General features: G+C 62.0%; 49 protein-coding genes and 1 pseudogene (1 of these 50 running past the window's edge). 32 read left to right on the plus strand and 18 right to left on the minus strand.

The features are described from left to right. The 4 genes and pseudogenes from N6L27_RS18420 to N6L27_RS18435 form a co-directional block, all read left to right on the plus strand. On the plus strand, nt 1-262 hold a 262-nt coding region (locus N6L27_RS18420), incomplete at its 5' end, for an integrase core domain-containing protein (protein WP_271908821.1). A 1,041-nt stretch (nt 263-1,303) separates the two neighbouring features. Then, nucleotides 1,304-2,483: pseudogene (locus tag N6L27_RS18425) on the plus strand (IS3 family transposase); the annotation flags it as partial. A 235-nt stretch (nt 2,484-2,718) separates the two neighbouring features. Then, nucleotides 2,719-3,306, plus strand: coding sequence for a GNAT family N-acetyltransferase (locus tag N6L27_RS18430; protein ID WP_271908822.1), 588 nt, complete (start codon nt 2,719-2,721; stop codon nt 3,304-3,306). An 84-nt stretch (nt 3,307-3,390) separates the two neighbouring features. Further along, nucleotides 3,391-5,160: an adenylate/guanylate cyclase domain-containing protein gene (locus N6L27_RS18435; RefSeq protein ID WP_271908823.1), complete on the plus strand. Its 1,770-nt coding sequence runs from the start codon at nt 3,391-3,393 to the stop codon at nt 5,158-5,160. 65 nt (nt 5,161-5,225) lie between these two features. Here the strand turns inward: N6L27_RS18435 and N6L27_RS18440 are convergent, their stop codons facing one another. The 5 genes from N6L27_RS18440 to torT all read right to left on the minus strand — a co-directional run bounded on the left by N6L27_RS18440 (nt 5,226) and on the right by torT (nt 11,320). Further along, complete coding sequence (locus N6L27_RS18440) at nt 5,226-6,086, minus strand: hypothetical protein (protein WP_271908824.1); 861 nt, start codon at nt 6,084-6,086, stop codon at nt 5,226-5,228. A 147-nt stretch (nt 6,087-6,233) separates the two neighbouring features. Further along, a complete protein-coding gene (locus N6L27_RS18445) occupies nt 6,234-7,532 on the minus strand; it encodes a hypothetical protein (RefSeq protein ID WP_271908825.1) in 1,299 nt (432 codons plus the stop codon). 24 nt (nt 7,533-7,556) lie between these two features. Beyond that, nucleotides 7,557-8,918: a TfuA-like protein gene (locus tag N6L27_RS18450; RefSeq protein ID WP_271908826.1), complete on the minus strand. Its 1,362-nt coding sequence runs from the start codon at nt 8,916-8,918 to the stop codon at nt 7,557-7,559. Further along, complete coding sequence (locus tag N6L27_RS18455; RefSeq protein ID WP_271908827.1) at nt 8,915-10,189, minus strand: YcaO-like family protein; 1,275 nt, start codon at nt 10,187-10,189, stop codon at nt 8,915-8,917. The genes N6L27_RS18450 and N6L27_RS18455 overlap by 4 nt, the downstream gene beginning before the upstream one ends. A 78-nt stretch (nt 10,190-10,267) precedes the next feature. Next, nucleotides 10,268-11,320, minus strand: a complete 1,053-nt coding sequence (gene torT / locus N6L27_RS18460; protein WP_271908828.1) for a TMAO reductase system periplasmic protein TorT — start codon at nt 11,318-11,320, stop codon at nt 10,268-10,270. A 94-nt stretch (nt 11,321-11,414) separates the two neighbouring features. Between torT and torS the strand changes: the two genes are divergently transcribed. Continuing rightward, on the plus strand, nt 11,415-14,345 hold the full coding sequence (gene torS / locus N6L27_RS18465; protein WP_271908829.1) for a TMAO reductase system sensor histidine kinase/response regulator TorS: 2,931 nt from the start codon (nt 11,415-11,417) through the stop codon (nt 14,343-14,345). Here the strand turns inward: torS and N6L27_RS18470 are convergent. After that, nucleotides 14,318-15,010 carry a response regulator gene (locus N6L27_RS18470; protein ID WP_271908830.1) on the minus strand — a complete coding sequence of 231 codons (693 nt, stop codon included), beginning with the start codon at nt 15,008-15,010 and terminating at the stop codon, nt 14,318-14,320. The two genes, torS and N6L27_RS18470, sit on opposite strands and share 28 nt — an antisense overlap. A 183-nt stretch (nt 15,011-15,193) precedes the next feature. Between N6L27_RS18470 and N6L27_RS18475 the strand changes: the two genes are divergently transcribed. The 4 genes from N6L27_RS18475 to N6L27_RS18490 all read left to right on the plus strand — a co-directional run bounded on the left by N6L27_RS18475 (nt 15,194) and on the right by N6L27_RS18490 (nt 20,275). Then, nucleotides 15,194-16,141 (plus strand): ABC transporter substrate-binding protein, encoded by a 948-nt coding sequence (locus N6L27_RS18475; protein WP_271908831.1) that lies wholly within the window; start codon nt 15,194-15,196, stop codon nt 16,139-16,141. Between the two features lie 69 nt (nt 16,142-16,210). Beyond that, on the plus strand, nt 16,211-17,242 hold the full coding sequence (locus N6L27_RS18480) for a quaternary amine ABC transporter ATP-binding protein (RefSeq protein WP_271908832.1): 1,032 nt from the start codon (nt 16,211-16,213) through the stop codon (nt 17,240-17,242). Next, nucleotides 17,239-19,203: an ABC transporter permease gene (locus tag N6L27_RS18485; protein ID WP_271908833.1), complete on the plus strand. Its 1,965-nt coding sequence runs from the start codon at nt 17,239-17,241 to the stop codon at nt 19,201-19,203. Before N6L27_RS18480 ends, N6L27_RS18485 begins: the two co-directional genes overlap by 4 nt. A gap of 4 nt (nt 19,204-19,207) precedes the next feature. Beyond that, the gene (locus N6L27_RS18490; protein WP_271908834.1) at nt 19,208-20,275 is read left to right on the plus strand and encodes a GlxA family transcriptional regulator; all 1,068 of its coding nucleotides are present in this window, start codon (nt 19,208-19,210) and stop codon (nt 20,273-20,275) included. Between the two features lie 121 nt (nt 20,276-20,396). Here N6L27_RS18490 and N6L27_RS18495 read toward each other — a convergent pair whose 3' ends face one another. Beyond that, on the minus strand, nt 20,397-21,089 hold the full coding sequence (locus tag N6L27_RS18495) for a GntR family transcriptional regulator (RefSeq protein WP_271908835.1): 693 nt from the start codon (nt 21,087-21,089) through the stop codon (nt 20,397-20,399). 206 nt (nt 21,090-21,295) lie between these two features. On the opposite strand from N6L27_RS18495, the gene N6L27_RS18500 reads away from it, so the two are divergent. The 7 genes from N6L27_RS18500 (at nt 21,296) to ehuA (ending at nt 29,100) form a co-directional block, all read left to right on the plus strand. Beyond that, nucleotides 21,296-22,078: a maleate cis-trans isomerase family protein gene (locus N6L27_RS18500; RefSeq protein ID WP_271908836.1), complete on the plus strand. Its 783-nt coding sequence runs from the start codon at nt 21,296-21,298 to the stop codon at nt 22,076-22,078. 4 nt (nt 22,079-22,082) lie between these two features. Beyond that, on the plus strand, nt 22,083-23,261 hold the full coding sequence (locus tag N6L27_RS18505; RefSeq protein ID WP_271908837.1) for a M24 family metallopeptidase: 1,179 nt from the start codon (nt 22,083-22,085) through the stop codon (nt 23,259-23,261). 18 nt (nt 23,262-23,279) lie between these two features. Then, complete coding sequence (locus N6L27_RS18510; protein ID WP_271908838.1) at nt 23,280-25,736, plus strand: GcvT family protein; 2,457 nt, start codon at nt 23,280-23,282, stop codon at nt 25,734-25,736. Between the two features lie 304 nt (nt 25,737-26,040). Next, nucleotides 26,041-26,883: a transporter substrate-binding domain-containing protein gene (locus N6L27_RS18515; RefSeq protein ID WP_039179833.1), complete on the plus strand. Its 843-nt coding sequence runs from the start codon at nt 26,041-26,043 to the stop codon at nt 26,881-26,883. A gap of 64 nt (nt 26,884-26,947) precedes the next feature. Continuing rightward, a complete protein-coding gene (gene ehuC, locus N6L27_RS18520) occupies nt 26,948-27,613 on the plus strand; it encodes an ectoine/hydroxyectoine ABC transporter permease subunit EhuC (RefSeq protein WP_271908840.1) in 666 nt (221 codons plus the stop codon). Nucleotides 27,614-27,616: 3 nt separating this feature from the next. After that, on the plus strand, nt 27,617-28,282 hold the full coding sequence (gene ehuD / locus N6L27_RS18525) for an ectoine/hydroxyectoine ABC transporter permease subunit EhuD (protein WP_271908841.1): 666 nt from the start codon (nt 27,617-27,619) through the stop codon (nt 28,280-28,282). Nucleotides 28,283-28,284: 2 nt separating this feature from the next. After that, complete coding sequence (gene ehuA / locus N6L27_RS18530) at nt 28,285-29,100, plus strand: ectoine/hydroxyectoine ABC transporter ATP-binding protein EhuA (RefSeq protein ID WP_334312508.1); 816 nt, start codon at nt 28,285-28,287, stop codon at nt 29,098-29,100. 3 nt (nt 29,101-29,103) lie between these two features. On the opposite strand, the gene N6L27_RS18535 is transcribed toward ehuA, so the two are convergent. Then, nucleotides 29,104-29,982 (minus strand): LysR family transcriptional regulator, encoded by an 879-nt coding sequence (locus N6L27_RS18535; protein WP_271908842.1) that lies wholly within the window; start codon nt 29,980-29,982, stop codon nt 29,104-29,106. A 131-nt stretch (nt 29,983-30,113) separates the two neighbouring features. Here N6L27_RS18535 and N6L27_RS18540 point away from each other — a divergent pair, with 131 nt between their 5' ends. The 7 genes from N6L27_RS18540 to N6L27_RS18570 are packed head-to-tail and all read left to right on the plus strand — an operon-like array spanning nt 30,114 to nt 38,345. Then, nucleotides 30,114-31,256 carry a M24 family metallopeptidase gene (locus tag N6L27_RS18540; RefSeq protein ID WP_334312509.1) on the plus strand — a complete coding sequence of 381 codons (1,143 nt, stop codon included), beginning with the start codon at nt 30,114-30,116 and terminating at the stop codon, nt 31,254-31,256. Then, entirely contained in the window at nt 31,256-32,050 is a 795-nt protein-coding gene (locus N6L27_RS18545) for a maleate cis-trans isomerase family protein (RefSeq protein WP_271908844.1), read from the plus strand. The genes N6L27_RS18540 and N6L27_RS18545 overlap by 1 nt, the downstream gene beginning before the upstream one ends. A 21-nt stretch (nt 32,051-32,071) precedes the next feature. Beyond that, the gene (locus tag N6L27_RS18550) at nt 32,072-33,343 is read left to right on the plus strand and encodes a sarcosine oxidase subunit beta family protein (RefSeq protein ID WP_271908845.1); all 1,272 of its coding nucleotides are present in this window, start codon (nt 32,072-32,074) and stop codon (nt 33,341-33,343) included. 11 nt (nt 33,344-33,354) lie between these two features. Next, nucleotides 33,355-33,639 (plus strand): sarcosine oxidase subunit delta, encoded by a 285-nt coding sequence (locus N6L27_RS18555; protein WP_271908846.1) that lies wholly within the window; start codon nt 33,355-33,357, stop codon nt 33,637-33,639. After that, nucleotides 33,636-36,587: a sarcosine oxidase subunit alpha family protein gene (locus N6L27_RS18560; protein ID WP_271908848.1), complete on the plus strand. Its 2,952-nt coding sequence runs from the start codon at nt 33,636-33,638 to the stop codon at nt 36,585-36,587. Before N6L27_RS18555 ends, N6L27_RS18560 begins: the two co-directional genes overlap by 4 nt. Next, the gene (locus tag N6L27_RS18565) at nt 36,580-37,188 is read left to right on the plus strand and encodes a sarcosine oxidase subunit gamma (RefSeq protein WP_052272262.1); all 609 of its coding nucleotides are present in this window, start codon (nt 36,580-36,582) and stop codon (nt 37,186-37,188) included. Before N6L27_RS18560 ends, N6L27_RS18565 begins: the two co-directional genes overlap by 8 nt. Then, nucleotides 37,185-38,345 carry an aromatic ring-hydroxylating oxygenase subunit alpha gene (locus N6L27_RS18570; protein WP_271908849.1) on the plus strand — a complete coding sequence of 387 codons (1,161 nt, stop codon included), beginning with the start codon at nt 37,185-37,187 and terminating at the stop codon, nt 38,343-38,345. The genes N6L27_RS18565 and N6L27_RS18570 overlap by 4 nt, the downstream gene beginning before the upstream one ends. Before the next feature lie 1,082 nt (nt 38,346-39,427). On the opposite strand, the gene N6L27_RS18575 is transcribed toward N6L27_RS18570, so the two are convergent. The 5 genes from N6L27_RS18575 to N6L27_RS18595 form a co-directional block, all read right to left on the minus strand. Then, a complete protein-coding gene (locus N6L27_RS18575; RefSeq protein WP_271908850.1) occupies nt 39,428-40,528 on the minus strand; it encodes a flavin monoamine oxidase family protein in 1,101 nt (366 codons plus the stop codon). After that, nucleotides 40,528-41,202: an SDR family NAD(P)-dependent oxidoreductase gene (locus tag N6L27_RS18580; RefSeq protein ID WP_271908851.1), complete on the minus strand. Its 675-nt coding sequence runs from the start codon at nt 41,200-41,202 to the stop codon at nt 40,528-40,530. Before N6L27_RS18580 ends, N6L27_RS18575 begins: the two co-directional genes overlap by 1 nt. A 4-nt stretch (nt 41,203-41,206) precedes the next feature. Beyond that, entirely contained in the window at nt 41,207-41,884 is a 678-nt protein-coding gene (locus N6L27_RS18585) for a cupin domain-containing protein (protein ID WP_271908852.1), read from the minus strand. 14 nt (nt 41,885-41,898) lie between these two features. Further along, nucleotides 41,899-42,879 carry an MBL fold metallo-hydrolase gene (locus tag N6L27_RS18590; RefSeq protein ID WP_271908854.1) on the minus strand — a complete coding sequence of 327 codons (981 nt, stop codon included), beginning with the start codon at nt 42,877-42,879 and terminating at the stop codon, nt 41,899-41,901. An 85-nt stretch (nt 42,880-42,964) separates the two neighbouring features. Then, a complete protein-coding gene (locus N6L27_RS18595; RefSeq protein WP_271908855.1) occupies nt 42,965-43,666 on the minus strand; it encodes a type 1 glutamine amidotransferase domain-containing protein in 702 nt (233 codons plus the stop codon). A gap of 108 nt (nt 43,667-43,774) precedes the next feature. Here N6L27_RS18595 and N6L27_RS18600 point away from each other — a divergent pair, with 108 nt between their 5' ends. Beyond that, nucleotides 43,775-44,320 (plus strand): TetR/AcrR family transcriptional regulator, encoded by a 546-nt coding sequence (locus N6L27_RS18600; RefSeq protein ID WP_271908856.1) that lies wholly within the window; start codon nt 43,775-43,777, stop codon nt 44,318-44,320. A 3-nt stretch (nt 44,321-44,323) separates the two neighbouring features. Here N6L27_RS18600 and N6L27_RS18605 read toward each other — a convergent pair whose 3' ends face one another. After that, the gene (locus N6L27_RS18605; protein WP_271908857.1) at nt 44,324-44,605 is read right to left on the minus strand and encodes a hypothetical protein; all 282 of its coding nucleotides are present in this window, start codon (nt 44,603-44,605) and stop codon (nt 44,324-44,326) included. Between the two features lie 396 nt (nt 44,606-45,001). Continuing rightward, nucleotides 45,002-45,466: a DUF1203 domain-containing protein gene (locus N6L27_RS18610; protein ID WP_271908858.1), complete on the minus strand. Its 465-nt coding sequence runs from the start codon at nt 45,464-45,466 to the stop codon at nt 45,002-45,004. Between the two features lie 220 nt (nt 45,467-45,686). Between N6L27_RS18610 and N6L27_RS18615 the strand changes: the two genes are divergently transcribed. The 8 genes from N6L27_RS18615 to N6L27_RS18650 all read left to right on the plus strand — a co-directional run bounded on the left by N6L27_RS18615 (nt 45,687) and on the right by N6L27_RS18650 (nt 56,064). Continuing rightward, nucleotides 45,687-48,614: an error-prone DNA polymerase gene (locus N6L27_RS18615; protein ID WP_271908859.1), complete on the plus strand. Its 2,928-nt coding sequence runs from the start codon at nt 45,687-45,689 to the stop codon at nt 48,612-48,614. A 100-nt stretch (nt 48,615-48,714) separates the two neighbouring features. Beyond that, entirely contained in the window at nt 48,715-48,963 is a 249-nt protein-coding gene (locus N6L27_RS18620; RefSeq protein ID WP_271908860.1) for a hypothetical protein, read from the plus strand. Then, a complete protein-coding gene (locus N6L27_RS18625; RefSeq protein WP_271908861.1) occupies nt 48,960-49,385 on the plus strand; it encodes a hypothetical protein in 426 nt (141 codons plus the stop codon). Before N6L27_RS18620 ends, N6L27_RS18625 begins: the two co-directional genes overlap by 4 nt. 222 nt (nt 49,386-49,607) lie before the next feature. Further along, entirely contained in the window at nt 49,608-51,125 is a 1,518-nt protein-coding gene (gpmI, locus tag N6L27_RS18630; protein WP_271908863.1) for a 2,3-bisphosphoglycerate-independent phosphoglycerate mutase, read from the plus strand. Next, nucleotides 51,122-52,255, plus strand: a complete 1,134-nt coding sequence (locus N6L27_RS18635; RefSeq protein ID WP_271908864.1) for a murein hydrolase activator EnvC family protein — start codon at nt 51,122-51,124, stop codon at nt 52,253-52,255. Before gpmI ends, N6L27_RS18635 begins: the two co-directional genes overlap by 4 nt. A gap of 7 nt (nt 52,256-52,262) precedes the next feature. Continuing rightward, nucleotides 52,263-53,597: a S41 family peptidase gene (locus tag N6L27_RS18640; RefSeq protein WP_271908866.1), complete on the plus strand. Its 1,335-nt coding sequence runs from the start codon at nt 52,263-52,265 to the stop codon at nt 53,595-53,597. A 662-nt stretch (nt 53,598-54,259) separates the two neighbouring features. Next, nucleotides 54,260-55,324 (plus strand): bifunctional transcriptional activator/DNA repair enzyme AdaA, encoded by a 1,065-nt coding sequence (locus N6L27_RS18645; protein ID WP_271908867.1) that lies wholly within the window; start codon nt 54,260-54,262, stop codon nt 55,322-55,324. Beyond that, complete coding sequence (locus tag N6L27_RS18650) at nt 55,321-56,064, plus strand: isocitrate lyase/PEP mutase family protein (RefSeq protein ID WP_271908868.1); 744 nt, start codon at nt 55,321-55,323, stop codon at nt 56,062-56,064. Before N6L27_RS18645 ends, N6L27_RS18650 begins: the two co-directional genes overlap by 4 nt. Nucleotides 56,065-56,082: 18 nt before the next feature. Here the strand turns inward: N6L27_RS18650 and N6L27_RS18655 are convergent, their stop codons facing one another. The 3 genes from N6L27_RS18655 to N6L27_RS18665 all read right to left on the minus strand — a co-directional run. Further along, entirely contained in the window at nt 56,083-56,460 is a 378-nt protein-coding gene (locus N6L27_RS18655) for a hypothetical protein (protein ID WP_271908869.1), read from the minus strand. Nucleotides 56,461-56,487: 27 nt separating this feature from the next. Beyond that, entirely contained in the window at nt 56,488-57,249 is a 762-nt protein-coding gene (locus tag N6L27_RS18660; protein ID WP_271908870.1) for a DUF6478 family protein, read from the minus strand. Nucleotides 57,250-57,342: 93 nt separating this feature from the next. Further along, on the minus strand, nt 57,343-57,533 hold the end of the coding sequence (locus tag N6L27_RS18665; protein ID WP_271908871.1) for a hypothetical protein. Its footprint extends 502 nt past the window's final position; only the last 191 of its 693 coding nucleotides appear in the window; its start codon lies off the right edge, out of view; its stop codon occupies nt 57,343-57,345.

Below are 57,533 nucleotides of genomic sequence, written 5' to 3' on the forward strand. Positions count from 1 at the left end.
CGCCTTTTTCGAGTCATTCAACGGCAGCCTGCGCGACGAACTGCTGAACGAGGAGATAATTGACACCCTGGACGATGTCCGCCGGAAGCTGGCGCTCTGGCGTTACGATTACAACACCGTCAGTCCGCACTCATGGCTCGGGAACAAAACGCCGGCCGAAGCGCGCCGGACGCTTAAGCAATTTGAGGGCTCCGCGCCCGGCGCGCTTGCCAAGCCCGAAACCGACGACTATCAAAATCAAACCCGCAGACTCTCGTCATGAACGAGGGACCAGCGGGGGGCAGGTCAAAGGCTGTATGGGCAAATTCGGGCCGCTCGCATCTGCGAGCTGTCTGTTTCTCAGGGTACTACTTGGACAGCCGCATTTCACACCGCTGAGCAGCATTGACAATAGTGCAGTCGCCGTGACGATTGCGCTGCGTACGCGGCGAGAAACTACAATGGCTCCCTTGGGCTCAAGCTCGATTTTGCTGCGCGCAGCGTGAAAATCTGCTTCAGTCGAAGGAAAACCTTTGAGTCGCAAAAGGAAAGATTAGTGTGAGCATGGGTCTTTCAACTGACCTAAAATCAACACTTTAGCTGACACATAGTTTGCCATTTGCGACAGAACCTTTCCTTTTTCGTGTCTCCAACATCCCCGCTCGCGCCTCCTGTTCCGCCAGTGGCGAAGCCTTCCCTGATTTTCATTTCGGAAGACCTCGTGTCTTCCGGAGGGCAAAGCAGGGTGGGCGCAGCCCGTCGATGCCCTGCCACGACTATTGGGATATGCAATCCGCGCGCGCCGCGCGGATTTCTACGGTCTCTTTCAGAGGGCCCAGTTGACCCGGCAAAACAGCCAAGTCCTGCTCCTGCAAAAGGGATCGTTCCTTAACAACGGTCCCGTTTATCAAGGGTCAGAATGCACCCAGCATAAGCCATAACCGCTTCATGAGGCAACTTACAGGTCGCGGGACAAAGCGACCTTTCACTGCGGCTGCGCAAATGACTGCTTGTCCGTGTTGATCACTCAAAGCTCTATCAAGAAATGGCGACGCCACGCTGAATGGTGTTCAAATGCAGTGTGATGCGACCAAGCAAGCATCACGTAAGATCTTGTACCCGACAAGAGCGTGGGATTTTTGCTGTCAGCCAGCAATTGTGGTAAGGAACACCGTATTGTGGTCGTGCTCTCAGAGGCGCTCCCTCTGACATCTTCGACTGCAGTTGCGAGGCCCATGTCTTGAACTTTGGGATGGTTTTGACGTGCTCCCCTGAAATGTCCGCGTTTTGAAGTTAGCCTGTTCTCCACACGAGGAGCCAGACAATGCGGAAAAGCCGGTTCAGCGACGAGCAGATCCTTGGCATCTTGAAGGAGCACCAGGCCGGGATAGGTACCAAGGAACTGTGCCGCAAGCACGGTATCAGCGATGGCACCTTCTACAAATGGCGCTCGAAGTATGGCGGTATGGAAGTGTCCGAGGCCAAGAGGCTGAAGGCCCTGGAGGCCGAGAACGTCAAGTTGAAGAAGATGCTTGCGGAGCACATGCCCGACGTCGCCGCACTCATGGAAATGCTGGGAATGGAAGCAGGCGAACGCCATGCGTTCGAGTGAGCCTGCGGACCCTTCTGAAGCCCGGTGCTCGGAAACGTGCCGTGGACTGGGCCATGACAGAGAAGAACTATAACCAGCGGCGGGCGTGTGCCTTGGGCGGGCTTGATCCGGGTGTCTATCGGCGAAGGTCAAGCAGGCCGGAGGACCAGGGGCTGCGTCAGCGGTTGAAAGAGTTGTCCGGAGAACGCAGGCGGTTGGGTTATCGGCGCCTGCATATTCTGCTGAACCGGGAGGGCTGGCAAGTGAACTGGAAGAAACTCTACCGGATCTACCGCGAAGAGGGCCTGACGGTGCGCAAGCGCGGCGGGCGAAAACGCGCCATTGGCACCCGTGCGCCGACGGCAATCCCGCAAGGCCCGAACCAAAGATGGTCGCTGGACTTCGTGTCCGGCAGCCTGTCAGACGGGCGCCGTTTCCGGGTCTGTGCGTCATTGACGACTTCAGCCGGGAGTGCCTGGCCTGCGTGGTCGACACGTCTCTTTCCGGGCAATGCGTGGCGCGTGAACTGGACAACATCGCCCGGCTGCGCGGCTCCTCCTGCATGGTGGTCAGCGAGCGAGCTTTGTCCGCCATTGGTCCGAGGACAATGGCGAGCGGAACGGAACGGACGTCGAACGCCATCCTGAAATGGCAAGAGGCCCGCAAGGTCGAGTGGCACTACATTGCCCCTGGCAAGCCAATGCAAAACGGCTTCGTGGAAAGCTTCAATGGCCGACTGCGTGACGAGTGCCTGAACGAGCACCTGTTTGCCACTTTGCGCCAAGCCCGAGACCTGATCGCGGCTTGGCACGAGGATTACAATCACCACCGCCCGCATTCGAGCCTCGACGGGCTCACCCCGCGGGAGTATCACCAAAGGTCAGTAGAGGACCAAACCCTGAACAGAGCTAGCTTCAAAACGCGGACATTTCAGGGGAGCACGTCACCCCGCAAGAGTGATCACCTCAAACAATGCTGCAGTGACCGCCCCCAACCGGAAAAGAATGTGGTATTGTCGGACTGGGACTCATCTTCCGGGTGCAAGGGCGCTCATTTGGAACCTAAAACAATGGAAGGGAAGGTAAATGCCGCAGCGGCAGTCACCATCTTTCTGGCTCCGGCCGCTGGAGAAAGGCGACTTTGCCTCCATGGCCGTCTGGTTTCAGAACGTCGCCGATCTGGCGCGCTTTGACCGCTCCGTCCGGGCACCCTTCAATTCAGAAGGCATGGAAACCTCATGGGGGCAGGCTGCAGAGGCTGCCAAGGAACCCGGCAGACACTGGTTTGCCATCACAGCAGAAACAGGCGAGCTTTGCGGAATTACAGGACTGGAAAGCGTATCCTCTGTTAACCGCGATGCTGTCATCGCATTGTTCATTGAGGAAAGCCGGCGCCGGCAAGGTATCGGTATTCGTTCCATGGCGCTGGTTCTGGACTTTGCGTTCCGGCAGATCGGGCTAAATCGCGTTACATCCTACTACCGGGCCGACAACCTGCGCAGCCAGCAGATGACATCACGGGCCGGGTTTGCAGCTGAAGGCACCATGCGGGAAGCCTGGTTCGCAGACGGCCGGTTTTACGACATGATCTGCGTAGGGCTGTTGCGCGGCGAATGGAACACCCGCCGCGCGGCCCTTGCGCGGGAGCTCGACGCCGCCTGCACAGCCCGGTTCCGCGGATCAGGAAGCTCCGGCTGGGCCTGGCCGCCAGGCCCGTTGGACCCGCCAGACGGCTAAGCAGTTTCGCTCTGCCTGGCATCACACAGCACCGGATCCGGCAAACTGCCGGTTTCAGCCATTCTCACGAGGGGAGGACAGCTTGTGAGCGGCCAAGACAAGGAGAACCATGTCCGGCGTCAGCTTGGCGCGGTGCTGTTTGCGGATGTGGTCGGTTATGCCCGGCTGATGGGTAATGACGAGATCGATACGTACAGCGCGCTGAAGTCCCTTCTGGAGCAGCTGGAAGCCGCTTGCCAGCTGCATGACGGGCAGGTTGTTGCGGTCCGGGGAGATGGCGTCCTGGCTTTGTTCGAAACTGCCACTGATGCGGTCAAATTCGGGGTCGAACTGCACCGGATCGCAGACCAGAACAACCGCAGCCGGGCTGAGGATCAGCAACTGCGGTTCCGGGCAGGTGTCCACATGGGTGAAATCCTGGTCGACGACCGCGGCATTCATGGCGACAACGTCAATATTGCCGCCCGGCTTCAGGAAATCGCCGAGCCGGGCCGCGTCTATGTCAGCGCTTCTGTGTATGAGCAAATCCGCAACCGGCTTCGCTTCGGTTTCGAATTTCTGGGTCCGCGGCGGCTCAAGAATATTGCGGAACCGGTCCCGGCTTATTGTGTCCGCAGCGAGATCGAGGGAGCGGCAATGGCGGCCACGCTGCGCCCGGCAAACCACCCTGTGCAGCCGCAGCAGCCGGACATTCCCTCGGTTGCTGTGCTGCCGTTTACAAACCTCGGCGGAGATCCAAGTGACAACTGGTTTGCTGATGGCCTGACAGAAGACATCATCCTGAACCTGTCCAAGTTCAAGAACCTCTTTGTCATAGCTCGCAATTCCGCCTTCTTCTTCAAGGCGCGGTCAATGCCGCCTCAGGATGCCGCACGCGAGCTTGGCGTGCGCTATGTCGCACGGGGCAGCGTCCGGCGGGCGGCCTCCCGGATCCGCATTGCGATTGAGCTGATTGACGCGGATTCCGGCCGTACCATTTGGGGGGAGCGGTACGACCGGGAAATAGACGACATTTTTGCCATACAGGATGAGGTCACTGACGCTGTTGTTGCAGCCACTGCGGTTCTGATCGAAGCACAGGAGCGCAAACGGATGTCGCAAGCTGCGCCTGCCGACCTTGCCGCCTATGGTTATGTTCTGCGCGGACAGCAGTACATCTTCCGTTATACACGGCAGGACAATCACGAAGCGCAAGCACTGTACGAACGCGCCCTCGCCCGGGACCAGGACTATGCCCGGGCCTCGGCAGCAATTTCCCGCACGATGAACATCGACTGGCGGTATTCCTGGGCCAAGGATTCGGACCACGCGCTGGATACGGCCCTCGGTTTTGCGCAAAGAGCTGTGGAGTTGGATCCGACTGACGCCCGCGGATTCGGCGAACTGGGATTTGTGCATCTCTACCGCAAGGAGCACGATGCTGCGATTGGCGCCTATCAGCGCGCCCTGTCTCTCAACCCGAATGACGCCGACCTGCTGTCCGATTACGCGGATGCGCTGGCCCATTCAGGCGACAATGAAACCGCTATCAGCAACCTGAAACAAGCGATGCGGCTGAACCCCTACTTCCCGGATCAGTATCTTTGGCACCTGGGCGGCGCCTACTATAATCTGAAGGAATATGATGCCGTGATCGACACGCTGACCAAGATGAACAACCCGACCGAGGGCCAGCGTATGCTGGCCGCAAGCTATGCCCAACTCGGCAAGATGGAACTGGCGCGGGACATGGCAGCCCGGCATCGCGAGGCGCATCCGAATTTTTCACTGGACCGCTGGACCCAAGTGCAGCCCGACCGTCTGGAGGAAGACACCCAGCATTTTGTCGAAGGGCTTAAGAAAGCGGGGTTCTGAAACGGGTTGCGGCGCGCCCGTTTCTGCCGCGCCGCCGTACTTCCACTAGTTTGGCAGCAGCCGGTTCAGTCGCCAGACCCGCGCGCCTTTGCCCCGCTGACCTTGGCGCCGCTCACCTTGGCACCGCTGACCTTCGCGCCGCTGACTTTGGCACCGCTTACCTTTGCGCCGCTTACCTTGGCACCGCTGATATCGGGACCGCTGCCGAAGTAAACATCCAGCAGCACCTGTTCCAGCATGCCTGTCATCACATCCATACGGATTGAATAGTCCGCCTTATCGTATTCCCAGACCTTGATATCGTTAGAAATTTGATACTCGGCAGAGGCGACCCCCGTTATTGAAGGGTCTAAAGGCGCGCGAGCGCCCTGATCATCGGGTTTGTCTTTCTCTGTCGCGCTCTTGCCCTCGCCATGCACCAAGAACAAGGTAGGCTCCGGCAGCTCAAAGTAGGTACCCTCATAGGCAAAACCGTATATCCGGGCGAATTTGGCATGCAGGCTGAGTTGCGCATCCAATAGATTGTTTCCGCCGCGCCCGCGCAACCCGGCTTGCTTGTAGAGCTGTTTTGTAGAGTCCTTGGTATGAGTTTGGGTCCAGACGGTATCCCCGAACTCAACACCTTCCAGAACGGCAACCCTTCCTCCCAAGGGGATCTTCGGTTGTGGGACCAGTTTCAATGTGTTGCTGGCACCCGAGGTGACTTTATAGATGCCATTCTCATTGGCATTGTTTCGACGCACCAGAACCAGATCGTTCTCGGCAATCTCAACCCCGTCCAGCTCGGTGTCGGTATTGTTGAGGTTCACCTTCTCGACGGTCGCGACGCGAACCGTTTCCTTGATATCGGATCTAACGATCTGAAGGTCATTCAGGAGGCGTCCAAATAACAGCACTTCGGAAAAACTCAGTAAAGACTCGGCCACCGCACATACTCCCGTGGCTATTGAAACTACACAAGAAGGTCTTTTTGCAGCGGGTCCAGCAGCAAACTGCAACTGCGGGCTTCCACAAAACTCTCCCTCAGGATGAAAGTACCACAAAACGGATAAATTTTATAGCCAATACACAGGTTAATCGTCTGGCACCCGTGTCCGCACGGAATGCGCATGACTGTCCTCGCCGGCTTCACCCAGACGCGGCCCGGCCTGAACCAGGCCGATCCCGCGCATCCGAAAATTGCCTTCGATGATTGAATGAAATGCTCCTCCGGTCGATTTCTGGTCAACCATCAGCAGCGCCTGCTCCACCGCTGCATACGTCAGGGTCTCTGCATCCAGCATGCTCCATGCCGCAGCCAGATAGGAGCCGAGAATGTCCCGGGCTTCCAATAGGGCCAGGCGGAACCCTTCCGGATCAGCAGCATAGCGGGCATCGAACAACGCTTGCATGACCTCTCCATAATAGGGGCTGTCCTCTAGCTGGTCTGACAGGTCCTCCATTTCCGGGGTAATCAGCCCGTGCACAAGAAGCCGTTCGTGAAAGATATCTACAAGAATATCAAACATCGCCCCGGTCAGGGGTTCAGACAGGGCGTGCTCGCTGCTCCAGCCGCATACGAAATCATCCAACAGCCGGGTGTTCGCAGCCATCCGGATTTGCGCGTTGCCGGCAAGTTCTGCAAAACGGTTCAGCTGGTTGAAAGTGTAAAGATTGCCTCTGGTGTTCTCCAGCAGACCCTCAACCACAGATCCGAAATGCAGGGAAGCGATCAGCGCGACCATATCCGCCGCGGATTCATGAAACCCGTAATATTCACCGGGAACATCTTCCGAAACCGGCATCCCTGCGATGCTGTAAATAATGGCGTGGCCGATCTCATGGGCAACGACATCAAAGTTAAGGCTGTAGGCGCGGTATTCTCCGCCGTGTTCACTGGTGCCGCCGGTTTCCAGAAACCCCCAGCCGATATGCGCATTGTCCAGGCTTGGAAGCAGAGATAGCTCGAGCCGGTCGTAGTCGCGGGCAAAATGCCAGGCAATCTCATGGCCGAAATAGGCTTCCCAGACATCGAGGGTGAAATGCGCCGCAGCAAACAGATGCGCCGCTTCGAACCTGGGATCAGACGGCTCTATGTGGAGGAAATGCCCGTCATGATCTGGCTCCGGCTGTGCTTGCAGCTCTCCATGCCATGGCGGCAGATACATGCCCGGACCAGCAGGTCCTTGCACAATCGCACCATAAGGTATCGTCTTGCCCAGGGCATTGACCGTGTACATTCGAGGTCCCGACGGGCCTGGGCCGATCGAACCCGGCGGCGCGGATATTTCGATCATTTCCAGCACCGGGTTTTCAGTCCGGAACGGCGATTGCGGAAACAGAAGAAACCTCGTTCCTGGTGCTTCCTCCACCGCCCAAAAGGGGTCGTCCATAGAGCCTCCAATCCTGCGGAGGTTTCACCCGTCTTGCCCTGCCTCACCCCTGCTTTCCGGCGCAGTTCGTGCTTCTAACTCTAGATGATACATGAATTCCTGCCGGATCAGCTCAAAGAATTCTTCAGCTCCAATTCCAATACTTGCCGCGTATGCCTCCAAATCCTCTGGAATTTCCCGATGGAGGCAGCTCTCGAAATACCAGGCAGCCGCTTGCCACCGCTCTGCCTGCTGCATGGAAACATCCGGCTTCAACAGTTCAGCGGCTTGTTCCTGCTTGGCATCTGCCCGCAGTTTCAGTCCGGCATAGGCGCCTGCCAATCGGAGCTCCGACAGCATGCTGGGTTCCAAGCCGCCCAAACCGCTGGCCGCCTCAGCGGCTTGGGCTGCCTGGGCCAGTTCCGCCTCGTATTGCGCGGCAGTTATCCCATTGGCCTGCAGCCACGCCTGCAGATCCCTGCTGCGGTACAGGCTGTGCATCTGCCGGTGGCTGTTCAACTGCGCCAAAAGGGCTTCCCGCCCCGGCTGAATTCCCGACCTGCGCGCCTCTTGCAACGCCAGGAGGCGCAGCGCTGCCCTGTTCCGGAACACAGCATAGCGCTCCGGCTCCAGCCGCAATTCATCCAGTACCCTGCTGTCTGCCTCCTGCAAGCTGCGCTCTTGCACCTCAGCCCTGCGTACCAAATCCTGCCAGGCAAGTGTCTGTTCCATCCTTTCGCAGGTTTGGACAGCCGCCGGTGCCCCTGAGTTGAGAAACTCAGACATTCGTTCCAGCATCTCCCTCGCGTCATTGCGTTTGGCATCCACCGCACCTGTCTTCAACCAGGCCGCAAACCGGTCGCGCCAGGGCGACATTGGAAGATCCGCCAAAATCAGTTTCCAGGTCCGCTGCTGATAAAACCGGGTCTTGGCGGCCTGCAGGACGGCCGCCGCCTGCTCCGTGTCCAGAATCGAGCTGGCCGCCGCGCGTTCCACCGTCGCCCGGATCGAGACCATTGGCTCGCTCAGCGGCGCATAACCCAGCTCAGCAGGGCTGTGAAGGACGGCAACTTCGTCATCGTCGATGATCACGCCTGAAGCATAGTCCTGATAAATCCTGCCAATGCCAATCATACCAAAGGACGACAGCTCTGCCGCCCGCAAGGCCCCCATGCTGGCGCTGCCGAACACGGGAATGCCCTGTTCCATTGCCCACAGGATCTCCTTGTGCCAGACCGAGGGAACCCCTTCAAAATAGCCGTCAATCAGCCCGATTGCTTCGGCACCCTGGCGCGCTGCATTGTAAATATCCCCCTGACCGGCAGGGGGCAGCACGATCGCACCCGGCAGCAGAGCTTGCGTCTCCTCCTCCCCGATCGTCGGTCCGGCGAACACCACAGCAGTCACTGGCCTGCCTCCGCCGCCCGCAGTGCCCGCGCGCCGGCAATGAAATCAGGATCATCGTGCGGCGCTTCCAATCCGGGGATCACGGCGCGCACCACGTGCACTCCCAACCCGGGACGTGACAGGTCTACAGTCAGCACCTGCGTTATGCCGGCTGCTTCCAGTCTGTTCAGCAGCCAGCACTGATCCTCTTCGAAAGAAGGTGAGGAAAAAGTCGGGCAATCCTGAAACCGGGCTGCGGCCTCGCATTGCAAAAGCAGACGGCGAACGTACTGGGTGCGTTCAACGGCCGACGCAGGCGTGAATTCCGCCGGATCCAGATCGTCGCGCGCTCCGGAAATATAGGTCAACCGGGTCTGTGCCGCCTCCGTCAGCGCTCTCAGCAGGGCAATGGCCCGGTCCGGATGACAGCCGCTGCCAATACCGATATGGCCAGTCCGGCACCCTGCTTCGCAAATCATGCAATGAAACGCAGGCACGCCGGTGTCAGAAGTGATATTCCAGATACCGGCGTCAAGACCCGCCGCGGCAAAGCGGTCCAGCGCGTCTTGGCAGCGTGTGTCATCAATCGTGCCCGGATCAATACGCGGTCCCGGCGCCGCATGGTGCCAGAGGGTGATCGCATCGCGCTCAATCAGCTCGCAAACCGCATGGCAGGAAGCCTCTGCCAGGCTGTTGCCCGACGCCAGCCCGTTTGTGGTGCGCGGGAACGCTCCCTGCCCGCCGCCGGGAGGACCGGTATAGTCGGTATCCACCATTTCATAAGGCATCCAGTACCCGGTGTCAGTTGCCAAGTCGGTGCCTTCAATCCACAACGTCCGCCGTTGCGGGTCAAAGCCGGCGCCGGTCACACGCGGCAGCCGCGCCACATCCGCAACCAGTGCCTCCTTCTGCAAGTCGTGAAAGCTGGAGGATCGCAGCGGCAGGTTAATCCGCTCTGCATGCCAGGCCTCAATCGCCTCCATTACGCCGGAGGCCTGGGCCGCCTCCAGTGTGAGCCCCTTACCAAGCGACACGGCAACTGACCGGGAGTTTGGCCGCGTGACCATCACCGTGGGCAGGCCAACTCTGTCCAGCCCGGTCAGATTGGCAATCCTTGTAATCCCCATTTCCGCCAGATGCGGACGCACCCTGTACAGCGTCTGCGCAGGATCACACAGCCGGTGGGTGTCGTGCAGATAGCCTTTTTTCTGCGCCTCGGGCATATGGCAGGCCTCACTGTCATGACAGCCGCAAAACGTATGCCGCAGTCCATTGCGGCGGCTGGCAGCCATAGCCGCAGGATGGCCCGCTGCAGGCCAGCGGTCAACAACGGGGCAGTCAGGCCTTGCACTGCCCTGACGCCCTTGCTCTTACTGATGCGGCTGAAAATCGAATACAGGCACGAAACTTGCGGGTGCCAGCGTCTGGTCCAGCAAGTTCTCGGACACTGTGCTGCGGTCGAAAATCCTAATGGCAGGCCCAGCGTGTTTGAAACGCAAACTGCCTTCAATTGCACGCACTGCCATTTCAACCGCCAGCCGTCCCTGGAGAACGGGAAAGTCTGTTGGAGCAGCAATGATGCGGTCACGAAGAACCCCGCGGTAAACCGCGTGGGTCATGTAATCTGACACAACCTGAACCTGTCCCTGCATGCCGCGGGCGCGCAGCACCGATACTGCCGCTTCCGCAGCAGGCGCGGAACCGGCAATGTAGTCGAGGTCGGGAACCGCATCCAGCGCCTCCTCGACCAGCCGCACCTGGATTTCGCGTCCGGTATCGCCATATTTCGTAACCGCGATCTTGGCTGAACTGCCAGCAAGCGCGGCGCGGAAACCCTCCTCGACAAAGGCCACCCAGCCCGCCTTGGCCGGTCCAGGAAACCAGGCGACCTTGACTTCAGTTGCCCCCTTTGGATGGCGCGCGGCGATCAGCCTGCCTGCCTCGGCCCCCATTTCCGTCCAGGACACCCCCACCTTGGCCGTGATCCCGGCATCGGCAATGTCATTGACCGCGGCAACCACCGGAACAGAAGCCGCAATCTGCTCTACCGTGCTGGTAAGACCTGCGAAGGATACGGTGCCAAGGATCAGCGCATCGGCACCATCGGCGACACAAGCCTCTGTCTGCTGAATTTGCCGCCTGAGGTTGGGATAACCGCCTGCTTCGACCAGCTTGAAAGACACGCCCAGCCGGGCGGCTTCTGCCACCATCCCATAGTTAACGCTCAGCCAATAGGCATCTTTCAAGTGCGGATAGGCAATGCACAGGCGCCATTCCTGCGCCGCCCGTTCGAGCGGCGTATAGTCGACTGCCTCTAACCCGCTGCCGTAGTCAAAAGCTGTCCGCGGCACCTGCAGCCGCCAGCCGTCCGCAACAGCTGCCGTGCTGAAACACGAGAAAAGCAATAGAAAAAATGCGCGCATGAGGTCCCCTTCTCCGAGGGCGGAGGATAGGCAGCGGGACGGAAAAGGGAAATTCAAATTTGCGAAATCCGCAAATGCAGGCGAAAGTTCCCGAATGTTAGGAAAGCTCGGCCTCGGCGGAAAATTGAGCCTCGCATTCATCGTCATTGCGGGGCTGCCGACTCTTGCCGGCATTCTTGGGCTGGTCGAATTGCGTGTGCTTGCACGCCGCCAGGCAGAAGTGATCAGCCAAACCATCCCCGCCATCGCGGAGGTGCGTGGCATCGCAGAGGAAAGCACCCGGATCATAGCCATTGCCCCGGAACTGGCCGGTGTGGCGACCCAGGCGGAACGGGCAAACCGGGCACAGTTTCTTTCCGGTCAGATCGCAGCGCTCACCCGGCGGCTGGATGCACTGGAGCGTGGCGGCATAGCCGGATCCAGCCGGCTGCGGGAGACCGTTACAGATGCTGCAAGGGCGCTGGCGCTGCTAGATGAGCTGGTAGAAACCCGCATCGCGCTGCACAGCGGGCTCAAACAGCTGACCACCCGTAATCTGACCGCGGCGAACAACCTGCTGAGTATGGCCGACACTCTGGTTGCCAATGCCGAGATGGGAACAACTGCCGTCATTTCGAGCCTGTACGGACCGGGCACCTCTCCGGTGGAAGAGCAGGCGCGAACCGATATGCTTGACAAACTGATTGAGGTGGATCTTTTCCAGCTTGGCCTGATGTTCGAGCTGAGGTCGCAAACCGCTGAGATCGGACTTCTGATCAACCGAATTGAAGAAGCAGGCAACGAAGCCGAACTGGAGGAGATCGAGAGCGCACTGGCGAGCCGCCTGAATATCGTTTCGCGCCGGATAAAGGCAATTCGCGATCCCGGCCGCCGCCAGCAGGCAGAAGGCTATGCCGCCCAGCTGCAAACCGTGACGGACGGCAACGCCGGCCTTTTCGGCCTGCGTGTCCGCATCCTGACCACTGAAACCCGCATCAACACACTGAAGCAGGAGTTACAGAACACAGCGCTGCGGCTCGGAGATGAGGCCTCGACCGTCGCCGATCAGGCACAGGCGCGGGCGATCAGCTCAGGAAATGCTGCCGCAGCCGATGTTCAGCGGGCACAGCTTCGCAACGGGTTTGCCGCCATCACCGGGTTCCTGCTGTCACTGGCTGTTCTTTGGTTCTATGTGCGCGGCAGCATCACACGCCGCCTCAACCAGCTGGCAGGTACCATGGCGGCGCTTATGCGCGGCCAGCTGGATCATCCCGTCCGCCCCCGCGGACAGGACGAGATCGCCCGTATGGAAGCCGCAGTGGAAGTGTTCCGCCAGCAGGCTCTCGACAAGCAGGAACTTGAAAAGGTCCGCGACCGCAACGAACAGGAGCTCAGGGAACACCGCAACAACTTGCAATCTCTTGTCGACGATCAGACGGAACGGCTGCGGGAAGAAGTTGAGGCTCACGACGAGGCCCGTCAAAAGGCAGAAGCTGCCGATCAGGCCAAATCTGAATTCCTGGCGATGATGAGCCACGAAATCCGCACACCGATGAACGGTGTGCTGGGCATGCTCCGCAGCCTCTCTGACGAAGGCCTGCCGCCCCGGCAAATGGAACGCCTGCGCGCTGCACTGGTGTCGGGTCAGAACTTGCTGAAGATCCTGAACGATATTCTGGACTATTCCAAAATCGAAAGCGGTGCGCTGGTCCGGGAAGACGTCACGTTTTCACTGCGCGGCCTTGTGGACGACATCATTGTCCTGCTGCGCCCGGGCGCGGACAGCAAAGGGATCCATCTGTGGCTGGATGTGCCAGAAGACCTCCCCGGAGTAGTGAAGGGAGACGCCGCCAAGCTGCGGCAGATCCTCTTCAACCTGCTGTCGAACGCACTGAAATTCACCGACACAGGCGAAGTCATTCTGCGGGTTCGCACAAATGGCGACTTGGGCGGACAGCACTGGATCACTTTTGAAGTCAGCGATACCGGCAAAGGCATTTCTCAGGATGCCAAGGCGCGCATCTTCGAGGCATTCGAACAAGAGGATACGGAAACCGCCCGCAAGTTCGGCGGCACGGGACTGGGTCTGGCGATCAGCAGGCATTTCGCACAGGCAATCGGCGCCCGCCTGTCCCTGGAAAGCACTAAGAACGTCGGCTCTGTCTTCACCCTGGCAGTGGAACTGGCGCCCGGAGACCCTGCAGACCTGATGCCGGAAGACCCGCCAGCTCCGGTCAAACCGACTGGTAGCCCGCTGTCGGTTCTTGTGGTGGAAGACAATGAGATCAATCAGATGGTTGCACAGGGCTACTTGGAACGCATGGGGCACAGCTGCCAATGCGTAGCAAGCGCGGAGGCAGCGCTGGCGCTCCTCCCGGAGGCCCGCTTCGACCTGATACTGATGGATGTCAACTTGCCTGGCATCAGCGGCACAGAGGCCACCCGCCGCTTGCGTGCGCTGCCGGACCCGCGGCTGTCTCGGCTGCCGGTCATCGGCATCTCTGCGCATGTGCAGGAAGAGCAGATCGAAACCCACTTACAGGCCGGGATGAATGGTTTCGTGGCCAAACCGGTCTCACCAGAACGCCTTGCCAAGGCGCTGCAAAGCGTCACACTGGGCCACGATGGCGCGGTTTATTTGTCAGCCCGCCAATCCTCTCCCGAGCAGGACAGGAGGTCCAGCCTGTTGCGGCAAATGCAGGAGAATATTCAGGATCTGGGCGCAGAGCGGGCCTTTGAAATCGCCGCCCTTTTTCAGCAGGAACTTCCCAAGAGCGTTGAGAAAATGGACGCCAGCCATGCGGCGCAGGACCTCACCCGGCTGGCGGAGGAAGCCCATCGCGCGAAGGGCGCCGCCAGCAGTTTCGGTCAGCATGACCTGGCCGGCCTGCTGGCAAATCTGGAGGAGGCCGCCGCCAATGGCAGCGGGGCTGCCGCCGCAGAGTGTATGCGCGAGGTTAACGCGCTGGCGCCGCAGGTGCTGGAGGCTCTCTCCAGCGTGTTGCGCGATTACAGCCGTCAACCCAAGGGGGCGGTGAACACATAGCCTTCACCGTGCACGGTGGTGATAATCCGGGGATTGGCAGGTTCCTCTTCCAGCTTGCTGCGCAGGCGCCGGATCAGCACATCCACTGTCCGCGGGTTTGCCCCGTACTGCCGGTGAGTGACCCGGCTCATCAGCGCGTCGCGTGTGGCGACCTCACCCGCCCGGCTGATCAGCATATCCAGCACTTCAAATTCGGCGCGGGTCAGCGGCACGCTTTCACCCTCAACGGTTTGCAGGTGCCGCGCAGCGATGTCGAACCGGAAATTTCCAAAGTTGTAAACCCGGCGCGCCAGGCGCCGCGCCTCCTGCGTGCGGCGCAGCAGGTTCTTCAGCCTGGCCAGAAGTTCACGCCGGTTGAACGGCTTGCAGACATAGTCATCCGCACCAAGCTCCAAACCGACGATTCTGTCGACTTCGTCATCGCGGCCGGTCACGAGAATGATTCCCATGTCGGATTTGGCTCTCTGTTCCCGGGTAATCTGCAGCCCGTCTTTGCCGGGCAGATTGATGTCGACCAAAAGCAGATCGACATCCCGTGTCTGCAGGACCCGTTCCGCCTCTTCGGCGGTTTCGGCCTGCGAAACCGCATAGCCTTGCGCATCCAGATAGCTGGCAAGAGTGCTCCGGGTGACCGGCTCGTCCTCAATGATCAGAATATGCGCCATGCAGCTCCAGCACTCCAACTTTCCCTTCAGTTAACAAATTTTAACAAAGCTGACCAGCCTGTTCATCCGCGCGGGCTGACCTGTTCACATCTGCTGCTTAGCTTCCGTCTCCGAAAGCCCGGCTTTCAAACAGTAGAGGGTTCCGGCCGATAGAACCGGAACTGCGAAAACAGGGAGAGAAAAATGAAGTTCCGGAAACATCTTATGGCCAGTGCCGCCGCAATGGCGATGGCAGCTCCGATGGCAATGGCAGAAGATTCCTCTGACCCCATCATCATTCCTATCCATAATTGGTCCAGCCAGATCGTGATGAGCCATGTTGTCGGGCAGATTTTCGAGTCCATGGGCAACAGCGTCGAGTATGTTTCCACGGACAGTCAGGCCGTCTATGAATCGGTCCGCTTGGGGGATGTAACGCTGGAGCTTGAGGTCTGGGAGGGCGCTTTTGGCAAGTCCTTCAACGAGGCACTGGCTAAAGGCGGCCTGCATGACGCGGGCGACCACAACGCCGTGACCCGCGAGGACTGGTGGTATCCGGCCTGGACCAAAGAAGCCTGCCCCGGTCTGCCAAGCTGGGAAGCGCTGAACGAGTGCGCTGCCGCATTTGCCACCCCGGAAACCGGCGATAAGGGCCGCTTTCTGGGCGGACCGGTCGACTGGCTCAAGCATGATGCCGAGCGTGTCGAGGCGTTGAACATGAATTTCACCGTGGTGAACGCGGGTTCCGCATCGGCGCTCTGGGCGGAAGTGGCCGCGGCGGAAAAAACCAAAAAACCGGTGGTGATCTTCAACTGGACCCCGAACTTTGCAGAGGCCGTCTGGCCGGGAGAATTTGTCGAATTTCCGAAATGGGAAGAGGGCTGCGACAAAGATCCGGCGGTCGGACCAAATCCGGATGCCACCTATGACTGCGGCAACCCGGCAAACGGCTACCTCAAGAAGGCCGCATGGGACGGCATGAAGGACAAGTGGCCCGCGGCCTATGAAACGCTGACCCAGATCAGCTTTACCAATCCGCAGATCGCCGAGATGGCCAAGCTGGTCGACATTGACGAGTTGGAGCCGGAGGACGCTGCAGCCGAATGGCTGGAGAAGAATGAAGACCTCTGGAAACCCTGGACCGGCTCCTGAATCCAGCAATGACGTCAATCAGCCGGGGCGGCCTGCTGCCCCGGTTTCCCTGCTATAGAAAGTTAAGCCATGACCGCAGCCGCCCCTGTCATTTCCTGCAAAAACGTCTGGAAGCTGTTTGGCGCCAATCCGGAACAGTATCTGAAGTCTCTGACCGGCAACCCGGGTTTTGATGAGATCCGCCAGGCGGGTTATATCGCCGCCGTTCGGGATGTGTCGCTGGACATTGCCAAGGGGGAAATGCTTGTGATCATGGGCCTGTCCGGCTCTGGCAAGTCGACCTTTGTGCGCTGTCTTTCGCGGCTGATCGATATCACTGGCGGCGAGGTCACGGTCGAAGGCCAGAACATCGGCGAAATGTCCGAAAAAGAGCTGATTGACCTGCGCCGCAACAAGATGGGCATGGTGTTCCAAAGCTTCGGCCTGTTGCCGCACCGCACCGTGCTGGACAATGTGGCCTTCCCGCTGGAAATGCGCGGACAGGACCGCCACGAACGCCGCGCCAGGGCACTGGAGGTGATTGAGCTGGTCGGTCTGTCCGGACGTGAGGACTATTTCCCGCGCGAGCTCTCGGGCGGACAGCAGCAGCGCGTCGGCATCGCCCGCAGCCTGGCGATCGAGCCCGATATCTGGTTCCTGGACGAACCCTTTTCCGCGCTGGATCCGCTGATCCGCCGCGAGATGCAGGACGAGTTCCTGCGCCTGCAGGAAATGCTGGGCAAAACCATCGTCTTCATCACTCATGACTTCGACGAGGCCCTGCGTCTTGCCGACCGTATCGCCATTATGAAGGACGGCGTGGTGGAGCAATGCGACACACCTGACCAGATTGTGCTGAACCCTGCCACCGAATATGTCGCCAAATTCACAGAGGAGATCGAGAAATCCCGCGTGGTCCACGCCGGCGTGCTGGCGCGTGAGGTCAACGGTCACAACCTGACAGGCGTTCCCGTCGGCGACAAGCAGACCATTGCCGAACTTGCCCGGCTGCTGGTCAATGACAGCCGTGATTTCCTGCCTGTGGCCAGCAATAGCGGCACTTTGGTTGGCGCATTGAGCCGCCAGGAAGCACTCGATGTGCTGCTGGGAGCAGGGTCATGACAGACCAGACGATGACTCTTGCGGGCAAGCCTCAGACCTGGACGCGGGCCCGGACAGGCTGGACGATTTTCATCGCAGCCTGCCTTCTGGCCATTGGCAATTCGGTTTTGCCTGCCGGACTGGTGCGGCCGCCAGAGTGGCTGATCCTTCCCTTCGCTGACTGGATCAATGCACTCTTTGTTTTTGTCCGCGACGATCTGGGCCTTCTCTACCTGACCCGTGCCTTTGCCGACGGCGTCGAATGGCTGCTCGATGTGACTGCCAATCTGCTGTACGGCAAGAACCGGTGGCCCCGCATCGGCCCTATCCCCTGGACCGTGATCGCCAGCATCGGCTTTGTCATCGGCTATGCCTTGCAGGGATGGCGGCTGTCGCTTCTGACCGGCGGCACCTTTGTCTGGATCGCCATCATGGGCCAGTGGAAATGGGCGATGGAGACCCTTTCCGTGATCGTCGTTGCCGCGCCGTTCTCAATCCTGTTCGGCCTTGTGATGGGCATTCTCGCCTGGCGCTCCAAGGCCTTTGAAAGGATCCTGAACCCGGTCCTCAACATTGCGCAAAGCCTGCCGCATTTTGCCTATATGATTCCGGTCGTCGTCTTTATCGGCGTCGGTCCCAAGGCAGGGGCCATCGTCACCATCATCTTCTCGGTGCCGCCGATGATCCGCATGTCGCTCTTGGGTCTGCGCAAGGTCCCGCATGAGGTGATCGAAAGCGGCCACATGTGCGGCTCCACCCGCTGGCAACTGCTGCGCTACGTTCGCATCCCAACAGCCCGGACCGAGATCCTGGTTGGTGTGAACCAGGTGATCATGCAATGCCTTGCCATGGTGGTTCTGGCCAGCTTCATCGGTATGCCGGGCCTCGGCCAGAAACTGCTGCAGCTGCTGCAGGCGCTGAAAATCGGCCGGTCGGTCGAAATCGGCATCACCATCGTGCTGCTGGCCGTCATGCTGGACCGCTGCACCAAGGCCTGGGCCACCAAGCAGCCTGAGCACTTCGAGAAGGGCACCTCCTTTGCCGTTCGCAACAAGTTCCTGCTGATCGGTGCTGGCCTGTCCCTGGCGTGCCTCGTGCTGGCGCAGTTCGTTCCCTTGATGGACCAGATCGGCCGCCGGGACGCCTTCACGATCTCCAAGCCGATTGATGCGGTTGCGGACTGGTTCATTGTATTGATCGACCCTGTCACTCAATGGCTGCGGTGGTTTCTGATCACTTGGGTACTGATCCCGATCCGTGATGCATTTTTGTGGATGCCCTATGCCGCCATTTTAGCATTGCTCGCGGCGGCCGGCTGGGCCATCGGGGGCCTGCGCTCGGCACTGGTATGCTTGGGCTTCTTTGGCCTCATTGCCATGTCCGGCTGGTGGGACCGCGCAATGATCACCGTCTACACCGTAGTAGTGGCGGTATCCATCGCATCGTTGATGGGCTTCCCGCTGGGGATCTGGGGATCCTTCAACGAGAAGCGCGCAAGCCTCGCGCTGCTGATCTGCGACACTCTCCAGACCTTCCCCAGCTTCATCTACCTGATCCCGGTTGTCATGCTGTTCGGTGTCAATGATGTGGCCGTGGTCGGCGCGGTGGTTCTGTTCGCGGCGGTACCGCTGGTTCGCTACACCATTGAAGGGCTGCGGCAAGTACCGGAAACCCTGATTGAGGCTGCCGACATGTCCGGCGCCACAAGGATGCAGACACTGTGGAAGGTGCGGCTGCCGATGGCGCTGCCGACCATCATGGTCGGGGTCAACCAGTCGGTGATGTTCTCGCTGTTCATGGTGATCATCGCGGCATTCATCGGCACCCAGGACCTCGGCCAGGAAATGCAGCGGGCACTGTCTTCCACAGATGTGGGCAAGGGGCTGGTGCTGGGTCTTGCCGTCGCCTTCATGGGACTGATGGTAGACCACCTTGTAAGCACTTGGGCGCGGTCCAAGAAAGAAGCGCTGGGCCTGGAGTAAAATCATGACACTGCATTCCAGCGACTTTGGCCCCGCCCTGATCCGCCGCATCGGCTTCCTGTTGTTTCCCGGCTTTCCGATGGCTTGCCTGACTGCGGCCATCGACACGCTGCACACCGCAAATGAGCTGGCCGGCAACCAGGTTTTCAGCTGGTCGCTCATAACCGAGACCGGCACGCAGGCAACAGCGTCGGCAGGCGTGCCTTTCTCGGCAGACTGCAGTCTTGCGGAAACAGACGCAATTGACTGCCTGTTCCTGCTTTCTGGTCCGGAAGCCGGGTTTGATGACCCGGCCTCCGGACACGGCCGGCTGCGTTACCTGGCACGCCACGGTGTCATCCTTGGCGCGGCTGCCGGCGGCGTCTTCCCGCTTGCCCGCAGCGGTGTTTTGTCCGGACGGCGCTGCGCCGTCCATTGGAGCTTCCGCAGCGCCTTTGAATCAGCTTTTCCGGATTGCACCGCAGTGGACCGTCTGGCCGTGCGTGACGGGCCGGTTCATACAGTTTCCGGAGCCGCAGCGATGTTTGACCTGACGCTGGAGCTGATTGAAAATGAGCTTGGTGAGGCCGCTATGAACGAAGTTGCTTGCATGTTTCAGCATCCTGTTCCGCGCAGCGTCAGTGCCCGGCAAAAAGTCCCTGTTCTGCAAAGCGGCCGTACGGTCGATCAAATGCCGCCTGCGGTCAAACAGGCGATGTTCATCTTTTCGGAGAATGTCGAAACTCCTGTCGGCATCCGCGAGGTCGCCCGCATGGCCGGTATTTCTCCTCGCCAGCTGGAACGCAGTTTCCGCACCGCCACAGGACTCAGCCCCGGCGAATATTACCGCCGCCAGCGCCTCAAGACAGCCAGGCAGATGGTGCGCTATTCCTGGGACAGCATCTCGGACATCGCTCATTCTGTTGGCTATGCCAGCTCATCGACCCTGACGCTTCATTACCGCAAGTTCTATGGAATAACGCCGGTTCAGGACCGCAAACAGACTTTTCTTCCGGATACCGGGATCCCGGTCCGAAACCGCCCGGCGGCAGACCGGAGCGCGGCAAAAGCTGTCACGTTTGCATCGGGATGACTGCAGCTCAACCATGCCGGCACCTTCGGCGGTGGTGTCCTGAGCGTCCGGAATAGGGCGCGCGCCGCGCTGCACTACTGGCTTGGAACTCACCATTCAATAGCACTGTTCAGATTTTCAATCACCCTCTGACGATGGCATGCGCGGTGAACTCCGCAAGTTCACCACGCCAGATCTGACGGCCGAAACAGAAGGGTTTGCCGTCTTTCCCGCAGATCACCTGCTCAAGTTCAATCCCGGCATTGTAGGTCGGCAGGTTCAGCAATCCCGCCTCCTGTTCATTCAATGCGCGCATCCGGATCGTAATGTCACCGGATTGCGGCGGCATGTTGTACTCCCGCTCCATCAGTACCGTGGTTGACTGCTGCAGGCTGTGATCGAACAGGCCGGGGAAAAGGCTGGCAACGGCGTATTCCTCTTCGACAAACGCGGGGTGGTCCCGAAGCAGGAACAGCCGGGTGTATTTGTACAGCGCTTCTCCTTCGGGCACGTCCAGTTTTGCCGACAAGGCTGCATCTGCCTCGGCCATCTGCTGGGAGACCACCTTGATCGCCAGTCCAGGCCCTTCCTGACCGATCAGGGCCGAGAGGCTGACGGTCTTGCTGATGTCATAAGCCACGCGCTGCGGCGACACGAATCGGCCGCGGCGCCCGGAACTGTAGGCGAGCCCTTCCATTTCAACTGCAAGAAGCGCGCGGCGTGCGGTCATCCGGCTGATGCCAAACTGCTCTGCGATGGCTCTTTCCGAAGGCAGCGCTGCATGCGCTGCCAGTTTTCCGCTGCGGATCTGATTTCGCAGATGGTCAATAACCATCTGAAAAGCAGGTGTTCTTTTGGTTTTGTCCAAATCGTCTGCGTTCATGATGCGCGGTCCCGCAAGTTTTCATTTGGTATATACCAGAATGGTGGTATATACCAGTTTTATGAGTTCCACATCCTGAGTGCATGGCGCAGCCAAGGTTTGCAAGGGATGGGCAGGGGGAGCGGGGCGTAAATCCCGCGGGTTTTGGAGGCAGGACGATGAATGCGGCGCCGGATATTCAAGCACTGCAATTCACCAGTGACGGGGGGCTGGGCGGCACGGCCCGGATCGGCCTTATTGTCCTGCAATCGGACCAAACCCTGGAGCATGAGCTGTCGGGTGTGCTGCGCCAGCCCGGGGTGGCGCTGTATCACGCACGGATCCCCAACGAGATGGAAGTCACCAGCGATACGCTGCGGAAGATGGAAACGGATCTGCCGGCCGCGGCGGCGCTGCTGCCGGCTGCCTTCGGGCTGGACGCGATCGGCTATTGCTGCACGTCTGGGGCGACGATGATCGGCGAGGCCCGGGTGGATGCGATCCTGCGCAGCGTGCATCCGGGGGCCAGGACCACCAACCCGCTGACCGCATGCAAGGCAGCGCTGAGCGCGCTGAAGCTGAAGCGGATCGCGCTAATCACCCCCTATGCCGCCGAGGTGACCGAAGGCATGCGGGACAATCTGGCCGCCGCCGGGTTCCAGGTGAACGCGGTTGGCAGCTTTAACCAGAGCGACGATTTCAAGGTGGCGCGAATTTCCTCTCAGAGCATTCTGGAGGCGGTCAAGGAGGTCGGTGGCCGCGCGGATTGCGATGGCGTGTTCGTGTCCTGCACCAGCCTGAGGGTCATGGGCATCATCGCCGAGGCCGAGGCGGCCATCGGCAAGCCGGTTCTATCCAGCAATCAGGTTACCGCCTGGCATCTGGCCCGTCTTGCGGGCCTGCGCAGCAGCATCGCCGGGGCCGGCATGCTGTTTCACACCCAGTTGAAGCCGCAGGAATAACACAATGACCGATATGCACCCCGCCGCGGAGCGCGGGTTTACCACACAGGAGTTTGAGCAGCGCACGCAAGCCGCCCAGAAGATCATGGCGGGCCGAGGACTGGATGCGCTGCTGCTGACCACCGAACCGGAGGTGCGTTATTTCACCGGCTTCGACACCATCTTCTGGCTCAGCCCGACCCGGCCCTGGTTCGTGGTGATCCCGGCCAGCGGCGCGCCGGTGGCGGTGATCCCGGAAATCGGTGCACCCAGTATGGCGCTGACCTGGGTTTCCGATATCCGCACTTGGCTGGCGCCGCAGCCGGAGGACGACGGTATTTCGCTGCTGGCGGACACCCTGCGGGAGCTGATGCCCGGCGGCGGCACCCTGGGTGTGCCAATGGGGCATGAAACCCATGTGCGGATGCCAGCGGCGGATTTCCGGAAATTGCAGGAGAACCTAGGCGGTATCCGCCTTGCCGACGGCACCGATGTCGTCCGCAGTCTGCGGATGGTTAAATCCGAGTCTGAGATCGCCAAGATCGCCCGGATCTGCAGCATCGCCTCCTCAGCCTTTGAGGACTTGCCGAACCATATCCGGGCAGGCGACACCGAGCGTCAGGCCTTTGCCAAGTTCAAGATCAGCCTGCTGCAGCACGGCGCCGATGACGTGCCTTACCTGGTGGGCAGCTCTGGTCCCGGCGGGTTTGCGGATGTGATCAACCGGCCCACGGACCGGGTGATTGCAGACGGCGACATGCTGCTTCTGGATACCGGTTCACTGTGGGGCGGCTACAGCTGCGATTTTGACCGGAATTATGCCTTTGGCCATGCCGCGGACGCAGCCAAACAGGCCTATGACCTGGCCTGGCGAGCAACCGAGGCCGGATTGCAAGCGGCACGACCAGGTATCACCACCACAGACCTGTGGGGGGTGATGGCCAAAGTGCTGGAGGACGGCGGCTGCACCGGCCATCAGATCGGGCGCATGGGCCACGGGCTGGGCATGCAGGTCACCGAATGGCCATCGCTGATGCCCGGAGACAATACCATGATCGAGGAAGGCATGGTGCTAACGCTTGAGCCCGGTTTTGCATTCGGCGGCAACAAGATGATGCTGCACGAAGAAAACATCGTCATCCGCGCCGATGGCGCGGAATTACTCTCGCGCCGCGCTCCGCGCGAGCTGCCAATCATCTCTTAACACATGGGATCCGACCACATGACCAAACAGCTCCCGTCCCATGCGCAGGTCGTCATTATCGGCGGCGGCATTCATGGCTGTTCCGTTGCCTATCACCTGGCCAAACAGGGGCTGACGGATGTTGTGCTGCTGGAGCGCAAGCAGCTGACCAGCGGCACCACCTGGCACGCGGCCGGGCTGGTCGGGCAGCTGCAGGGCAGCCATGCCACAACCGCGTTTGCGAAATACGGCATCGAACTGCTGCAGGAGATTGAGGCGGAAACCGGTCAGAACCCGGGTTACCGCCGGTCGGGGTCGATCTCTATCGCCGTTAACGATGAGCGGATGGCGGAATTGAAGCGAAAAGCGGATTTCGCGGCGCTGTTCGGCATTGAGGCACATTATATGGAAACGGCGGCCATTCAGGAGCGCTGGCCGCTGATGAATCCAGAGGGCGTTCTGGGCGGCATTTATATGCCCAGCGACGGTTCTGCCAACCCGGTCGATCTGACCACGGCACTAGCTAAAGGCGCGCGGATGCGCGGTGCGAAAATTCTGGAGAACATCAAGGTCGAGGAAGTGCTGACCGAGCGCGGCAAGGCGGTTGGCGTGCGCACCGCTGAAGGCACGATCAGCGCCGATTATGTCGTGAACTGCGGCGGTATGTGGGCGCGGGAACTGGGCCGGCAGAACGGCGTCGGCGTGCCGCTGCACGCCTGCGAGCACTATTACCTGGTGACCGAGGCCATCGAGAACCTGCCCAGCGATCTGCCGGTGCTGCGGTCCTATTGCGACGGCACCTACTGGAAGGAGGACGCCGGCAAGCTGCTGTTCGGCTTTGCCCATTTCCAGGCCAAGCCCTGGGGCATGAGGGGGATCTCCGAGGATTTTGAATTCGACAGCCTGCCGTTTGTCGAAGACGACGTGATGGAGGTGCTGGAACTGGCGATGAACCGGGTGCCGCTGCTGCAGGAAACTGGTATCCGCACCTTCTTTAACGGGCCGGAAAGCTATTCCTATGACGGGCGGTTCATCCTGGGGCAGGCGCCGGATATTGCGAATTACTTTGTTCTGGGCGGGGTGAACTCCACTGGCATTCAGTCCGGTTCGGGCGCGGGCCAGGCGCTGGCGCAGTGGATCATCGACGGCCATCCGCCGATCGACCTGAGCGAGATGGACCCAAAGCGCTGCGAAGAATTTCAGGCGCGCGATCCCTATCTGCAGGCGCGCTGCCCGGAAACCCTGGTGCTGACCTATGCAATGCATTGGCCGAACCGCCAGCGCGAGACCGTCCGGAACCTGCGCCGCACCCCGTTCTATCATCCGATGAAGGCCCGCGGCGCCTGTTTCACCGAAGTTCAGGGCTGGGAGCGGCCCGGCTGGTTTGCGCCCGAAGGGGTGGAGCCGAAGTATCAATACAGCTTTGGCCGCCAGAACTGGTTCCCGTATGTGCAGGAGGAGCAGAAGGCCGCCCGCGAAGCGGTTGCGATGATCGACTACTCGATGCTGGGCAAGCTGATGGTTGAGGGTAGGGACGCCGAGAGCTTCTTGCAGAGGGCCTGCACCAACAACATGTCGATGGCCAATGGCCGTGTTGCCTATACGCTGATGCTGAACGAACGCGGCGGTATCGAGAGCGACGTCACGGTGGCGCGCCATGGGGGCGAGAGCTTCATGGTGATGAGCTCGATCTCGCACACGCGGCGCGACTATCTGCATCTGCGCGACCTGATCCGCGAGGATGAGGACGTACGGCTGCGGGATGTGACCTCCGCATATGGTGTGCTGGGCATCATGGGGCCGCAGAGCCGGGCGCTGCTGCAGGCCGTCAGCGATGCGGATCTTTCCAATGCGGCGTTCCCGTTCAACAGCCTGCGCCATTTCCATATCGGCCACGCCCCGGTTTTTGCGCAGCGGCTGTCCTATTCGGGCGAATTGGGCTGGGAGATTTTCATCACCCCGGATTTTGCCGAGCACGTGTTCGAGGTGCTGATGCAGGCAGGCGAAGAGTTCGGCATCCGGCTGATCGGCGGCGAGGCATTGAACGCGCTGCGGCTGGAAAAGGGGTTCCTGCACTGGGGCCATGACATGGCCTATACCGAGGCACCGCATCAGATCGGGCTGGAGTTTGTCTGCAAGACAGAGAAACCCGTCCCCTTCATCGGGCGCGAGGCCTATCTGGGGCGCAAGGCAGAAAACAAGGGGCCGTTCCTGTGCTCCGTCAAACTGCGCGACCCGGGGCCGCTGTTGCATCACAATGAACCGGTGCTGCGGGACGGAAAGGTGGAGGGGTTCGTGACCGCCGGCGCCTGGGGGCAGACGCTCGGAGCGGCGGTTGGCCTGTGCTTCCTGACCCTGCCGGAGGGTGAAACGGACAAGGCCGCGGTGGCCGCGGGCGACTTCACGGTTCTGGTCGAAGGTCAAAGCTTCGCAGCGGATGTCAGCCTGACGCCGTTTTATGATCCGGACAGCAAGAGGATGCTTGAGAGGGCATAAGGGACAGCACCGGGAAGAAAGGAGCGGTGGCGAAGAATTCATAACCTGTGGTTATTCAAAGGCAGCAAAAATGGTCATTTTGAAATGTGTCTTTGTGACCGTACGTTAAGCTGTTCCTGGGCGAAACAGACCTTTTTCCACGGGGAAATGCAGATTTGCAGGCGGGTTGGAGGCAAGAAAACCTTCCGGATCCAGCCGCTCATACCGGCAGGCGGGCAGCACCGGAAACATAACCTGCCGGAAGGCCCCGAAGGGGCGGCGGTGTCACACTAGAAATTGATCCATGATGAACTGGGAGGAAATCATGACTAACAAAACATTGAAAACCATTGGCGCGGCAGCCCTTGCGGTTGTGGTCAGCAGCGTTGCAGCTCTGGCCGGCCCGATCGAGGACCGGATCGCCGCGGGCGAACCGATCCGCATCGGCTTCTCCAACATCCCGATCTGGGGCTTCCCGGATGAAAACGGTGACGCCAAGGGTTTTGTGAACGAAATCGCGCTCGGCATCCTGAAGGAAATGGGCCACGACAACGTGGAAACGACCGTGACCGACTGGGGCGGGCTGATCCCCGGCCTGCAGGCCAACCGCTATGACCTGATCACAGGCGGGCTTTATATTCTGAACAGCCGCTGCCAGAACATTGCCTTCTCCGAGCCGATTGCCCAGGCCGGCGATGCCTTCATCGTGCCGGCAGGCAACCCCAAGGGCATCCAGAACTATCAGGACATTCTGGCGGCGGAGGCGATGCTGGTCACTGGCGCAGGCTACAACACCGTGGAAGCGGCCAAGAAAGAAGGCTTGACCGATCCAATGATCATGCAGGTTCCGGGACCGACCGAGATGCTTGCAGCGGTCAAGGCGGGCCGGGCGGACGCCGGCGGAATGACCTATTTTGAGGCCGCGCATCTGGCTGAAAACGACGATGCCGTCGATGTCACCGATCCTGCTGCGTTGCCGGATTGGACGCAGAACTGGGTGGGTGTCGGCTTCCGCGAGGCGGACAGTGACTTTATGGCCAAGTTCAACGCAGCGCTTTCTGGTTATGTCGGCACCGACGCGATGATGCAGTCCGTTGAAGCCTACGGGTACACCGCAAGCAACCTGCCCGGCGACAAGACCGCGGAGTGGGTCTGCGCCAACCGCTGATCTGACAGTGCGGCGGAGCCCTGCGCTCCGCCGCATGTAATTCTGTTTGAAAGACGAATGACGGATGGGGCTTTACGACTTTCTGGCACAGTACTGGCCGCGGCTGTTGTCCGGCGCCGGGATAACTGTTGCACAATTCCTGCTCGCCGCCGCTTTGGGTGTCGCCATTTCCCTCTGCATGGGGCTGATGAAGCTGTCGCAGAACGCGCTGCTGCGTGGCGCTGCCGTAACCTATATTGAGATTTTCCGCGGCACCTCGCTGGTGGTGCAGCTCTACTGGATCTTCTTTGTGCTGCCGCTATTCGGGCTGACGATCGAGAAATTCACCGCCGGCTATCTTGCGGTTGGCATGAATATCGGCGCCTACGGGGCGGAGCTGGTGCGCGGCGGCATCCTGTCTGTGCCCAAGGGGCAGTGGGAGGCGGCGCTGGCGATCAACATGAGCCCGGCGCAGCGGATGCGGCGGATCATCCTGCCGCAGGCGCTGGTCAATATGCTGCCGCCCTGGGGCAACCTGATGATCGAACTGCTGAAGGGCACCGCGCTGGTGTCGCTGATCTCGGTCGCCGACCTGATGTTCGAGGCGCGGCAGATCAACTCCTCCACCTTCCTGTCGGCGCAGGTCTTTGGCGCGGCACTGTTGATCTACTATGTGCTGGCCCGCTTCTTGGTGACGCCGTTCATGCGCTGGCTGGAACGCCATATGGCGCGCAAGCTGGGGAGGACCTGAGCCATGTTCGACTGGAAATGGGACTTTACCTGGGAAATCCTGCCGCGGCTGGTCTACGCCACTGGCAACACACTGATTGCAGCCGGCGCAGGGTACGTCATAGCTGTGGTATTGGGGCTGATGCTGGCGCTGGCGCAGCGTACGCCGTCAAGGGCCCTGACCTTCACCGTGCGCGAGTTTGTGGAGTTCATCCGCTCCACCCCGCTGATCCTGCAGATCTTCTTTGTCTTCTACGTGGGGCCGCAGTTCGGCGTCCGGCTCAGCCCCTGGATGTCCGGGATGATCGCGATCGGCCTGCACTATGCCTGCTACCTGTCAGAGGTCTACCGCGGCGGCATCGAGAGCGTGCCGAAAGGCCAGTGGGAGGCCGCTATCGCGCTCAACATGACCACGGCGCAGAAATACCGACGGGTGATCATCCCGCAGGCGATCCCGCCGGCGCTGGCCGGCATGGGCAACTATCTGGTCGGCATCTTCAAGGACACGCCGATGCTGTCGGTGATCGGGGTTGCCGAACTTATTCATACCGCCAATGCCATCGGGTCCGAGAACTACCGGTTCCTGGAACCCTACACGATGGTTGGCATTATCTTTCTGGCAATCTCCCTGCCGGCAGCGGGTCTGATCCGTCTGTTCGAAGGGTATGTGCGCCGCAAACTGGGACTGTAAAGATGCTGGACAAGACTGGCTTTCCGCTTGAGATGACCGGCGAAGACACGCCGATGGTGAGCTTTCGCAAGGTGCGCAAATCTTATGGAGCGCTGACCGTTCTGGACGATCTGGACCTGGATGTTAGCGCAGGTGAGATGGTGTCGATCATTGGCCCTTCAGGCTCGGGCAAAACCACCGTGCTGCGGATGCTGATGACGCTGGAGCGGATCAATGGCGGGGTGATCTATGTGGACGGCAAGCCGCTGAGCCATATGCCCAAAGGCGGCCAGCTGGTGCCCGCCAACGAACGGCACCTGCGCAGCCGCCGCGCTGACATCGGCATGTGTTTCCAGCATTTCAACCTGTTTCCGCATATGACCGCGCTGGAAAACTGCATGGAGGGGCCGGTGCAGGTGCTGGGACTCTCCAAGGCGGAGGCACGCGACCGGTCGGAGGAGCTCTTGGAAATGGTCGGCATGATCTCCAAGAAAGACCAGCACCCCTCGCGCCTGTCCGGCGGCCAGCAGCAGCGGGTGGCGATTGCCCGCGCATTGGCGATGCGGCCCAAGGTGATGCTGTTTGATGAGGTGACGTCCGCTCTGGACCCGGAGGTGATCGGCGAAGTCACCAATGTGATCCGCCAGCTGGTCTCCGAGCATAACCTGACCATGCTGATGGTCACCCACCAGATGGGCTTTGCCCGCGATATCTCGGACCGGGTGTGTTTCTTCTATGGCGGCAGAATCGAGGAGCAGGGCCCGCCGGCAGAGCTGTTCGGCAACCCGCAGCGGGAGCGGACGCAACAGTTCCTGAGCGCCGTCAGAGAGGCGGTGTAAGTTTCAGAGCGGGATGCCCACATCCCTCAGAAGGCTTCGGGTCTGCTCGGTGAGCAGACCTGTGCGCCAGATCACGAAATAGCTGCGTCCGGTCGCCAGCTGGTACGCATCCAACGGCACCAGCCGCCCGGCGTCGATTTCGAACCGCAGCACATCGGGGCAGCCAAGCGCCACCCCGCGGCCGCGGATCGCGGTATCCAGAGTGTTGCCGTATGAGCCCAGGTTGACCTTGGCAGCCTGGGCGATTTCGGGATTGCCGGTCAGTTCGGCAAAATCGCCCCAGTTCACCCATTTCGGAGTCAGCTTGTCAAAATCAAGCAAGGTCGCCGCCGCCAGACCGCCTGCGCGCTGCGCCTTGGCTGGAGACGTGACCGGCATCCAGCGTTCCTCGAACAGAAGTGCGCCGTCCCAGCCGGCCGGGATGTCCTGGCCGTAGTAGATCATCGCATCCGTCTCCAGCGCGAACAGTTCAGTGTCCTTGTCCGAGGCTGTCAGGGTAACAGGCGCGGCATCACTGCTGAGAAGGTATTCATTGATTCTAGGCGTCAGCCAGTATTGCGACACGGCGACATTGGCCGCCAGCGACAGCCGGGTGCCGCTGCTGGAGCGCCGCAGCTGCTGCAAGCATGAGTGCAGGTAATCCAGCGCCTCGCCGGAATTAGCTGCCAGGATCTTGCCGTTGCGGGTCATGGACAGGCTGCGGCCGCGGCGGTTCACCAGGGTCATGCCCAGCCAGTCCTCAAGCACTTTGATTCTCTTGCTTACAGCGGCTTGGCTGACATTCAGTTCCTCCGCGGCACGGGTAAAGTTGCCGTGCCTGGCAACAGCTTCGAAGAACAGGAGGTAGTCGAGGGGCGGCAGGGCGCGGCGGTAGTTTTTCATAACCCTTGGTTATCACATTCCCGGACCGAATGTCACTTTGGAAAGCGTGATTTCGAGCGTAGCATTCGGATCAGGCCCAGAATGCGGCAGGGCTTTGCCGCGCGGCTCTCCATAACAGACGGGGATGTAAAATGTTCACAGAGCGAATGTCGCGTTTTCAGGCAAAGCTGGCTGAGGCCGGGATTGATGTGGCGCTGATCACTGATGACGACAATGTCTATTACCTGACGGGTTATTACGATTACCTGCACATGGAGTTCGGCCGCCCGACCATTCTGGTGGTGCCCAAGGACGGTGAGACGCTGCTGATCACCCCAACCATCGACCTTAACAGTGCGGAAGCAGCGGCGCGGGTGGGCCGGATTGCCGCCTGGAATGACGGAATGGGCAACGAATGGCGCGAGGAATTGCCGGGTGCAGTCCGGAATGCGGCGTCGGTGGCGATTGAACCGGGCCATATGCCGCCGCCCGTGCGCGCCTATGTGAAAGATCTGGTCGCCGCGGAAAACATCACCAGCACGACGCCAATCCTGAACCAGATGCGGATGATCAAATCTCCGCAGGAATTGCAGCTGGCCCGCCATGCGGGCGAAGTCGCCACCGCGATGATGAATGCAGGCCGGGCCGCAATCGGCGACGGCGTGCCGGAGTTCGAGGTGGCGATCGCCACCAGCCAGGCGGGCACCCGCAAGGCGGCAGAGCTGCTGGCAGCGCATTATGATGATGGCGACATGTCGCCCAACACCCATTTCCTGCAGATCATGGCCTCGGGCAAGGACATCGTGAAAACCCACCACCGGGCCTCGACCCGGATCATGCGGCGGGGTGAGCCGGTGTTCCTGTGCTTCTGCGGCATGACCAATTTTCACCGCTTCAAACTGGGTTTTGACCGCACCTTCTGGATCGGCGAGCCGGATCCCGAGCAGGTCAAGGTCTATGAGGTAGCAGTGGCCAGCCAGAAGGCTGCGCTGGAGGCCCTGCGCCCCGGCGTGACGGCGGAAAGTGTGCATGCCGCCTATGCCGAGGTGATCCAGGGGGCGGGATACGATTACCCCTTCCGTTGCGGCCGGGCCACCGGTTTCAGCTTCCTGGAGGCGCCGCAGCTGGTCACCGGCGATACCACGATCATCCAGCCGGGCATGGTGCTGGCGGTGGACGGGTCGGTGTCAGTTGACACCTTCCGCGCCCAGGTCGGTGACAGTTTCATCATCACCGAGGACGGCTGGGAGCAGCTGACCCAGCATCCGAAGTCCGTTGAGGAGGTCATCCTGTGATGTTCCAGCCAGGCCAAACCATCCAGTCCAAGCCCCGCACCCCTGAAATGGATGCCGGGCGGTTCCACCGTGCCAAGCTGGGCTTTATCCTGATGTCCACCGACCCCTCCGCCGAAGGGGATTTTTGGGACATGGCGCCGGAAGGCGTTGCCGTCTACGTCACGCGCCTGAAGACCGACGACCACACCACAACCGAAACTCTGGCCAGGCACATCGAGCACATGGCCGACGCGGCGGCGCGCATCCAGCCGGAGGCGAGGCCCGATGTGGTCAGCTACAGCTGCACCTCCGGATCCATCGTGATCGGCGAGCAGCGGGTGATGGCGGAGATCAGGAAAGGCGCGCCCTGGGCGCAGCCGATGTGCCTTGTGCAGGGGGTGCTGGACGCGCTGAACGAGCTGGGCGCTAAGAAGCTGGTGGTCGGCACGCCTTATCTGGATGACATCAACACCGCCGAGGCGGAGTTTCTGGTCGAGCGCGGCTTTGATGTGCTGGACATTCAGGGGCTCAATATCGCCAGCGGCTGGGACATGGGGCTGGTGACGCCGGACTACTGGAAGAAATTCGCGCTGGAGATCGACCAGCCGGAGGCCGATGCGATTTTCCTCAGCTGCGGCGGCGTGCGCTCGCTTCCTGCGGTCGAGGAAATCGAGCAGATCACCGGCAAGCCGGTCATCACGTCGAACCAGGCGCAATTCTGGTCCTGCCTGCGCCGCGCCGGGATCATGGATGAACTGGAGGGTTTCGGCCAGATCTTCAAACACCCGGGACGGATGCTGAAACCCACCGCCTGAGGCCCCTGAAAGACCTGATAAATGACCCGTTTTTCCGCATGGAATGTGCTCTGGCAGGGTATCACCGGCCAGAAGGGGTGGACTCGTCAGTGGCGGGACCCCGAACCCAAGAGCCATTACGACGTAATCATCGTCGGCGGCGGCCTGCATGGGCTGGCGACCGCCTATTACCTGGCCAAGAACCACGGGCTGCGCAATGTCGCGGTGCTGGAGAAGGGCTGGATCGGCGGCGGCAATGCCGGACGCAATACCACCATTGTGCGCTCCAACTATGCGCGTCCGGGCAACCGGCAGTTCTATGCGCATTCGCTGAAATTGTGGGAAGAGCTGAGCCACGAACTGAACTACAACGTGATGTTCAGCCAGCGCTCGCATATCGCGCTGCTGCACTCTCCGGGCGCTATTGATGCGGCCGCGCGCAATTACAACACCCTGCGCCGCACCGGCACCCCTGATGCAGAGATCTGGGGCCTGGAGCAGTTGAAGCAGGCAGTGCCGCACCTGAACTACGCCGAGGGCGCGCGGTTTCCAGTGATGGGGGCGGCAGTGCAGAAACGCGCGGGCACCGCCCGCCATGATGCGGTGGTCTGGGGCTATGCCCGCGCCGCGGACCAGCTGGGCGTGGACATCCTGCAAAACTGCGCGGTGACGGGGGTGGAGCGCGACGGCGGCCGGATTACTGCGCTGGAAACCACGCGGGGCCGGATCACCGCCGGCAAGGTCGGCTTTGCGGTTGCAGGCAATACCTCGCGGCTGTGGAACATGGCCGGGCTTGGGCGCCTGCCGATTGAATCCCACAAGCTGCAGGCCTTCGTCTCGGAGCCGCTGAAGCCCCTGCTGGATCAGGTTGTGGTCTTCGGCATGGGCGGCGCGCATTTCTATATCTCGCAGTCGGACAAGGGCGGCATGGTCTTTGGCGGTGATCTGGACTGGTACAAATCCTATGCGCAGCGCGGCAACCTGCCGATTGTGCAGGACGTGGCAGAGGCGGCGATGTCGGTGATGCCCTGCCTGGGCCGGGTCAAGCTGCTGCGCCATTGGGCCGGGGTGGTCGATATGTCGATGGACGGCAGCCACTTCATCTGCCCGACGCCCTTGGACAATCTCTATTTGAACACCGGCTGGAACTACGGCGGCTTCAAGGCGACACCTGCCGCGGGCTGGTGGTTTGCCGATCTGATCGCCAATGAACGCCCCGCGCCGATGATCGCCGATTTCGACCTGAAACGCTTTGAGCGCGGGCTGCAGCTCGACGAGCGCGGCGCCGGCCCTGATCCCAAGCTGCACGGATAAGGAGCTAAGCCATGATCCGGATATCCTGTCCCTTTTGCGGTCCTCGCGACCATGCCGAATTCAGCTATGGCGGTGACGGCTCTATCGAATACCCGGCGCTTGATGCGCCGGTGCAGGACTGGCACGACGCGGTTTTCCTGCGCGATAACATCTGCGGCCTGCAGTTGGAGACCTGGCAGCATGTGCATGGCTGCCGCATGTGGCTGAAGGTGGAGCGGGACACGATGACCCATGAAATCCGCAGTGTGACACCCGCCCACCCCGGACTGGCATCGGTTTTGGAGAGCCAGGCATGAGCGGGCGGCGTCTGGACAAGGGCGGGCGGATTGACCGCTCCAAACCGCTGACGTTCCGCTGGGACGGCAAGGCGCTTCAGGGATATGCAGGCGATACGCTGGCCTCGGCGCTGATGGCCAATGGCCAGCGGGTGCTGGGCCGGTCCTTCAAGTACCACCGCCCGCGCGGGATCATGTCGGCGGGGTTGGAGGAGTCGGGCGCCATCGTGACGGTTGGCAGCAGCGCGCGGGCGGAACCAAACGTCAAGGCCACCATGCAGGAGCTGTTTCACGGGCTGGAGGCGAGCGGCCAGAATGCCTGGCCCAATGTGCGTTTTGATGCGGGCGCGGTGAGCGGGCTGTTCGGGCGGTTCTTCTCGGCGGGGTTCTATTACAAGACCTTCATGGGGCTGCCACCGTTTGAGTGGGGCCGCGGTACCGGGCTCTGGATGAAATACGAAGCGCTGATCCGCAAGGCGGCCGGCATGGGCGCGGCTTCGCGCGAGGCTGACCCGGATTGCTATGACCATGCCCATGCCTATTGCGACGTGCTGGTTGTCGGGGCCGGGCCTGCGGGTCTGCGCGCCGCGCTGACGGCCGCCGAGGCAGGCCGCGACGTGATCCTGGCGGAACAGGATTTTGAACTGGGCGGGGATCTGCTGAATGATCCCTTTGCAGAACCAAAACGCTTGGCCCTGATCAAGGCGGTTGAGCAAGCGGGTGTGCGGGTGATGCCGCGGACCACAGTCTTTGGGCTCTATGACAATGGCACGGCCGGCTTGGTCGAGCGTGTGACGGACCATCTGCCGGAGCCTGGGCCATTCATGCCGCGGCAGCGGTTCTGGACCGTACGGGCGGACGCCACTGTGCTGGCTACCGGCGCGCTGGAACGCTCTGTAGCCTTTGCAGGCAATGACCGTCCGGGGGTGATGACAGCAGCGGCGGGGCGGGCTTACCTCAACCGCTTTGGCGTCCTGCCGGGGCAGCGCATAGTGATCGCCACCACCAATGACAGCGCCTACCAGACCGCTGGCGAACTGGCGGCTGCCGGGGCAGAGGTGGTGCTGGCGGACGCCCGCGAGCGTTCCGGCAATGACGTCGCCTTAGGGGGCAGACTGCAACACGGCTTGGCGCCGCTGGAGGCGAAAGGCCGATCCGGCATTAAATCCGTGCAGTTTGCTCGGAACACCGGTTCCGGCTGGCAGGCGGCGGGCCGCGAGGACTGCGATCTTCTGCTGGTTTCGGGTGGCTGGTCGCCAGTGGTGAATCTGGCCTCGCACCGTGGGGTCAAACCCGAATGGAATGCGGAGCTGGCCTGTTTTCTGGCAGGCGAATGCGCAGAGCCGGTCTATATGGCGGGGGCCGCGGCCGGCGTCTGGAACGCCGCCGCCTGCGACGCTTCAGGCGAGGCCGCAGCAAAACGCGCCATGGGATTTGAGGCCATGCAGCCTGCACCAGGCGGCTGGACCAGCCCGATTGAGCCGCTTTACGAAGTGCGGCTGCCGGGCAGCAAGGCAAAGGGCTTTGTCGATCCGCAGCATGACGTGACCGGCGATGATGTGCGGCTGGCCCATCAGGAGGGCTTTGTCTCGGTCGAGCATCTGAAACGCTACACCACGCTGGGCATGGCTACCGATCAGGGGAAAATGGGCAATATCATCGGCCTGGCACTGATGGCCGAGGCCCTGGGCAAGGAGATCCCGGCAGTGGGCACCACCCGCTTCCGCCCGCCCTACACCCCGGTTGCCATCGGCGCGCTGGCGGGGCGCAACGTGCATGGCCATTTCAAAGCCCTGCGCCGTACGCCGCTGCATGACTGGAACCTGCGCCATGGTGCCACCATGACCGACGCAGGCCTGTGGCACCGGCCCTGGTACTTCGCCAAAAACGGCGAAACCATTGCTGAGGCCTATGTGCGCGAGGCCGCCACGGTGCGCGAAACGCTTGGCGTCTGCGACGTCAGCTCTCTGGGCAAAATCGCGGTGCAGGGGCCGGATGCGGCGGAGTTTCTGAACCGGGTCTATACCAACGGTTTTGCCAAGCTGGCGGTGGGCAAGGCGCGCTATGGCATCATGCTGCGCGACGACGGCATGGTGATGGACGACGGCACCACCTGGCGGCTGGCAGAGGATGACTTCATGATGACCACCACCACCACCGGGGCCGGCAAGGTCATGGTCTGGCTGGAGGAGCTGCTGCAAACCCGCTGGCCTCGGCTGCGGGTGCATCTCACCTCGGTTTCGGATCAATGGGCGGGAGTCTCCGTTGCCGGTCCCAAATCGCGTGAGGCGCTGTCGGCTTGCCTCGCGGACCCTGATGCGGTCTCGCATGAGGCGTTGCCGTTCATGGGAGTGGTCCGGGTCAAGCTGAAGAATGGCATCCAGGGGCTGGCTGCGCGGATCAGTTTCTCGGGTGAGCTGGCCTATGAGCTTTATGTACCCGCCGATGATGGCGAGGCGATGATGGATCTCCTGTGGGCGGAAACCAAACACCTGGGCGGATGCCTTTACGGGCTGGAGGCGCTGGGCACACTGCGGATCGAGAAGGGCCATGTCACCGGCGCTGAACTGGACGGGCGGGTCACAATCCGCGATGCCGGGCTGGGCAAGATGGCGTCCGCAAAGAAACCCTATATCGGCAAGGCCTTGCAGGACCGCCCGGAGCTGTTGCGAAAAGACCGCCCGCAGCTGGCCGGGATTTTCCCCAAAGATCGCAGCAAGACCTTCAATGGCGGTGCGCTGCTTTGCCAGCCGGAAGAGGGCGAGGGGTTCGGCGAAGGCTGGGTCACCGCGGTAACGCATTCGCCTGCGCTCGGCCACTGGATCGGGTTGGGCTATGTCGCGGGCGGCCACGAGGCCTGGGCCGGGCGGACGCTGATGGCCAGCGATCCGGTGCGCGGCGCTCCCGTCGAAGTCGAGGTCGTTTCCCCTCACATGTTCGATCCGGAAGGAGGGCGGATGCATGGATGACCAGATGAATGCACTTCAAAAGCAGCTGGTGCCTGTGCGTGGCGGTAAGCCTGGGCCTGCGGGTGTCACCCTAAGCCAGCTAACCGGCTTCCGCCTCACCCAGATCGCCGCCTGGCCGGAGACGCTGGCGGAAGCCGGTGCGCTGGCCGCTGCCGCCGCGGGCTGCGGTGCTGCGCCCGGGCCGGGACGGGCGGCGCAGGGCAAGGACGGCACGCTGCTGCGGGTCGAGCCGCTGAAATGGTGGCTGCTGCAGCGCGCTGGCCAAACATCTGTGCCGCTGCAGAGCGGCAGTGCCGTTGCAATTCTGGATCTATCCAGCGCCCGGACCCTGGTGCAGGTCTCGGGACCGCAGGGGGCCACGCTCTTGAACCATTTCCTGCCACTGGACCTGCGGCAGGCATCCTTCCCGGCGGGCCATGCCGCCTCCACCGCCTTTCACCACGTGGGCGTCACCCTGTGGCGCACAAATGCGGGCTTCATGCTGGCATTGCCGCGCAGCTTTGCTGCCTCGCTGCGGGAGCTGCTGGAGGGCAGCGCCCTGCAGTACGGACTGAAAACACGCGAAACCGCGTTTTCCCTTGCAACAGGAGAGTTGGAATGACCCCCCGTATGTCAGTTGATGAGCTGCTGGATGCGGTGGCGCGCAATGCCGCGCTGCCGGATGAGCTGGCCGAGGCGACGCCGCCGCAGGTTTATACGTCGCCGGAGTTCCTGGAACTGGAGCTGGACGAGATATTCAATCACGAATGGTTCTGTGTCGGCCGGGAAGATGAGTACGAAAACCCCGGCGACTACCGCGCAACCACCATCGGGCGCGATCCGGTGGTGGTGCTGCGCGACCGGGACGGGGTGCTGCGGGCGATGTCCAATGTCTGCCGCCACCGGATGGCGACCCTGCTGGAAGGCTCCGGCAATATCCGCGGCCGGATCAGCTGTCCCTATCATGCCTGGACTTACAACCTGGACGGCCAGCTGATCGGCGCGGCCCATATGCGCGAGAATTTCAACAAGAAAGAGGTCTGCCTGCCGCAGTTTCAGGTCGAAGTCTGGCAGGGCTGGGTCTATGTCTCGCTTGATCCCGATGCCGCGCCTCTGGGACCGCGGCTGGCTGGCCTGTCCAAGCGGCTGGAGAATTATCAGCTGCCGAAGTACCGCACCCTGTTCCGGGCTGAAGAGATCTGGGACACCAACTGGAAGATCCTGGTGCAGAATTTCACTGAGGGTTACCACCTGTTTGTGGCCCACGCCCAGACCATCGAACCGGCGATGCCGACCCGGCTGGCCAATGCGATGCACGGCGGCGCAGCCTACAGCCTCTATGAACAGGGCCGCCTTCCGGGGAAATCCTACGAGCGCAAGTCCGACATGCAGGTGGACAACCCGCTTCTGAGCGATGAGGAGCGTGAGAAGGCAGTGCTGTCCGCGATCTTCCCGTGCCATGTGATGTCGGTGGTTGCGGAGCGCACCTTCTGGCTGTCGCTGCAGCCCTATGGCACCGACAGGGTCAAGGTGTTCTGGGGGGCTGATTACTACCCCGGGGCAGTGCCCGAAGACCCGGAGGAGCGCGCCGCCTATGCCGCAGAGCTGAAGGCTGGATTCGACCGTATCAACGATGAGGACAAGCCGATCATCGGCAGCATCGCGCAGAACGCCAAGGCGCTGGCCGCGGCCCCCGGGCGGCTGTCGCCGAAGGAGCGTACCGTCTGGTATTTTCAGCAATACCTTGCAGCGCAGCTGTGCAAGAGCGGCACCTCATAAGCATAGCCGGAGAGGCGGCAAAGCTGAGCGGCTTCTCATAAACATCTGGTGCGGGGATAGCAGTGCTGCGCTTGCAGCGACCTGCGCCCTGCATCCGCTTCGAGGCGATCTCAATTCAGGGAGCTGAGCCGAATGTGCCCTTCGATCGCGTGTTGCGAAGCATCCGGCATAGATAGCAAGTACCGGTTTTCGTCAGCCTTTCGCGAACAACCTCGCTGCAGTTGCGAAAGGCTGCATCTGCTCTATGGCTCCAGCCTCATTGAATTTCAGAGCAAGAAGATGACAGTTGCTGCGGGGTCGATGGTTAAAAGGAATACATGCGGGCATCTGCCAAAACCGGTGGCGACACGCCGCTGATCCTTCAATAGGCCAAACGTCATCCCAATCACTGCCCGGCAGTGCATTGCGCAGCAATGCCGTGAGAAGGGCGGTTGCACCGCTTGTATCTGCGCTTGTGGCATCGGAGAGGTTTGTCACGTGACTTGCTGCCTGGAAGGCTTGGACGTGTCCCTTTGTCGTTCAGGGCATTTCAAAGCCAGCCGGCGTCGCAGCCCCGCTCAGCAATCATCCAATCCGCCGTGGGCACCCTTCTCAGGAGCGTCCTGGCGCCCGTGTAATCTCTGACCTGCCCTGCGGCCACGAAGAACCGGATCGGACGGCCGAAGGCGACTGTAACGGCATGAGGCCTGGTGTTCATGGCGGCCGTTTTCAAGGCATTTGAACCCCGGATCAAATCCTGATCCTTCAATCTCCGCCCATTCAGATGTCCACACACCATTTTTCACCGCGAGGCCGTGCGGTAGGCCGTCAAATAGGTCGCGTCAGTCATGAGCGCCATTTAATCCGCGTTCTCGGCAGCCAGTCCTGCCATCTAGCGGATGACCAGCACACGGTTAGTTCGGTGGTTGATGACCTTGGACCGTTCGGCAGGCATGAGAATAGTTAACAAGCGCACGAGAGACAGTCAGCACTGATTTTCCGCCTCTAAGAGAGTGTCGGTTTCTTTTGCGTTTGATTCATCCGCTTCCCACACTGCGCGCGCAGGACGATAGGGCAGTTTTTTGATTGCCCTCTGACGGCAGTTAGCCGGTTGACCGATGGGCTTCCAGTTCCATCGATAGCGCTGCGGCTTTTGCAGTTTGTTCGGCAGCTTCCAGTGCGCCTTCAAGGAAGCCACCGAACCCGCGCGCGGTCTCGGTTGAGCAGAAGTGCATGCCTCGTGCCGCAAGGCTTCTCAGGTTTGAAGGCAAGCCATAGCTAGGATGGGAGCCGGATGGTGCGCGGTCCTCAGCGCGTGCGATTTCCGGGACCGCCGCCCAGTCCTGCAGAACCAGATCAAGAGGTTGCGCCAATTTTTGGCCAAACATCGCTGTGAGCTGGGCCAGGGCCTGGTCCATCATGTCATCCTTGTGTGCCGCGCGCACATCCGCAGGGAAGCCAACAAACCCGAACAGTGCATAAGGCCCGCCGTCCATAACAGAGGCGTCGTGGATTTCAACCATTGGTCCGCGGTGGCTCATGGCATCGCCCGACAGCCCGGCATCGCGCCAATGAGGTTCATCATAGACCGCGAGGATCTTGGCCTGGCCGGCCATCCAGGTCGGGACTTTTTTCAGGGACCGGCTTTGAGCCGCATCCAGCGCCGGCTCAAAGCTGACGGTATCTGCAATGACCCGGGGCGGGATGGCCAGCATGATTTGCTTGGCTTCCACTGTCAAAGAAACGCCATTCCGATCAAGATGCGCCGTGATGCTGCCAGGGGAATGCTGAACGGCTTCCAGCCTGGTTTGTGTCAGGATGCGCTCTGCATCCAATGATCCGGCCAGCGCGCTGATCAGGGCACCCATACCGCCGGCAAGCCGGTAGGAGCCTTCCATGGATGCATAGCCGCGCGCCCGCTGGACCGCGCCGGACCGGTCCTGATACATCTGATCGCCGGTTGAATACTGCGGGAAGACCGGGATGCCGAAACGCCGCGTCAGGGCCGCCATACGCGGCTGGCCGGGCCAGAACCAGGCCGGGCCAAGGTCGAATTTTCCGCCCGCAAGGTCCTTGGTCAGGATCCGCCCGCCGAGGCGGTCCTGCGCCTCAATCAGGAGAAAATCCGCGCCCTTGCGCGTCAGGTGGTCGGCAAGGGCGAGGCCGGACAGGCCGCCGCCGACGATGAGAATGTCCGTTTGCATCAGAATGCCTCCCCCATAGGTCTAAGATCCAGCTCGTGGGTCCAGGTGGATTTTGGCTGGCTGGCGAGTGCGAGATAGGTGTTTGCGATGTCTGCCGGCTGCATCATCCGCGAGGGATCCGTGTCGTGCAGATCCCGGCTGGCCTCTGTTTCGACGATCCCGTCAAGGATCACATGCACGACATGGACGCCCTTGAGCCCATATTCCCGGGCCAGCGATTGGGTCAATGCCCGCAGGCCCGCCTTGGCCGAGGCGAAGGCTGCAAAGTTCTTGCCGCCGCGCAGGCTGGCGGTGGCACCGGAGACGATGAACGTCCCGCCGCCGGTCCCGGCCATCGCCGGCAATACACTATGCGCCACGTTGACAGCGGATAAGACCATCGCGCGCCAGGTTGCCTCGAAGTCGCCGGTGCTTGTGTCCTCAAACGGCGATATGACCAGTTTAGCCGTGTTGTGAACCACAAGCTTGGGCGGGCCATGGGTGCAGATCATGTCCCGCAGCGTTACTCTGCTCCAGCGCGGTTCGGTCAGATCAACAGCCAGCGTGGAACTTGCGCCTTGGGGCACGGTCCGGTTCAGGCCAAAGGCAGAATACCCGTTCCGGCCAAAGGACGAGACCAGGGTCTGACCAAGACCGGGACCGGCACCGGCGACAATTGCGAGGGGGCTGGCCATTGGTCTATCCTGCCGCTGGGATGATTGGCGGTTCTGCCAAATGGCCGGATTTAACCCACAGGCGTGCACCTTCGGGTCCGGCTGTAGCCTTCAACGCCATACCCGGCGGCAGACGCAGCCACGAGTTTCTCTCGAACGTCTCGCCGCCTTCGGTGAAACTGCCCTCGATTACCAGCGCCTCAAATCCCTTGTGCCCGGTCACAGTCACATCTGCCGATGCGTCCCAGACCTCGATCCGGACCCGTTCGCGGGAGTCTTCAAAAAGCGGGATTTCTGACACGCCAGCGGAGACCGCGCGTGGTGTCTCTGCAGTTGTGTCGATTGTCAGCTGGGTGCGGTCATCAGGATCGAACTGCCAAAGCTTGACAAGAATGGTTGCTCCTTCTGCCGCACTTGGCGTGTGCGAAGTTGTCGGAGGGTTTCGCACATAGGTGCCAACAGGAAAATCGCCGTGCTCATCCTGAAAGACACCGTCGAGCACCAGAAACTCTTCGCCTCCGGTATGGGTATGGGCCGAAAAGGCGCTGCCCGGGGCATAGCGCACAATTGTTGTTGCCCGCGCAACCTCATCTCCGATCCGGTCCAGCATCCGCCGGTCGACACCTTTCATCGGCGAGGCGATCCAGGGTTCGTTTTCCGAATGGACAACCGCACGTTCATCAAAGTTTGCATTGATTTCCATCTCTCGTACCTTTCTCAAAGGTTGATTTTCATTCCGACCGCAATCGGCACGACGCGCTCGCCGTATTGGCGTTCAAGGGCGTTTGTCGCGCGCCAGCCGGTACAGTGGCCGGGCATGATCAAGTCGATATCAAACTGCGCAAAGTCGGCGACGGTTTGACCGATGATCTCTTCGTTGCCGCCGGCAAGGTGGAAACCGCCGGTCAGGCCGTGGATCGGCACGCCGGGGAAATCTCTTTGGGCGGCATGAAGCACGTTGACGATGCCTGCATGGGAACAGGCCGAAAACACCACCAGCCCCTTGCCTGCGATGTTCACCGCGACATAGCGCTCGTCCATGAGCAGGGGGTCGTCTTCCCAGTCCGTTCCGTCCTCGGTGCGGCGGACATGGCCGGGGAACCCGATCTCGTAATCCGTGACGCGGGGAATTTCGCCCGAGATATAGAACATATCGCCCAAGGTACTGACCGGCTGATCGGTGACAATGGGGGTTGCCCCCTGCGCAGCCAGCTCTTCCGGCGTGGCGATTTCGCGTATTTCGATCAATTCTCCGGTTGAGAGCGGAAAAGCGCGTTTGCGGAACATTCCGGGATGCAGGTAAACCGGCAGCTCGCCGGTCTGGCCGTCCTTGCGGATCAGATCAATCGCCGCGGGGATGCCGCCCGCATGATCCCAGTGCCCGTGCGACAGTGCGATCGCCTCAATGGAGGCAAAGGATTTTCCAAGACGCGACGCGTTGTACTCAACCGCAAAATCAACAGGGCCGGCATCAAAGAGCAGTGTATGCTCCGTACCGCCGCGCCGGGCCGTGATGATCAGGGCCAGGCCGTGGTTGGCACAACATTGACCGGCACCCGAGATCTGCTCCATCCCGGCGTTGTGCAGGTTGACCCATTCATGGGTAAATTCCTCCGGAACGCTTGACAGGCTGTCGGTCTGATTATCGATCAGAACGAGAATTTCGACTTCGTCAACAGGCTTGATATTTGCGGTCATGTCGGGCCTCCTCGCGCGGCATTTGTTTTGAATTACCTCCCCCGGGCGGGTCCGGCCGGGACGCTTTGGCCCCGGCCGGTTCGGCTTAGCTTGCGAGACGGACTTTCAGGGCCTCGGCCAGCGGCGGTGCCGATGCCGGGCTTTGGCCGGTCATCAGCGCGCCATCCTCGACCACATTGGCTTCCCAGTTGGCCTTGCTGATGTAGTTGGCGCCGCGGCGCTTCAGCTCGTCCTCAAGCGAGAACAGCAGGTGATGCAGCAGCTCGATCTCGCTGTCTTCGTCGTTCTTGAAACCGGTCAGGCTGACGCCATCAACGAGGTAAGTGCCGTCCGATTTCTTGATATCCCGCAGGATGGCCGGCGCGTGGCAGACCATCGCAACAGGCCGGTCGGATTCGTAGAAGTCGCGGATCATCTTAACGACATAGGAATCCGAGGCCAGGTCCCAGATCAGGCCGTAGCCGCCCGGCACGAAGAGCGCATCAAAGGTCGAATAGTCAATCTCGCGCAGTTTGCGGGTGTTCTGAACCGCGAACAGCGCAACCGGATCGTTCAGGAAACGGTCAGTGTTTTCCGTGGTGAACGGCGCCTTCATGGACAGCAGGTCAATGGGTGCGTTGCCGCCGGCGGGCGACGCAAAGACAACCTCATAGCCCGCTTCTGTCAGGATATAGTACGGGGTTGCGACCTCTTCGAACCAGGTGCCGGTTTGCTTGCCCGAGATACCCATTTCGTCAACGGAAGACATGACCAGCAAGACGCGCTTTTGTTTGTTTCCGGTAGCCATTGGGAGAGTTCCTTTCTTGGTATCTATCAATCAGTAGGTAGGCAAAAGCTAGGAGTTGATTTTCCACATGTCAACTGATATCTATCGACTGGTAGATTGGAGATCGTCATGTCACTGACAATGAAAGAAAAAATTCTTATTGCAGCAGAGAAAAGAGTGCGAAGCGCAGGCTTCTCGGAGATGAGTTTCCGCGATCTGGCCAACGACGTGGGAATCAAGAGCGCCAGCGTTCACTACCACTTCCCCACCAAGCATGATCTCGGAGAGGTGCTCGTCGCCCGCTATGCCGAACGCTTCAAGGACGAATTGGACAAGATTGATCAGGACGATCTGAAGGCCGCAATAGACAGCTTCGTTGCACTCTATTCCAATGCACTTGTGCTGAATGAGTCGATTTGCCTCTGCGCTATCATGGGAGCCGAAGCCATCGGGCTGCCGGAAAATGTCAATCAGCGCACCAAGGCCTTCTTCGAGATGAATAGAGCCTGGCTCGCAGCCCTGTTCTCCAGGCACGAGGTCAAGGATGCGGAAGATGTTGCAAGCCTCATTGTTGCAGCCCTTGAGGGTGGCATGATCGTCGCATCGTCGTCGAACGACCGTTCAGTGTTCGAACAAGTCGCCAAAACGGCCGTTCGCAGTATTGCTAAGGCATGAGGATCATTGCTTGGAGCTGCGCAACCTGCCCCAAACTCTGCCTCTCAGCAATCGCTCTCGCCGCTTTGGCCGTCTATTGGCTATGAGGCCTGAGCCTGATGCAGGTAACAGAGCACGGCGATGCACAGGAGTTTTCATGAACCCGCCTTCAGCTTTGGCGCGCTTCTTGTGGTTGGCAAAATGGTCGATTTTGTCATCGGTGGAGCGTTGATCGAAGCCCTTGAAGAAACCGCTTCCACAAACCTCTGGTGAAACTGACTTTGATTTTGACATGGTTTTGGCCATGAGGAGAAAACCGGGCCTTCGTGCAACGCGCGGCACCAGACAAGTTGGACTCACTGCCGGCTTGCGGCGTTTCGGCAGCATGGTTGCAGCGGTACCGCACTGGTCCCGGCCGCCAGCCCGAAGCGGCCGTAGAGAAGCGCTACAGTGCCAGGAATGCTGCCGGTGTGAAATTCTATGGTCAGCTTCCCATAAGCGGACCCGATGGCAGAGCCAGGCTGCCTCTTTTGATGCCAGGGGCTGCACCGGGGGCAGCGGAGCGCAGAGAGCTGCCGCTGCACAGTTGCGAACTGTTGCCGCCCTTTGAAACCTGACCGGCCCAGAGCGGATGGAGCGGGCCCAGAGCCGCCGTCAGCTCGACAGGGCTTCCCGGCGAGCCTGAAACCCTGACCTCCGGCCTCACGCCCGGTCGATCCGCGCCTGGTAGCAGTTGTTGCGCGACGACCGGATGTGGATGTAGTCCACCTGCTCATCGGCAAAGATCGCCTCGGCCTGCGCCATCATCTCTGCCTGCGGGATGACGATGCCGGTGCCGTAAACGATGCGGTGCCCGGCGCTGTAGCCCTTTATCAGATAGTCCGGCGCACGCTCCAGAACCTCCGGCACCTCTGTCCCTTCATGGCGTTCGCAAGGGGCCGCGCAGAGGAAAATGGGCCCGGTCTCGGCATAGGGCTGCGCCTCGGGGAAGGGGCGGTGGGCCAGAATCAGCATGTCTGAACCTTCGGGGATGTACTGCAGGCAGTGGCGGCAGGGGTTGCCGCCGCCGTCGGACACCGTGCGCTCCGGCATCTGGCCGTGGGCATCGGGGCCGCCTTCCTGCAGGGCGCGGACAATGTCTGTGGGCAGAGCGGTGATCTTGGTCATGGGGTTTCTCCTTTGCTGCCAGCACTCTGCCCGATCCGTGCGGTGGCAATCGACCCGGATCTTGCCCATCCCGCATCGGAACAGGAGGAGTGCTCCCGCCCGCCGGGCGGGCATTGGAATGCCCTGCGGCGGTTGGGCGTGGCGCCGCGCTGGCGCGCGGCGCGGCACCGCAATCCAGCAGGACTCCACATGAGAACAAAACGGGAATATCATGCGGGGCATGTTTGCTGAATTCGCCTGTCTTTCGAACTTCACCTTCCTCACCGGGGCTTCCCACCCGGAGGAGTACGCGGCGCGCGCGCTGACGCTGGGCTTGGGGGGCGTTGCCATTGCGGATGAGAACTCGGTGGCGGGCATCGTGCGCGCCCATGCGGCGTGCCGCGACATCGCGCGACGGGTGCGGGAACGGCAGGCCTGGGACCGGCAGAACACCCCCATCGGCCCGCCGCGGCCCGCGGGCATTCCGCAGCCCGCCTCCTTCCCGGTTTACGAAACCGTGCGGCTGATCCCGGCAGCAAAGCTGATCTTCACCGACGCGCCGGAGGTGATCGCGCTGCCGGTGACCCGCGTGGGCTGGGGCAGCCTGACCCGGCTGCTCTCAACCGGACGGCTCAGGGCACAAAAGGGCAGCTGTACCCTGCACCTTGCCGACCTCCTGGAATTTGCGGACGGCCTCCACCTGCTGCTGCTGCCGCAAGCGCAGCATCTGACCGGCGGCGCGGATGGATGGGACCCGCATATGGACGGGCTGACGCGCCGCTTTGGCGCCCGCATGCACCTGATGATGGCGCCGGCCTATGACGGCGGCGACCGGGCGCGGTTTGCGCAGCTGGCAGAGCTGGCCGCCCGTCTGAACCTGCCGCTCCTGGCCAGCGCCGCGCCCAAAATGCATCACGGCAGCCGCCGCCGCCTCGGCGATGTGCTGAGTGCGATCCGCTTGCGCTGCAAGGTGGAGGATCTGGGCCGCGCCGCCATGGCCAACGCGGAGCAGCGCCTGCGCTCCGAGGCCGAGATGCGCCGCCTGTTCCGGGGTTATGAACACGCGGTGGATAATGCCGCCCATCTGGCAGCGCAGCTGACCTTCTCGCTGGATGAGCTGCGCTATGACTACCCGGACGAGGGCCGCGAGAGCGAAACCCCGCCCCAGCGCCTGCGGCGGCTTGCCGAAGAGGGTCTCAGGTGGCGCTACCCGGGCGGCGCGCCGGACAAGGTGCGCGGCCTGCTGGAGCATGAGCTGGCCCTGATCGCCAAGCTGAAATACGACCCCTATTTCCTCACCGTGCGCGACATCGTCGCCTTTGCCCGCTCCCGCGGGATCCTCTGCCAGGGGCGCGGCTCGGCGGCGAACTCAGTGGTCTGCTACTGTCTGGGCGTCACCTCCGTCAGCCCGGAACTGGGCACCATGGTGTTCGAGCGTTTCGTCTCCGAGGCCCGCGACGAGCCGCCCGACATCGACGTGGATTTCGAGCACGAGCGGCGCGAGGAGGTGATCCAGTGGATCTATGAGCGCTACGGCCGCCACCGCGCAGGGCTCTGCGCCACGGTGATCCACTACCGCGGCAAACGCGCCATCCGCGAGGTGGGCCGCGCCATGGGCCTGACCGAGGACACCATCTCTGCCATGTCCTCCCAGCTCTGGGGTTTTTTCAGCAGCAAAGGGGTAGAGGCCGAGCGGATGCGCGAGATCGGCCTCGATCCCAGCAGCCGCCGCCTGCAGCTGACCCTGCAGCTGGTGGGGCAGATCATCGGCTTCCCGCGCCACCTCAGCCAGCATGTGGGCGGCTTCATCATCACTCAAGGAAGGCTGGATGAGCTGGTGCCCATTGAAAACGCCACCATGGAGGGCCGCACGGTCATCTGCTGGGACAAGGACGACATCGACACGCTGGGCATTCTCAAGGTCGATGTGCTGTCGCTGGGCATGCTTACCTGCATCCGCAAGGCGTTCGACCTGATGCGCCAGCACCATCAGCTGGACTACAGCCTGGCCACCCTGCCGCCGGAGGATCCGGCGGTCTACAACATGCTGTGCCGCGCCGACAGCATCGGGGTGTTTCAGGTCGAGAGCCGGGCACAGATGAACTTCCTGCCCCGGATGCGGCCGCGCAATTTCTATGACCTGGTGATTGAGGTCGCCATTGTCCGCCCCGGCCCGATCCAGGGCGACATGGTGCACCCCTATATCCGCCGCCGCAATGGCGAGGAGCCGGTGCATTTCCCCTCCGACGCGCTGGGCGAGGTGCTGGGCAAGACCCTCGGCGTGCCGCTGTTTCAGGAGCAGGCGATGCAGATCGCCATCGTTGGCGCCGGCTTCACGCCGGAACAGGCCGACCGGCTGCGGCGCTCGCTGGCGACCTTCAAGAAACACGGCAACGTCAGCGAATTCCGCTCTCTGTTCCTGCGCGGCATGGCCAGGAACGGCTATGATCAGGAGTTCTCCGAACGCTGTTTTTCCCAGATCGAGGGGTTCGGATCCTACGGCTTTCCCGAAAGCCATGCCGCCTCATTCGCGCTGCTGGTCTATGCCTCGGCCTGGATCAAATGCCACCATCCGGGGATCTTTGCCTGTGCGCTCTTGAACGCGCAGCCGATGGGCTTCTATGCGCCCGCCCAGATCGTCCGCGACGCCCGCGCGCACGGCGTCGATGTGCGGCCGGTCTGCATCAACAACTCCTACTGGGACAACGTGATGGAGCCCGACGGCCACGGCGGCCTGGCGCTGCGGCTGGGGTTCCGGCAGGTGAAGGGCCTGCGCGATGAGGACGCCGCCTGGCTCACGGCCGCGCGCGGCAACGGTTACCACGAGGTCGAGGATGTCTGGCGCAAGGCCGGCATTGCGCCGCCGGTGATCGAGCGGCTGGCAGAAGCCGATGCCTTTGCCGCGCTCGGCCTCAACCGGCGCGAGGCCTTGTGGGCCGCCAAGGCGGTCACCGCCCGCAAACCGCTGCCGCTGTTTGCCCGCGAGCTGGAGGGCGAGGGGATCTATGAACCGGCCGCCGACCTGCCGCAGATGGGCCTGGGCGAGGAGGTGGTGGAGGATTACGTCGCCATGCGCCTGTCCCTGCGGGCCCATCCGGTGGCGCTGATCCGGCATCTGCTGACGCCGCAGGACACGGTCGGCAGTCCAGGGGGCGGGCCGGGCGATTGAGTATTTGGGGAAAGAGGAAGCGGGGAACGATATTGGTTATCTTGGTACCTTGATAACATCTCAAGTTGCTCCTATATCAGCCTTCTGAAAGGAGGGTGCGATGAAATCAGTAACCCGTGTGCAAACCGGCCTGCGCCTGGAGGCACGGCTGGTGAAAACCATGAAGGCGCTGGCGGAATACCTGGATATCTCGGTGGCGGAACTGGTCGAGGGCATGGCGCTGCACGCCTTTGAAGGCAAGGCGCCGTTCTCTGAAGAAACCCTAGCGAAAATCGAAGCGCTCCGCGCGGTCTACGGGCTGGACCTGACCGCCGCTGACAGCCACAGCCTGGCCGAGGACCCGGAATGAACGAACGGACCGATTATGCGGTGATGGCAGCCGAACTGTCTGAGGGCAGCCTGCAACCGCAGGGATTTACTCATCGCGCGCATTTGGGAGTGGCCTATGAAATCCTCTCCCGCCACGAGGTGTTCGAGGGCATGGCGGTCTATGCCCGCAGCCTGCGCCGGCTGACCGAAACGGCCGGGGTGCCGGAGAAATTCAACGCCACCGTGACGCTCGCCTTTCTGAGTCTGACAGCCGAACGAATGGCAGCCACCAATTACCCGGATACGGAAACCTTTCTGGACAGTAACGCCGACCTGCTGCAGCCGGGCGTTCTGGGCAGGTATTTCCCGGCGGAAACTTTGGCCAGTGATCTGGCACGGCGGGTGCCGGTGCTTGTGCCGCAGAACACGGCAGGACCGGATGCCGGGCTGGCCGGGAAATGAGTGTTCGGGCAAAGATGAAGCGGGCAGGGGGTGCAGAGCCGGGGCGGCAGTCCAAGGCGGGCCGCGGGGGAATGAGTGTTTCGGGAAAGATGAAGCGGCGTTGCCGGGGTGCCGCGCCCTGATAACGCCAACTGTGGCAGGAAAGCCGGTTCACCCCGGCGCGGCAAGGCGTTAGAAGGCTTGCGAACATTGCCCAACCTTGCCCTGCCCCGGAGCTGATCCATGACCGCACCCAAACCCGTTGTCCTGTGCATTCTCGATGGCTGGGGCCGCGGTGAACCCGGCAAGGCCAACGCGCCATATCTGGCGCAGACCCCGACTTTTGATGCGATCATGGCCAAGGGGCCGAGCGCCAGGCTGATCACCCATGGGCCGGATGTGGGCCTGCCGACCGGGCAGATGGGCAATTCCGAGGTGGGGCACACCAACATCGGCGCGGGCCGGGTGGTGGCGATGGACCTGGGCCAGATCGATCTGGCGATCGAGGACGGCAGCTTCTTTGAAAACGCGGCGCTGCAGGACTTTATCGCGCAGCTGAAGGACAGCGGCGGCGCGGCGCATCTGATGGGGCTGGTCTCCGATGGCGGCGTGCACGGGCATATCAACCACATTCTTGCAGCGGTGAAGGCCATTCACGAGGCCGGGGTGCCGGTCTGGCTGCACGCGATCACCGACGGGCGCGATGTGGCGCCGAAATCGGCCTTCCGCCATTTCCGGCGGCTGGAGGAGAAACTGCCCGAAGGCGTGCGCATTGCCACCGTCACCGGGCGCTATTTCGCGATGGACCGCGACAACCGATGGGGCCGCGTCAGTGAAGCCTATGATGCGATGATTCACGCCAAGGGGCGGCCCGGCCACACGGCCCACAGTGCAGTGGACCATGCCTATAACCAGTCGGAAACCGATGAATTCATTGCTGCAACAGTGCTGGAAGGGTTTGAGGGCGTGAAGGACGGCGACGGGTTCTTCTGCCTGAACTTCCGCGCCGACCGGGCGCGGGAGATCCTGCGCGCCATCGGCGAGCCGGGCTTTGCCGAGTTCGACACAGGCGTCCGGCCCAAGCTGGAGGCGCTGATGGGCATGGTGGAATATTCCGATGCCCACAATGATTACATGACCACCGCCTACCCGAAGGCGGCGATCGTCAACACACTGGGGGCCTGGGTCGCCAAGCAGGGCAAGACCCAATTCCGCCTGGCCGAGACCGAGAAATACCCGCATGTGACCTTCTTCCTCAATGGCGGCAAGGAAGAGCCGGAGGAGGGCGAAGACCGTTTCATGCCGAAGTCGCCGAATGTGGCGACCTATGATCTGCAGCCGGAGATGTCGGCGCCGGAAGTGACGGAGAAATTCGTCGAGGCGATCGGGGTGGGCTATGACCTCATTGTGACCAACTATGCCAATCCGGATATGGTTGGCCACACCGGCGATCTGAAGGCGGCGATGCGCGCTTGCGAGGCGGTGGATCAGGGTCTGGCCAAGGTGGTTCAGGCGCTGGAAAAGGCAGGCGGCGCGATGATCGTCACCGCCGATCACGGCAACTGCGAGGTGATGGTGGACCCGGAAACCGGCGGCGCCCATACCGCCCATACGCTGAACCTGGTGCCGGTGGCGCTGGTTGGCGGGCCCGAAGGGGCGCAGCTGCGCGATGGCCGCCTGGCCGATCTGGCGCCCACCATCCTGGAGCTGATGGGGCTGGAGAAACCGACGGAGATGACCGGGGAGAGCCTGCTGTCATGATCCGGGGCGCGGGCCTGATGCTGCTGGCCTTGCTGGCTGCGCCGCTGCAGGCGGCAGCGGATCCGGCAGAGGCCGCGCGCAGCGCTGCGGAGCAGCTGGAAACGGCCTCTGTCAAGCTGCAGGATGCGGACAGCTCCCGCGACCGGGTGAAGGCGCTGACCTCTGCGGTACAGGCCTATGAGGCGGGGCTGGGCGCGATGCGCGACGGCTTGCGCCGGGTGGCGCGGCGCGAGGGGCAGCTGAGCGCGCAATTGGCGGCGCGGCAAGAGGAGGTCTCGGGCCTTTTGGGCATCATCCAGACCATCGAAACCTCGCCGCCGCCGGTGCTGATGGTGCATCCCTCCGGGCCTTTGGGCGCGGCGCGCTCGGCGATGATGCTGGCAGAGGTGACGCCGGCGCTGCAGGCGCGGGCTGAGATGCTGAAGGCGGATCTGGACGAAGTGCAGAGCTTGCGCCTGCTGCAGCAGAACGCCGCCAAGACGCTGGAGGAGGGTCTGGCGGGCGTGCAAAGCGCCCGGGTGCAGCTGTCCACTGCCATCGCCGACCGCACCACATTGCCGAAACGCTTTACCGAGGACCCGGTGCGCACCGCTATCCTGATCTCCTCGACCGAGACGCTGTCGGGCTTTGCCGATGGGCTGGCCGAGATTGCCGATGGCGGGATTGCTGCCAGCGAGGCCGACATCAGCGCCTTGCGCGGCACGCTGCCCTTGCCGGTAGAGGGGCTGCTGCTGCGCGGTTACGGCGAGCGGGATGCCGCGGGCATCGCCCGGCCCGGCTGGCTGGTTGCCGCCCGTCCGCGGGCGCTGGTGACATCGCCCACGGCGGCCACCATCCGTTACCGCGGGCCGCTTTTGGATCTGGGCAACGTGGTTATTCTGGAGCCGCAGCCCGACACGCTGTTTGTGCTGTCGGGCCTGGCGGAGGTGTTCGGCGACGCGGGACAGGTGATCCCCGAGGGCACACCGGTCGGATTGATGAGCGGAGAAAACCCGAAACCGGACGCAATTCTGTCAACAAGCGGTGAAGGGGGTGGAACTGACCGGACAGAAACGCTCTATATAGAGGTGAGAATGGACAACAGCCCGGTGGACCCCGAAACGTGGTTCCGCACTGGAAAAGGTGGATGAAGGCTTGATGAAGAAATTTGCGATGGCCGCCGTTGGCGGCACGCTGGCAGGGATCGTGGCGACAACCTATGTGGCGGGTCCCTTGCTGGCGCAAGAAGGCCTGCGGGAGGCAAACGTCTATGAGCAGCTGGACCTGTTCGGCGATATCTTCGAGCGCATCCGTGCGCAATATGTCGAGGAAGTTGACGAAAAAGAGCTGATTGAGGCGGCGATCAGCGGCATGCTGGCCTCGCTGGACCCGCATTCCAGCTATCTGTCGCCGGATGACGCGGCCAGCATGCGGGTGCAGACCCGCGGCGAATTCGGCGGCCTGGGGATCGAAGTCACCCAGGAAGAGGGCTTTGTCAAAGTTGTCTCCCCGATCGACGGCACCCCGGCGGATGAGGCCGGGATGGAAGCCGGCGATTTCATCACCCATGTGGACGGCGAAAGCGTTCTGGGCCTGTCGCTGGACGACGCGGTGGAGCTGATGCGCGGGCCGGTCGGATCGGAAATCGTGATCACCGTGGTGCGCGAGGGCGAGGCGGAACCGTTTGATGTCTCGATCATCCGCGACACCATCAAGCTGACCGCGGTGCGTGCCCGCACCGAGGGCGACACCGTGGTGATGCGGATCACCACCTTCAACGACCAGACCACGCCGAACCTTGAGGAAAACCTCAAGAAGCAGATCGAGGAAGCCGGCGGCATGGATAATGTCAACGGCATCGTGCTGGACCTGCGCAACAACCCGGGCGGGCTGTTGACCCAGGCGATCAAGGTGGCCGACAGCTTCCTGGAATCCGGTGAAATCGTCTCCACCCGCGGCCGCGACCCGGAAGACGGCGAGCGGTTCAACGCCACCCCCGGCGACCTGGCAGAAGGCAAGCCGATCGTGGTGCTGATCAACGGCGGTTCGGCCTCGGCGTCGGAAATCGTTGCAGGCGCGCTGCAGGATCACCGCCGCGCCATCGTGGTGGGCACCAAGTCGTTCGGCAAGGGCTCGGTCCAGACCGTGATGCCGCTGAAGGGCGAGGGCGCGATGCGCCTGACCACAGCGCGTTATTACACGCCGTCGGGCCGCTCGATCCAGGCGCTGGGCGTCTCGCCCGACATCGTGGTGGCGCAGCCGCGCCGGACCGCGGCGGCTGAGGAAGAGAACGACTCGTCCACCCGCCGGTCGCGTTCGGAAGCCGACCTGCGCGGCAGCCTGAACAACGACAGCCTGTCCGAGGATGAAATCCGCCAGATCGAGGAAGAGCGTGAGAAGGCCGAGAAAGCCGCGGAACTGCGCGAGCAGGATTACCAGCTGGCCTATGCCATCGACATCCTGAAGGGGATGGTGGCGCTGGGTCCGAAGTAAGGCCCGCGCAAACACGCATCAGGAAGGGGCCGTCCGGTTGGGCGGCCTTTTTTTATTTTTGCTGTGCCGCCGGGTTGGGCGAGGTTTGACTGCTGTTCCGTTTATGCGCTGAAGCCCAATTAAGGGGGCGGCGCCGCCAGGTGGAGGTGGACAGACCCCGCAGGGGGCCTGCTCGGACAGGATATCCTGGACGACCCCCTTTTTATCAGGGCCGGTCTCCGGGGTGTCGCGCAGGCAGCCCAAAGATGCCTGCGCCTCGTATCATGGCCCCGCGCGCGGGAACCATGGCGGGGGATCGCGATCTTTTAGCAGTTTGTCATAGGGAAATGAGGATCGCGTGAAGGGGGCGTACGGTGGATGCGCAACACCCTGGCAGAAGTGAACTTTCCCGCCCGGAACAAGGCGCGCAGCGCCGCCGGGCGAGTGCCTGCCGGCAGCGCATTGCCTTGCAAAGCGCGAGAGGCCGCCCGCACGGGCTGGCGCTTTGGCGGACGTAGTGTTCCATTGAGAATTCGTACGGACGCGGCTGGTATAAACTGCCCAGCACCAGTGTTGCAGCGCCACCCCGCGGGCAGGCGCTCGCCCGGCTGGGTCGCAATGTTTTGACAATAAACGCCCGATATCCGGCGTACTGGCGGGGCGGGCTGGGCTATGGTCACCGCATGATGTTTGACCTGCCTGATTCCCGCGCGCTCTACCAGGCGCTGCTTGACCGCGACGCCGCCTATGAGGGCCGCGCCTATGTCGGCGTGACCTCCACCGGCATCTTCTGCCGGCTGACCTGCCCGGCGCGCAAACCCAAGTTTGAAAACTGCCGGTTTTTTGCCACGCCAGGTCAGTGCATCGAGGCGGGCTTCCGTGCCTGCAAGCGCTGCAAGCCGCTGGCAGCGGCGGCGGGTGATGATCCGGTGGTGCAGGACCTGCTGGCGCGGCTGGAGGAACGGCCCGCCTACCGCTGGGGCGAGGATGATCTGCTGCGGCTGGGGCTGGATGCGTCCACCGTGCGGCGCGCCTTCAAGCGGCATTTCGGCATGACCTTTCTGGAGATGGCGCGCCAGCGCCGCCTGCGCGAGGGGTTCACGGCGCTGAAGGCCGGGGAGCCGGTGATTGCGGCGCAAATCGATGCCGGTTTCGAAAGCGCCAGTGCCTTCCGTGCGGCCTTTGCCAAGCTGGTTGGGATTGCGCCGGGTGCGTTCCGCAAGGATGCGCTTCTGCTGGCGGATTGGATCGACACGCCGCTGGGGGCGATGATTGCGATCAGCTGCGCCCATCAGCTGCATCTCCTGGAATTTGCCGACCGCAAGGCGCTGCCGCGGGAGGTGGCCAGGCTGCAAAAGGCGCAGCCCGGCGGTCTGGGGTTTGGTCGCCCCGCGCCGACGGAACAGGTTGCCGAAGAGCTGCGCCACTTCTTTGCCGGTGAAGGCGCGGACTTCCGGACCCCGCTTGCGCTGCATGGCACTCCGTTTGAACGCGAGGTCTGGCAGCGGCTGCTGGCCATCCCGGCCGGCGAGACCCGCAGCTATTCGCAGCTTGCCGCGGAGATCGGGCGCCCCTCGGCCACGCGGGCGGTGGCGCGCGCCAATGGCAGCAACCAGCTGGCTTTGGTGGTGCCCTGCCACCGGGTGCTGTCAGCCGATGGTTCGCTGACCGGCTATGGCGGCGGCCTGTGGCGCAAGCAGCGGCTTATCGAGATTGAAACAGGCTACAGACAGAGGATTTCAGCATGACATATTCAGAGCGCGCCCAGGCGTTTGCGGCGCTGCATCAGCCGGGCAACCCGGTGGTTTTGTACAACATCTGGGATGCGGGCAGCGCCAGGGCGATTGCCGGGGCGGGCGCCAAGGCCCTGGCGACCGGCAGCTTCCCGGTGGCGGCAGCGCAGGGGTTTGCGGACGGCGAACAGGTGCCGCTGGAGTTTGTGCTGGGCAACGCAGAGCGCATCGTGGCCGCCACGGAGCTGCCCGTCACCATTGATTTCGAGGGCGGATACGCCCGCGGGCCGGAGCAGCTGACCGCCAATGTGAAACGGCTGGCAGAGACCGGTGCAGTGGGCCTCAACTTTGAGGATCAGGTGGTCGGCGGCGACGGCTTTTACAGCATCGAAGAACAGGCCCGCCGGGTGGCCGCGGTGCGGGCGGCCGATGCGGATATCTTTGTGAATGCGCGTACCGATCTGTTTCTGAAGGAAAAGGACGCCGCCAAACACGCCGGTCTGGTGCCGGAGGCGCTGGAGCGCGCGGCGGCCTATGCGGAAGCCGGCGGCAGCGGGGTCTTTGTGCCGGGCCTGTCGGACCCTGATCTGATTGCGCGGGTCTGCGAGGGCTGTCCGGTGCCGGTCAACACGATGATGCGCGGCATCACGCTGGAGACCGCAAGGCAGGCGGGTGTGGCGCGCTGCAGCTATGGCCCGATCCCGCATGCGAAACTGATGCAGGTGCTGGCCGCGCATTTCCAGGCGCTGGAATAAGCGTTCAGGGGCAGGCCCCTACATCGTTTCCAGGCAGTGGCGGCGGAAGGCGCGCTTCAGCATGTCAAGCTCGGCGCGCAGCAGCTCCACTTCGGCGCGCAGGTCGTCCGCTACTGCCTCGCCTGCGATCAGGGTGAAATCGCCCAGCCGGGTGCTGCCGGCGGCATCGAAGATCACGAAGGTTTGCACCCCGTCGGCCACGGCCTCTGGCGGCACAGGCACGGCCACCAGCCAGTCTCCGTCTTTCTGGCCCTCGGTCAGAACCACGTCCCTGACCGGCTGATCCTGGAACATCACGGTGATTTCGGGCCGCGCACCGGTGGCGGGGGCATTGCTGATCTTGCCCTCCCAAATGCCGTTGCGGAAGCGGATCTTGGTCAGTGTCAGATGGCTCATGTCGGGTCACTCACGGGGTAGGGCTCCTCAGATCGCCGCGCGGCGGTGGCGCGAGAAGGTCAGGTCGCGCAGGACCACCTGGTTCAGGTCGGGGGCTTCAAAGATCAGGTCGAGCCAGATCTTCTCGATCCGTTTTTCGTTCAGCTTGGAATAGGCCAGGTCGAATTCGACCACGATGTTCTTGTCGTCCTGGGGCAGCTCGCGCACCAGCTGTTCGGTGTTGGGGCCGTGCTGGATGTTGAGGCGTGCGAAGATCTCGATCGGTTTCTCGGATTCGATGATGCTGTCGATACGCAGCAGGTGCTGGCGGGTGATGCCCTGTACCGCCTCGGGCGGCAGGTCGATCACCAGCGACAGGAAGGAGCCGTCGAATTTGAACACATCCATGCGCAGGCCGAAGGGGGCGAGGTCCTCCTCGCGGGTGTTGCGGAGCTGGCGCAGGGTCAGTTCGGAAACGCTGCAGTCGTGGAACAGCTGTACCTCATCGCCCAGGCGGGCCTTGGGCGGGACTTCGGCAAGACCGCGTTCCGGCAAGGGGCCGCGCCACATCTGGGGCCGCCAGGACCAGTCGGTGCCATGCGGGCGCGGAAAGAAGGAGGAGCCGATCTGCGGCAGTGCCAGGCGGCCGTCGGCGGTGTGGATGAGCCGGTCCAGATGGGTGCGCAGCTGGCGCGCCTGGTTGCGCTGGCGGCGCAGTTCCGACAGCGGCGCGCGCGAGGAGTCCTCAGCCGCGGCGCGCCAGCGGCGCAGGCTGCGCAGGTGAAACAACCGGTCCATGATCCTGCCCATCGTGCTCTCTCTTGCCTGTTAAAAGGTCTTGCTTGCCCGTCCGGCCGCGGCTGCCGGCCGCCGTGGAGCTGGCGGCAGTGTAACCGGGCGGGGCTATTGAAATAAACCGGCAATCCGCTGGCGCAGCCCGCGTTTTTTTCCTGTTCCGGCAGTGCCGTCCGCCGCCAGTGCCTGCAATTCAGCCGGGCGCGGCTGCGGGCGCAGACCCGGTCCTGGCGCTGCCGGCGCGGGACGAGGTGCTGTTGCCGCGGTTTCCAGTGCTGGCAGGGTGGAGGCCTCCAGCG

Origin of the sequence: Leisingera sp. SS27, from assembly GCF_028368855.1 — a bacterium.
GTDB lineage: Bacteria > Pseudomonadota > Alphaproteobacteria > Rhodobacterales > Rhodobacteraceae > Leisingera.

Coding starts and splice junctions, on each gene's coding strand:
- N6L27_RS18625 (WP_271908861.1), top strand. CDS start 48,960: ATGAACGAACGGACCGATTATGCGGTGATGGCAGCCGAACTGTCTGAG.
- N6L27_RS18510 (WP_271908838.1), top strand. CDS start 23,280: ATGACCAAACAGCTCCCGTCCCATGCGCAGGTCGTCATTATCGGCGGC.
- N6L27_RS18475 (WP_271908831.1), top strand. CDS start 15,194: ATGAAGTTCCGGAAACATCTTATGGCCAGTGCCGCCGCAATGGCGATG.
- N6L27_RS18575 (WP_271908850.1), bottom strand. CDS start 40,528: ATGCAAACGGACATTCTCATCGTCGGCGGCGGCCTGTCCGGCCTCGCC.
- N6L27_RS18650 (WP_271908868.1), top strand. CDS start 55,321: ATGACATATTCAGAGCGCGCCCAGGCGTTTGCGGCGCTGCATCAGCCG.
- N6L27_RS18505 (WP_271908837.1), top strand. CDS start 22,083: ATGACCGATATGCACCCCGCCGCGGAGCGCGGGTTTACCACACAGGAG.
- N6L27_RS18545 (WP_271908844.1), top strand. CDS start 31,256: ATGTTCCAGCCAGGCCAAACCATCCAGTCCAAGCCCCGCACCCCTGAA.
- N6L27_RS18605 (WP_271908857.1), bottom strand. CDS start 44,605: ATGGCCAAAACCATGTCAAAATCAAAGTCAGTTTCACCAGAGGTTTGT.
- N6L27_RS18610 (WP_271908858.1), bottom strand. CDS start 45,466: ATGACCAAGATCACCGCTCTGCCCACAGACATTGTCCGCGCCCTGCAG.
- N6L27_RS18595 (WP_271908855.1), bottom strand. CDS start 43,666: ATGGCTACCGGAAACAAACAAAAGCGCGTCTTGCTGGTCATGTCTTCC.
- N6L27_RS18590 (WP_271908854.1), bottom strand. CDS start 42,879: ATGACCGCAAATATCAAGCCTGTTGACGAAGTCGAAATTCTCGTTCTG.
- N6L27_RS18480 (WP_271908832.1), top strand. CDS start 16,211: ATGACCGCAGCCGCCCCTGTCATTTCCTGCAAAAACGTCTGGAAGCTG.
- N6L27_RS18500 (WP_271908836.1), top strand. CDS start 21,296: ATGAATGCGGCGCCGGATATTCAAGCACTGCAATTCACCAGTGACGGG.
- N6L27_RS18635 (WP_271908864.1), top strand. CDS start 51,122: ATGATCCGGGGCGCGGGCCTGATGCTGCTGGCCTTGCTGGCTGCGCCG.
- N6L27_RS18515 (WP_039179833.1), top strand. CDS start 26,041: ATGACTAACAAAACATTGAAAACCATTGGCGCGGCAGCCCTTGCGGTT.
- N6L27_RS18490 (WP_271908834.1), top strand. CDS start 19,208: ATGACACTGCATTCCAGCGACTTTGGCCCCGCCCTGATCCGCCGCATC.
- N6L27_RS18620 (WP_271908860.1), top strand. CDS start 48,715: ATGAAATCAGTAACCCGTGTGCAAACCGGCCTGCGCCTGGAGGCACGG.
- N6L27_RS18550 (WP_271908845.1), top strand. CDS start 32,072: ATGACCCGTTTTTCCGCATGGAATGTGCTCTGGCAGGGTATCACCGGC.
- N6L27_RS18535 (WP_271908842.1), bottom strand. CDS start 29,982: ATGAAAAACTACCGCCGCGCCCTGCCGCCCCTCGACTACCTCCTGTTC.
- N6L27_RS18495 (WP_271908835.1), bottom strand. CDS start 21,089: ATGGTTATTGACCATCTGCGAAATCAGATCCGCAGCGGAAAACTGGCA.
- torT (WP_271908828.1), bottom strand. CDS start 11,320: ATGCGCGCATTTTTTCTATTGCTTTTCTCGTGTTTCAGCACGGCAGCT.
- N6L27_RS18580 (WP_271908851.1), bottom strand. CDS start 41,202: ATGGCCAGCCCCCTCGCAATTGTCGCCGGTGCCGGTCCCGGTCTTGGT.
- N6L27_RS18655 (WP_271908869.1), bottom strand. CDS start 56,460: ATGAGCCATCTGACACTGACCAAGATCCGCTTCCGCAACGGCATTTGG.
- N6L27_RS18485 (WP_271908833.1), top strand. CDS start 17,239: ATGACAGACCAGACGATGACTCTTGCGGGCAAGCCTCAGACCTGGACG.
- N6L27_RS18600 (WP_271908856.1), top strand. CDS start 43,775: ATGTCACTGACAATGAAAGAAAAAATTCTTATTGCAGCAGAGAAAAGA.
- torS (WP_271908829.1), top strand. CDS start 11,415: ATGTTAGGAAAGCTCGGCCTCGGCGGAAAATTGAGCCTCGCATTCATC.
- N6L27_RS18615 (WP_271908859.1), top strand. CDS start 45,687: ATGTTTGCTGAATTCGCCTGTCTTTCGAACTTCACCTTCCTCACCGGG.
- N6L27_RS18555 (WP_271908846.1), top strand. CDS start 33,355: ATGATCCGGATATCCTGTCCCTTTTGCGGTCCTCGCGACCATGCCGAA.
- N6L27_RS18445 (WP_271908825.1), bottom strand. CDS start 7,532: ATGGACGACCCCTTTTGGGCGGTGGAGGAAGCACCAGGAACGAGGTTT.
- N6L27_RS18430 (WP_271908822.1), top strand. CDS start 2,719: ATGGCCGTCTGGTTTCAGAACGTCGCCGATCTGGCGCGCTTTGACCGC.
- N6L27_RS18560 (WP_271908848.1), top strand. CDS start 33,636: ATGAGCGGGCGGCGTCTGGACAAGGGCGGGCGGATTGACCGCTCCAAA.
- N6L27_RS18570 (WP_271908849.1), top strand. CDS start 37,185: ATGACCCCCCGTATGTCAGTTGATGAGCTGCTGGATGCGGTGGCGCGC.
- N6L27_RS18660 (WP_271908870.1), bottom strand. CDS start 57,249: ATGGGCAGGATCATGGACCGGTTGTTTCACCTGCGCAGCCTGCGCCGC.
- N6L27_RS18455 (WP_271908827.1), bottom strand. CDS start 10,189: ATGGCTGCCAGCCGCCGCAATGGACTGCGGCATACGTTTTGCGGCTGT.
- N6L27_RS18470 (WP_271908830.1), bottom strand. CDS start 15,010: ATGGCGCATATTCTGATCATTGAGGACGAGCCGGTCACCCGGAGCACT.
- ehuC (WP_271908840.1), top strand. CDS start 26,948: ATGGGGCTTTACGACTTTCTGGCACAGTACTGGCCGCGGCTGTTGTCC.
- N6L27_RS18645 (WP_271908867.1), top strand. CDS start 54,260: ATGATGTTTGACCTGCCTGATTCCCGCGCGCTCTACCAGGCGCTGCTT.
- N6L27_RS18640 (WP_271908866.1), top strand. CDS start 52,263: ATGAAGAAATTTGCGATGGCCGCCGTTGGCGGCACGCTGGCAGGGATC.
- ehuD (WP_271908841.1), top strand. CDS start 27,617: ATGTTCGACTGGAAATGGGACTTTACCTGGGAAATCCTGCCGCGGCTG.
- gpmI (WP_271908863.1), top strand. CDS start 49,608: ATGACCGCACCCAAACCCGTTGTCCTGTGCATTCTCGATGGCTGGGGC.
- N6L27_RS18540 (WP_334312509.1), top strand. CDS start 30,114: ATGTTCACAGAGCGAATGTCGCGTTTTCAGGCAAAGCTGGCTGAGGCC.
- N6L27_RS18565 (WP_052272262.1), top strand. CDS start 36,580: ATGGATGACCAGATGAATGCACTTCAAAAGCAGCTGGTGCCTGTGCGT.
- N6L27_RS18585 (WP_271908852.1), bottom strand. CDS start 41,884: ATGGAAATCAATGCAAACTTTGATGAACGTGCGGTTGTCCATTCGGAA.
- ehuA (WP_334312508.1), top strand. CDS start 28,285: ATGCTGGACAAGACTGGCTTTCCGCTTGAGATGACCGGCGAAGACACG.